The organism is Actinomadura sp. 3N407 (assembly GCF_052245875.1).
Lineage (GTDB): Bacteria > Actinomycetota > Actinomycetes > Streptosporangiales > Streptosporangiaceae > Spirillospora.
Genome location: NZ_JBQQBP010000012.1, coordinates 223,132 through 276,403, shown reverse-complemented (window position 1 = coordinate 276,403; position 53,272 = coordinate 223,132). Strand labels below are relative to the sequence as shown.

Below are 53,272 nucleotides of genomic sequence, written 5' to 3'. Positions count from 1 at the left end.
CGGCCGCTCTGGTGGGCGCGGGCGGTGAGGCGGGCCAGGTCCAGCACCAGCGGCGCGGCCAGCGCGGAGTCGATCCCGGACCAGGTGAAGTCCAGCCGCATCCGGGTCCCCAGGAACCCGGTGAAGGTGACCAGGTCCCATGCGGTCTTGGCGTCCCCCAGGTCGGCGACGTTGTCGATGCGGACCTCGCCATCGGGCTGGTAGCCCAGTGTCGCCTGCAGCACCTCGGCCTTGCTGGCGGTCTTGGCTGTGTTGGCGCCGGGCTCGGCGAGGGTGGCTCCGTCCCCGCCGCCGAGCAGGTTCACGCTCGACCACGACCCCACCCGCAGATTGCGGCAGGCGAACATCGGCGCCAGCACGCTCTTGACCAGCGTCTCCCCCGTCTTACCGTCCCGCCCCGCGTACGGCACCTGCAGCCGGGCGGCGAGCTGGTCCAGGGCGGGCAGCCGCGCCCCCGTCGACGGGGTGAAGTCGACGTAGGCGCAGCCAGCGGTCATCGCCGCCCACGCGTACAGCGAGCTCGGCGGCAGCACCGCCTCGCCTGCCTCCAGCGCGCCAGCGACCGCGTCGGCATCCTGGTGGGCGGGGTGCGCGGCGGCGGCCGGCTCGGTCGAAGCGACGTGCACTACCACCACGCGGTCCAGCCCGTGCCGGTCGGCGAACGCGGCCAGGTCCGCACTGATCTGCTGGACGTCGCGTCCTGCATGGCCGGTGGCCGGCGCGGGCCGCAACTCGGCCTCCGCCGCGGCCAGGTCACCGGCCAGGGCCGCCGCCAGCCGCGCCGGGAGCACCCCATCGCGCGCCAGCGCCTCGGCCTTGTTCGGCCACGGCACCTCGGCGACGTCGTGGCCACCGAAGACCAGCCCGTCGACGTCGGGCAGCCCCGCATCGGCGAACGGCTCCAGCGCGGTCACCATCCCGCCGGTTCCGGCCAGGCCCGCGCGGATCGCCAGCACCCCCAGCACGGTGGTGGTCGCCACCGAACCCCGCGCGCCCACCAGCCACACGCCCGTACGGCCCGCACACTGCTGTGTCGGCATCTTCGTGCCCCTCCTCGGCTCATCGGCCCCCAGCGGGGCCGGGTCGACGACGCATTCAGGCAACCGCTGACCACGCTGGGAGGGAACAGATGCTCTGTTGCCTCGTGTTGCCTTCCTCGCCATCAGCCCGGACCGACGTCACCCCCCGGCTCTACGGTGTGCGCAGCACCCCCCCATCTCGCTGTGTCACCCCACCCCGAGGGGGCACCCGCCGTGACGCCACCGCTGTACACCCACCCGCTGACCTTCCTGCGCCACACGCTTGGCCCCAAGCCCCTGACAGCCGAGCAGTATCTGAAACGCGTGGCCGACCGTCACGTCGCCCTCGGCTACGGGGCCATGGCCACCAGACGCCAGAAGATGAGCCGCTGGGAGAACGGGACCGCCGTCCCCGAACCCACCGCCCAACTCGCCATCGCCGACCTGCACGACATCCCCGTCGACGCCGTCCACACCATCGGATGGCCCGACTGGCTGTTGCTCGCCCTCGATAACCGTTCGGTCATCCACTTACCGTGGACGCAGGCGGGCATGCTCCATGCCCTGGCCGACACCACACGCGGAGGGCCGATGGACCGTCGTGCATTCCTGATCGCCACCGGCGCGACCCTCACCGGCGCCGCCGACCACTGGGTCGCCTCCCTCGGACGTCTTGCCCCATCCGCAACGCATGGCCGGCTCACCGTCACCTCGACCATGGTCAACCACATCGACCACCGCCTTGATCATCTACGGCGCTTGGACGACACCTTGGGCGGCGGCACGCTGCGCCCTCTGGCCGCCGAGGAACTCAAACTCGCCACCCGCCTGCTCAACGACGCCAGCTACACCAGCCCCGTCGGCGCCCGCCTCCACTCCGCCGTCGCCGAGGCCGCACGCCTGTGCGGCTGGCTCTCCTTCGACTCCGGGCACCACGCCGCTGCGCAGCGCTACTACCTCACCGCCCTACGCGCCGCCGCCGTCGCCGACGACCACACCACAGGCGCCAACACCCTGGCCTTCATGGCCATCCAGACCTACTCCACCGGGAACCCCGCCGATGCCATCGACCTGGTCGAAGCCGCACAGAACGCCCTCGGCCACGGCGGCAGCACCCCACGTGTACTGGCCACACTCCACGCCCGCATCGCACGAGCCCACGCCAAAGCCGGCCACCGCGCGCAATCCGACCGCGCATTGAACGCCGCCTACGCCGCTCACGCCCACGGCCCGCATGACCAGGACCCGTCCTGGTGCTATTGGCTATCGACCGGGGAACTGGAGAACATGGCCGGCTCGTGCGCCCTCGACCTCGGCGACCCCGCTCGAGCTCTGCGGCACTTCGACGCCGCACGCACCGCCGCCTACGACAAGGACGGCTACCACCGCGACCACGCCCTCTACCTGGCAAGGACCGCCGAAGCCCACCTCGCCCAAGGCGACGTCGAAGGCGCCTGCGCCAGCGCGAGCAAAGCCGTCACCCTCCTCGGAGGCGTCGCATCCGCCCGCAGCTCCTCCACACTCAGCGGTTTCACCGGAAAGCTCACCGCCTACCGAAAGACACCGGCCGCCCGCGACTTTCTCGCCTCAATCACCATCTGAAGCGTTCCCCACGTCGAACTACCGCTCGCAGGTGAGGGCAGGCGGGCCGGTGGGGGCCTACGGGATCGCGAAAGCATCTTTCAGATATTGGTCGGGTGTGTTCGCGAAGTTCTTGACCTGGCTCAGGGCGGGATCCAGGAGCACGGCCGACCCGTCCAGGGTGACCAGAACATCGCCGCTGGGCAATACGAGCGCGAGGGTGCGCGGGTCAGTGACCATGGCGCTTAGCAGTGCTTGGAAAGGCTGTTCAGGGTCCTCATCGATGCCTTGTCGGTGTCCGAACTCGTCGACGACGGACCGCTCATACCAGAGGGAGCCCAGCTCAAGGCGTTCACCGAATGCCGCAACCAGCGGCAGCATGGATGCCTTGATGGGCTGGAGCGCCTCCTGTCTCAAGCGGTCTTGGCGGTGGTATTTACCCCTACGTTCAATAACTTTGACATTACGTCCTGGTGACTGAGCGAATTTCACAAGCCAGTCGCGCTCCTGCTCGTCGTGGCGCGGGTCGATTCCATCGACGCGCAGCTGCAGACTGCCGAGCGCAAGCCGATGCGCCGCCACCATGTGACGCGCCTGAGCGACGACCTCCCCCTGCGTGGTGTCGCGCTGGACGGTGACCCGCAACCGGCGGCAGTGGCGGCGGACTTCACGCGCCAACCCCAAGGCGTCACGATCCAGCGGCGTGAGGAAGGACGCCTGTCCGAGCCCTGATGCAGCGTTGACCAGGTCATACACCACCTGGTTATCGGTGATGAGAGTGACCGCGTCACGGTTGCGAAAGGGACGCAGCGCAGCCTCGGCCGCAAGGGCTTCCAGCACATAAGACAAGCCGCTCGCCACTCCCACCCGCCTAAAACGGAAAGAGAAGAAACTAGCGCGGCCCGTACCATCGATGATGGAGCAGGCCCCCTCAGGCCCGCTTCCAGATCCGGATCCGTCCACGGCGAGCAGGTGACCGTCGCCGATGTCGTACGCGGGCAGGGGGACCGTGAGCGCGTGGACTTCTTCGACGAGGTCGTACGCCGCCGATGCCAACTCCGAGGAGGGGGACACGCCCCCAAAATACCGCCGTTCTTCTTTTGTCAACTCGTGATGGACCTTTTGGAGGTGTGGGGCGTCCGTCCACGCGGCCGCCGGACGCACCGACCTGCTCGCGCTGGGGATCGTGGTGCTGGGGGGATGACGCCGCAGACCACGCAGGGGTTCGCGGCAAAGCCGGTGTGAGACGGGTAAGCACATGACCATGAACCGCCGCATCGACTACTTCAATGATCCGACGGCACCGCAGGCGAACAGCCTGGTCCCGGCGGTAAACGTCGCGGTCAGTGACGTCACCGGTGCGCAGCTGATGATTCTCCGCACCGACAACGGCAACTGGGCTCTCCCGGGGGGCGCGATCGAGGTGGGTGAATCCGTCATTCAGGCGGCCATCCGAGAAACCCGCGAAGAGACCGGCATCGACTGTGAGGTCACCGGTCTGGTGGGGCTCTACTCCGATCCCCGCCACGTCATCCACTACACCAGCAACGACGAGGTGCGGCAGGAGTTCTCCATCGTCTTGTCGGCCCGGCCGGTGGGGGGTCACCCGACGCCTGGCGAAGAGTCCAGCCAGGTGCGGTGGATTCCCCGCGACGATGTACCAGCGCTCAGGATGGACCGGTCGATGCGGTTGCGGATCGAGCACGTGCTGAATCGCACCGGCGGCCCCGTCATCACCTGACCCTGCCAGGTCGAGTTCTCGGCCGAGGTCGCGGCAGCAACCGCGGCCGCCATGTAGCCGGTTTCGGCGTCCGCGAACGCGTTGGCCTTTGCTCTTTCGGTATTCCGGCCGCATCCCAAGAGCGGAGGCCCCGCGCCGGGCGTCGGCGAGGGGCCTCCTCCTTCGTCGCGGCAGCGTCAACTCTCGGCGGTAATGTCGTTCATCCCGCCCGCGACCAGGCAGTTCCTCAGGGTCTCGGCCCACAGGTCCGCGGCCTGCGGCGTGGTGAACGACTGCTCCAGGTTGAGGGGGGTGGTGTCGGATGTGCCAGTCACGGTGGTGACCGCGCCGCTGTCGCCGTCCTCGCGGGTGTCGATCGTCAGGACGCTGCCGGTGAGGGGGCTGGTGAGCTTGGCGAACATGATGCTCCTTCTAGCTTCGGTGGGCCGCTTACCCACAGATAGAGTGTATACCGGTCTAGCGACTTTGGGAAGTGTTGTTCCATAACACCCCCTTGTGCGGCGCTTACGCGGCGGCCGACACGTCGGGGAAGCCGGACAGTTGCAGTTGCTCGCTGCGTAGCGGCGGGCAGTACAGCTCCCGCAGGTACGCGACAAGGGCGGGCTCCCAGTCCAGACCGAGGGCATACCCGAGAACCGCGGCGGCGACGGGCGGGCATACTACGTCGGCGACCCGCTTGAACTGCGCGGTTCGCGACAGCGGCTTGGGCAGGTCCCCTGCCCAGGGGTAGTCGCGGCGGAACCCCTGCAGCATCCCGGCCTCGGCGGCGGTGAGTTGGAGCCCGTCGGCGTCACGTTCCCATGACCGGGATGACCCGGTGAGGCACAGCGACGGCCCATCGGCGGAGAACAGGTTCCCGCCCGAGCGGGGGTCGCGGTTCCCGCGGGTTCGGACCATGTGGCCGACCGGCCACCCTAACGCCTGCGCCATCGTCGGCGCGGCGAAAGCGCGGGCTGGCATGTCGGGCCGCGCCGCCAAGGTGGTGGCCAGCGGCCGGTACCGCGACGCGAGCAGGAACGTCCGCTCGCGGCGCGCGACGACACCGGCGCCGCCAGCGTGGACGGTGAAGACGTCGGCGTCCTCCCACCCCTGGGCGAGGAACTCGGCAGCGAGGTCTTCCCACAGGTACGCCACGCCAGGGACCTGCTCGGCGACCACCAGGTCGACGTTCGGCAGATGCAGGCCCCACCGGGCCGTCTCGGCGACGAGCGCGGTGCGGGGGTCGGTGACCCGGCCGGGCAGGGCGCGGTAGTCGCAGTCGCAGTTCACGCCTAGGCACGTGACCGCGTCCAGGGCCTTCTGGTAGTCCTCGCCGAGTCCGGTCAGCTTCCCGCTCCGGCTGAACGTCGGACACGGCGAGGACACGACGAGCTTGCGGACGTGCCGGTACTTGGGATGGCGGGGGTCCTGAGTGTGGACGTCGGCGCGGTGGCGGGCGTGGCCAGCGGCGCGGGCGACCGCGCATGCGCCGGGGTCCAGCTCAACGCCCAGGACTTGGTCGGCGACGCCGAGGATGCGGGCGCCCTCGTCCCAGCCGCCCGGCCCGGCGAACAGGTCGAGGATGTCTCGGCGGCGGCCCCGCGGCCGGCGGCGGCCTCGCTCGTGGCGGATGCGGGTAGCCGCTTCGACGGCGTCGGCGATGAGGTCCATCTCGTGGTCGGCTTCCCCGAAGGTGCAGCCGCAGCCGGGTGCGGTGCCGAGCGCACCGCACCCGAAGAACTCCTCATGTGCCGTGACCGGGTGTCCGCAGCCCGCCGGACACAGGTCGTCCGCACGCATCAGTGGGTGACCTCGTAGGGCATCGTGACCTGGCCGCCGCACGCCGAGCATTCAAACCGGGCGGTGCGGTAGTTCTTGCCCTGCTGGTGGACGGCCACCACGTCGGCGCCGCCCGCGTAGACGGGGTTGCGGCGTAGGTCGTAGTCGATCTCCACAATGCTGTCGGTGCGGGTGCAGTGCGGGCAGATCAGGACCTCACCGATGATCGAGGCGTCCTTGGGGGCTGCGCCTTCGGCCGCGCCGGTGACGGTGTAGGTGCTGAGAGTCTGCACCAGCTCGTTCCGGCGGGTGAGGATCTGTTCCAGGGTGAACCGGGCGGCGGCAGGGCCCTTTGGGACGTCGGCACGGAAAGCGGTGATCTTGATCGGGTTGGTCGCGAGGGTCAGGGCACCGGTGATGGATACGGTGAGGATCAGGTCCTCGCTGTCGTTGTCGCCGGTGTCCCACAGCTCGATGGCGTCCAAACCCGCCATTGCCGCAGCCGGAGGTGTGGAAGGCGTGTCGTTGAGGGTTTCGCGCGCGTCCAGCAGGATCCACAGGACGTTGTCGAACTCGGCGGCGGTGTAGTCGGTGTAGTCGGCGAGTTCGGCGATGTGCCCCCACTGCTCGTCGGTGAGAATGAGGTCGGTGGCTGGTGCGTTCATGGCGTCCCTTCGTGAGCGTGGGCCGCTCACCCACACCTAAAGTGTACACCGGTATACTGAGATTTTGAAGTAGATCAGACCGGTTTCAGCAGGTCACCGCTACTTCGGTTTGCCACCGGCCCTGGGCTGCCACGCCTCCGGCGACCACACGCTGTGACCGTCCTCGCCCTCCCGCCAATAGGAGTAGGCCCCAGACGGTTACGAGACTTCACCAGTTCTGCACCCCGGGGGCCGTCAGGCAGACCGGCCACGCGAAGGGCGTGGCCCAGCCGAGGCCGAGCTCCCCGGGACTCCCGCCATCTGGTCCGTCGCCGGGACTGCGGACATGCTGAAGCGTGGGCGCCGTTGCTGTCGGCTGATCAGGCTAAGGTCTCAGTTCGGCTGAGGTGATGCTGGCCGGTGCACCTCCGCTACGATCGCGTCGGTCCTCAGCAGTTGCGCAAGTTGCTCTGCCGTCGCATAGATCATCGCAACGGTACGGTCCTGAAGGGTCAGTGTGCCCGCAGACATCCGCATGCCCAGGGCCTGTGTCGCGGCCTCGACCTCCAGCGCGGGGTTTCCGTGTGGGCCAGCCGTTGCGAACCAGACCTCCCACCACCGCTTCCCCGGGTGGCCTGGGAACGGCGTGAGTTCCTGCCAGAAGTCCCGGAGGGACGCAGCGCGGATCCGCTTGATGTTGGCGACCAGGGCCTCGTGCCGAAGGTGATCCCCTCCAGCGTCATCGCGGGCGAACTGAGTGAACGTGTCCAGGAGGGTGGTTTCAGCGCCGTAAGGCATCCACACCACGGCCAGCTCCAGCGATTCGTGCATCCCAGGATCCCGGGCCGAGAGTAGCTTTGCGCCGTTGGCGTCCAAGTGCTCCAGTGCCAGGGGGGCGCTGGGCTCGTCCGTCCAGCCTTCGACGCACACGGTGAAGCCCCTGGGAATTGGTCCTTGCGTCGGCAGCGCCGTTTCCCGTGCACGGTCGCGAGCCTCCATCAGGTTCTGCGTAAGCAGGCGGGCATGGCTCATGCGGTCATGGATGCGGTGCGTGCGGGTGCGGCCATCTCTGGCTTGGGCATCGCTGTGGCGATAGGGCACGTCCTGGGCACTTCCGGAAATGATGAGGTGAGGTCGAGCCATGGAGGTCCTCCGAAGTAGTGCACACTGTCATTTCCCTGCACGGGTGCCGGCGACGTGGTCCGGTACCGCCTTGAGGTCCTCGATGAACGCCTTCGCCGTAGCGATGGCGGTATCGAGGTCGGTGAGGAACCCGGCGCGGCCGTCGGTGTGCCGGAACTCGTACTCGCACACCCAGCGCCGCTCGGCGAAGTTCCAGTACTCGCCACCTGCGTTGATGAACCAGTCGTCGTCACGCCCGGGCTCGACGCGCCGCTTCTCCACCTCCATGCACAGCGCCGGGTCATACCTGCGGCCGCCGGGCGGAACGGTGTTGCCCTGGACGGTGTAGCGGCTGGCGGTCACGTTCACTGCGATCATCTCCTTCGAGGGTCCCGGCCGCGTACCGGGGCAAACAAAGTGTACATCGGTCAAGTGACACTCTTTCGGGTGGGGTGAGTCCCCGACTGAATGGCCTGGGTTCCGCAGTGCCTTGGATACGATCAGGTGCACACCGATTTCGGCGCCGCACCCCCGAAGAACAGCTCGGGGTTATCCACCTGATGCTCGCATCCCGCTGGGCACAGGTCATCTGCCGTTGAGCATCAGTAGGCGACCTCGAAGGGGATCGTGATCTCGCCTCCGCACGCTGCACATTCGAAGCGAACAGTCGCGTAGTTGGAGGATTCCTGGTGGACGCTCACTGCGTCGGCGTCGATGGCGGCGCCGGGGTTGCGGCGGGTGTCGGAGTCGATCTCGACGATGCCGTCGGACGCGGTGCAGTGCGGGCAGATGAGGGATCCGCCGTGGATCGCGGCGTCCTTGGGGGCCGGGCCGTCGCTCTTGCCGGTGGCCGCGTAACCGGCAAGAGCTTGCACCAGATCGTTGCGGAGCGAGAGGATCTTCTCCAGGGCGAACCGCGCGGCGCCGGGCCCCTCGGGGACGTCGGCACGGAACGCGGAGATCTCGATGGGGCTGGTGGCCACCCTCAGGTCATCAGAGATCTGCACAGTGAGGACCAGGTCGTCGTGACCGTCAGCGTCGCTAGTGTCCCACAGTGCGATCTCCCCCACTTGTGGCATCGCCAACTCCCCCATGCGGAGCGCACCCGCTGTATCGGCTAGCAGCCACGCAAGAGCCGTGGCACCCGTGGGAACGAACTCTTCAACCCGGTCGGGCTGCGTCCGCACAATGTGATTCCACTGCTCGTCTGTGAGAGTAAGGTCGGCGGCTGGTGCGTCCATGGCGCCCCTCCAATAACCGTGGATCGCTGAACCCACCCGATAAAGTGTATACCGGTTTAGTGAATTTGTAAAATCGCTAAACGGAATATCGGCAGGTCATCGGCACTGCATGGGGCGACTTGTGGTGAACCGGTTTGGCCATCGTACGGCGTTAAGACCTCCTGGCGGAGCCCACGCCCTTGGCCGTGGGGCCCGCGCGGCAGCTGGAGGCACCACACCGGTACCACCCTGGAGGTCGAGGCGCACCGGCGGAGTCTCTACCGGCCGCAAGTGCTGCGCCGCGACGAGCGCCTGAACGGCCAGGAGGCGGTGCGGTGCGCCGGGCTCAGCACGCGATCAGGACACGCTACGCGTGCGCACCGAGCCCAATGAGCATCGTCTGCACGACGTCGACACCGTAGGCGTCGACGAGGAACTCCAGCTGCGCCTGTGGCCCATCGTTGTTGACGCGGGAGGCGCGCTCGCTGGCGGCGTCATGGACGAAGTCGTCCAGAGCCTGGGCGGTGACCCCGGCCGCCTCGGCTCGTTCGGCCAGGCTCGCCGCGGTCGCCGGGCCCGGGCCAGCGGGGTACTCGCTGGCGGGCTCGAACGGGACGTGATCGAACGGATCTCCGTGCGTGATGTCCAGGATCACCGCGTGGGGATGGCGGCTGTCGATGCCCGCGTCGAGGGCGCGGCACGCTGTCTCGACCGCGCGTTCCTCGTCGTCTTTCGGGTCGCTGCTGGTTTGGTCGTAGACGACGCTGACGGAGACGTAGAAGGTGATACCGGCGATCATGATGTTGTCCCGGGGTTGATAGGTGGTCGGACGTTCTTGGGGTTGGGGCCGGGTGTGGCGGCACCGGCCGGTGGGGGCGCCAAGTGCGGGCCACCCAGACGGTGACGGCGGCGTTGAGTAGGGCGACCATCACGGGCACGACGACCTGGGCGAGTAGTGCTGTCATGGGTTCAGCACACACGTCCAGGCTCTGCTACGGGTCCGCTTTAGGTCCGGTGAGGGCGCCTTCTCGGTCCGTTGTGGATCCGCTCGGGCTGGCCTGCCCGGCAAGTACCGCGCCGGAGCAGGCGGTGGCCTGTTTCTTGGGGTAGGGCAAGGCAGGCAGCGCGCTGCGGGCACGGCGGCGACGTGGGCCGATGGCCAGGCAGTACCGGTGGTTGCCGCCGTGCCGCAACGTCCGGACGCGGGCTTGGCGCAATGCGCTGGGGAGCCACTGGGCGCCGGGCGTCCCGTCGGGGCGGGGCTCGGCCCCGTGCGCGACGAGTTGCCGCTCGACATACAGGTGGCCCTGCTCGCCGCGGCGGACCTTGGACAGTGCCCGCGCCGACAGCACCGACCCGTCAGGCAGCAGCGCCAGGGACCGTGCGGTACCACGCCCGCAGTAGGCGAAGTTCGCAGCCTGGTAGGCCCGCAGTAGGCGAAGTTCGCAGCCTGGTAGATCGTCCCCACATGGCCGGGGAACACCGCCGATCCGTCCAGGGTGGTGCGGCCAAACGGGTCCGAGAACGCGACGATGCCGCGGACCCCGTCAGCGGCGGCCATCTCGGCGATGCGGCCGATGAACCAGGACTCGCCGTTGCCGGGAACATGGTCGGCGAGCACGAACCGCCCCAGTTCGACCGATTCGGTGTAGGGCTCCAGCTGCGGGAACGGGCCGGTCAGCACCTTGACGTTCATCGGGACCGACAGCACCGCGACGCCGACCACCACCTCCGGGGTCTGGCCGGACACCTCGTACAAGCCGTACTGCAGTCGCCCTGCGGGGTAGGTGCCCGAGTAGTGCCGGTCCAGCACGAACGACCGCGCCGTCGCCTCGTCCACCCGGACCGCCTCATAACTGGCGGCGTCGAACCCGCCGTCGCTGCGGTGCCGCCAGGAGTGGACGCGTCCAGGCTCGGACCGTTGGCACCACGGCGTGTCGGTCGGCAGCACCAGCTGCCCGCGGTCGAGCACCGCGGTGGGGCCTGTCATCTGGCCGTCCGGACCGGTTCGGCGGACAAGGTGTAGCCCTCGGCACCACGTTGGCCGGCCTGCTTGTCGGGATGGCCGTAAAACAGCCGGATGGCGTCCCGGTCGCTCGCGGGCGACTGCTCGCCGACGACCCTGTGGTCGGCGAAGTTGCTCCAGTTACCGCGGACGTAGGACGCCAGATATGCGATCGCGGCGTCCTCCGCATCGTCACCGGCCCAAACCGTCAGGTCCTCGTGCCCTGTATCCCAGAAGCGCAGCACCCACACAGGCTCGTCCGCGCCGAGGAGGATCGTCGCCGGGCGGCGGCTGGCGGGGTCGCCGGCCTGCTCTGCGGCCCGCGCTTCGGATGCGTCCTCCGAGGCGGTGAGCTGCGTCCGCGGCAGGTCATCGCTCAACATCTCGGCAGCCAGTTCGAAATAGGCGCGGCTGCGGACATCGATCTGCTGGGCCGAGACGGTCTGGTCACCGAGGGCGGGCCGTGGACGGCAGCGGTGAACCCGCCACTGATCGCGCCGAGATGGTCACTCAGGCGGTTCATCGTGGTCTCCTGTCCGTGGGGTGGAAGTACGGGCGCGGCAGCGTATGGCGCCGTCCCACACGTGCCGGCCGGTGTCGGCGAGACGGCGGGCCGCGTCGGCGGCGCCGGGCAGCAGCACGTCCAGTGAGATCCGGCGGTCCGGGTCCTGGGCGTGCCACAAGGCGCGGGCGATGGCGTAGTCGATGACGGCCAGGTCGAGTTGCATCAGCGGCCAGTGGACGCGGATGGTGTGGGTGCGGGGGTAGTAGGTCGCCCACCGCCGCGATAGCGGCAACGTCGTCACCTCCCACTGCGGCAGCAGGTCGTAGCCGGCGCGGGCCAGCAGCGGGGCGCCGCGCCCCGCGCACAGGTCTCGCCCCTCGGCTTGGTAGAGGGCGATGACGGCGTCGGCTCGTCCCCGGTCGTCCAGGTCGCTGCGGACGCGGACCCAGCGTCCGAAACCGTCGCGGGTCCGTTCGGCGGGCGGCGCGTCGGGGGTGTCGACGACGGCGAGGCGGGTGGGGCGGCCTAGCCAGGGGAAGCCCTCCCCGCTGACCATCTCCTTCACGGTCTGCCCGGCCGGGGGCGGCGGCCCGCCGTGGCCGGTCCGGTAGACGTGCCGGCGGATCCACGCGGCGTGCGCGGTGACGAGGTCGGCGACGTCGGCGGCGGGCATCGCCGCGGGCGCGGTGATGTGCAGGCGGGCGTGCTCGTCAACGGTCAGGCCGACGTTCCCGGACCGGCGGCGGGTGGAGGTCGCGGCGACCCATTCGATCCCGGCCGGGACGGCCGCGGCGAGCGCGTCGGCGAGGTCGGCGGGGAGATCAGGGGCGCCGTACGGCACGATCCGGTAGTTGTCCAGGATCCGCCAGCCGCTGTCCAGGTCGGTCTGGGTCAGGAAGACACGGCGGCCACCGTCGGCCGGGACCGCCCACCACCCGCAACCGGCGTTGCGGCGCGCCGGTCCGGTGGCGGTGAAGTCGCGGCGGTCGGGGGACCGCAGTCGGCTCCCCTCACGGACCCGGTCGATGTTCACCGCGCCACCGCCTCGGGCGGCGCGGCGAACTGCTGGTGGGTGGCCAGCGCGCGGCGCTCCCACATACGGGCCCGGCCTTCCTCGCCCCACAGCAGTCGCGTGGACACCGACAGCAGCAGATCGCAGCGGATCTGCGCGCCGGCGCGGCACGCGGTGTGGTGGCCGCGAGCCCGCCCGGTGGAGTGGTCGGTGTGGTCGGCCCCGGGCTGCCGGCAGCTCCAGCACGTCCCAGCCGCGACCATGGGCTCGCCGGCGGAGCTGATCCACGAGGTGGGGACACCGTCCCGGCGCAGCAGCGCCGTCTTGGCGGCGGCGAGCCGCGCCCGCCAGCCGGGTAGGCCGCTTTCGTCGGTGAGGTTGGGGAGTTCGGCGGCGACCGCCGAGACGGCGGCGTGCAGCGCGGCGCGTTCGTCGCGGTCGCGGCACGCGGCCTGGTACGCCTCCAGCGGCGTCAGGCCGGGGAAGTAGGCCGCCCACACCTCGGCGGTGTCCGGCGAGATCACGGCCGGGAAGGTGTACGAGGTCGGCAAGGACATCACATGTCCTCGATGTCGAGGGACTCGCCGTCGGAGCCGACGGGGCGGGAGTCGCGACATCCGGCCGGGCAGCGGGTGTCACCGTGGTCGGTGGGGATCTGCTCGGTGGACCATGGGCACCAATCGCCGAGGTCGTTGGAGTGGTTGTTCCACCGGTCGGGGTCGCGGCCCCAGGTGATGCGGTGCCCGTGGATCTGGATGAACCCTTCGTCCAGGTCGCGGCTGGTCGCGCCCATCGCGGCCAGCGCCGCGTCCTGGTCGGACTCGTCGTCGTAGCGGCTGATGTGGACGTCCTGGTCGGGGTGGCCGGGGACGATGTCGCCGCAGCGGATCCAGTACGGGCCGTCGCCCGCCTGCGCGGCTGGGACGGGCTGGTTCGGGGAGGCGGTGGTCACGTGGAACTGTCCTTTCGAAGGGTGGCGGGCCACTTACCCGCCTGGTTAGAGCGTTGACCGGCTCAGGCGTCGTCGCCCGGCCGCCCCGGTGCGCGGGGCGGCCGGGCCGGGCGTCAGTCCTCCCCAGGCTCCATGATCGTCACGCAGGCGCTGCCGTCGAAGTCCGCGCCGAGCGCGATGAACAGATACACCAAGGTCGGCTCGACGCCGTCGGGGCCGGGCTCGGCGTCCCGCGCGATCCGGTACAGCTTGAAGGGGATCGGGGTCGAGTCGGTGGGGCGGGCGCGGCGCGCGGCCAGCCACCCCATCCACAGCACGTCCCACAGGCGGCCGTTCTGGTCCTGGTAGGCGCCGGTGCGCTCGGCGTCGGCGTCGTCCCAGCGGACGCAGTTCTGCCATGCCGCGCTGGTCAACGCGACCGGAGCGCGGCTCCCGGCCTGGCGGGACATGTCGGCGGGGACCTCGACGAGCGTGCCGTCGGCGATCGCCTGCGCGCGCGTGTAAACGTCGATGGTGGTGCCGAATAGGTCGGTCATGGCGTCCCTGGAACCGGTCATGATGCTCCTTGAGAATCGGAGGCGGGCCGCTTACCCGCACATATACAGTGTACACCAGTCAAGCGACCCTTTGGGGTTGCGACCACGGCGAACACGAAGCCCGTGCACTACCAGGCATGCCCCCGGCCTGACCTTCCGCACGCACCCCGCGCGATCGGGCATCGACACCAACACCCCCTCACCCCCTACAACCAGTGCGCCCTTGGCTGTCCCGCGACGCCCGGGGGTCACCGGCGCCCCCGGCACGTCACCCGCCCTGGTTCCACACCATCACCGCAGGCTGACCCCTCCGCCGCTGGACGCGGCCGGAAAACCGTTCGCGGACCCCGCCGATGTCGGCGATTCTGGAGTCCCCGGGCCGGCACGCGCCCCGGCCCGGGCACACGTGAGCACCGCGAAGATCGTCCACAAAAAACGACTTGCAAACTTCAGTATACCGGTGTACAGTTTAGATTGTTGGGCGAGAGAGCCAACGGATAGGCGACCGGCCTCCAAAGCCGGTGACAAGCAGGTTCGACTCCTGCCTCTCGTGCGCACCCGCCCCGCTCATCGCCGGGGGATGGGTCCGAGCATTGAAAACTCCACAGTGGAAGACACCCAAGAGGTGCCCGCCCTCCACGGCGGGCACCCGAAATACACCGGGCGGGTGCGTCGTGTGACTCCCAGAGGCAGGGCTTCGGCCCGTCAGCCCCCGTGGCTTCGACCATCCGCACCGGATCAAACGTTCTCGGACGGGCGGGCACCACCGCATGCGTGCGGGCGGAGTCGCGTGAGACCAGATCGGGTACGGGCTTCGGCCCCCAACCCCGTAGGGGCAGCGGCCCCGCCCGTCCGAGAACCCTGGGCCTGTAGCTCCAACGGCAGAGCAGCTCCCTTGCAAGGAGAAGGATGCAGGGTTCGAATCCCGCCGGGTCCACGTAAGACTTGGGGTCGCGGAGGGTTGAGCGGACAGACGTCCCGAGAGTAGCGGGCATGGCCGCGACCGCCGACGGCAAGGGCGAGTACTCGCCGCGAGCCGCCGGAATCCGTCCGGCCGGGGGCACCCGGCCCGGACGGAACCAATCAACGGGAAGAAGGGGAGGTAGCGCCCCACCTGCCTTGGGAGCAGGAGATGCGCGGTGCAAGTCCGTGCTTCCCGACCAAGCAGCCACGACGAGGAGGGTGGTCACTGGCTGGCCGGGGGTGGTACCCCGGTTACGACAGCCAGGACCGTGGAGGAGGTAATCCCTTCCAGCGGCCCGCCCCGGTCACCGCCGGGGCCGGGCCGCGAACATGGGACAGGACGGTGCTCAACGGCGCTGAAACCCGCACGCGGGCCGACGCCGATCCCGGGTTCGACTCCCGGCTGTTCCACGCGAGCCGCGTTGGTCGATCAGGCAAGACACCGGATTCTCAATCCGGAGATGGCGGGTTCGAGCCCCGCACGCGGTACGGCGACGCCATACGACGTCGCAAGTCACATCCTGAGATCCCTCGCCGCGGGCCGCGTCTGCCCCCTCCAGGGAGCGTCGCCCTTGGGTCGCGGTTTCGACTCCCGCGCGAGCGGCGGGACCTCACGACCTGGCGCTTGGGGCAGAAAGGTTGTCGACCAGGACGAAGCCTCCACGGGGACCGTCCCGGGACCCCGGTTCGATTCCGGGCTGCTCCACGGGGGCCGAACGGCTGAACTCCCCGCACGGCCCCTCATGGGAGATGGGTACGCGGGCCGGGGGTTGCCGCCCCCGGCCCGCACAACACGGGACAGGAGCGCGTGATGCGCGAGAAGAACCGCCGCACCTACCCCCGGCTCCGCAAGGACGGTCCCGACGGACGCGCGAACCGGCGCGCCCGCGCCGGCCGAGCGCGGAAGGACCGCAAGACCCGCGTCCTACTCGACCGGACGCACACCAGCGAGTAGCGGGCCGCCCACGCGGCGGCCCACGAATCGGGATGTAGGTCAGCTTGGATAGACGGCTCCCTTCGGAAGGGAGAGGACGCTGGTTCAAATCCAGCCATCCCGACGGTTGACCGTTGAACGCACGCCCCCGAGCGGCGCGGGCCTCGCACCCCCACCGACGCGGCACGCAAGTACACGGCCGGGCCCGTCTGTGCGAGGACGGGCGGCGTGGTAGCTCAATCGGCAGAGCCCTCCCGATGAGGGAGGAGATCCGGGTTCGAATCCCGGCCGCGCACGAAGTCGCTAACCGGCGGAGCCCCAGAGGCCCCGCGCGGGACCCGCGGCCCGACGCAAACGAACGCACGCCCCTACGGGGGGTTCGGTCCGTCGGGTGACGCCCCTTCGGGGGCGGCGTCTCGGGGAAGGGGAACCCCGGAAACGAGGCGCCAACAGACGGGTGGGGTGCACACCCGGCCGTTAGTCGGCGGCCGGGGACGGCGCGGCCCAAGGCGCGCCACGGAGAACCGGCGACTTACGGTCATGCCGCGCACGCCGCACGGAACTCAAGCTCATGCGGATGAGCACCGGTGTGAAGTACCGGAGGCAAGAGGTTCGAATCCTCTGGGTTCCACAAGGCGGGAAGGACCCGGAAGCGTCTCGCGAGGTGCGCGGGAGGGGCGCCGGGGACGGAAGGAACGCCGCGGCAGCCCGGACCGGTATCACCGGGCGGCTCGTTTCCCGCCTCTGCTCGCATAGCTCAGTAGGACAGAGCACCCGGCTACGAACCGGGAGGGCCGCAGGTTCGAATCCTGCTGCGAGTACGACGGACAGGATACGGGCGAGCGTTCGGCGCCCTGAGGAGCAACTCGTCCTGGAGCGGGAGGGTACCCCGCAATGTCCACGGGTAGCGAAATACACCGGTTGAAAATCGTCCGTGGTGGGGGTGGGGGAGAGACATAGGCCCCACCGAGGCAGTACGGCGGTAATGCTGCCCCCACGGCTTGGCGGTTGCTCCCGGGTCACCGGAGGAACCGCCGCTCCGCACAAGCATTGGTGGTGATGCGCCCGGCTTCCAATCGGGTGAACCGAGTTCAACTCTCGGGTGCGGGACCAAGACCAATACGCGACGCCCACGTCGCCCAACTCGCCGCTCGCGCCCGACGGGACGGGCCCCAGGCTCTTACCCTGGCTTGAAGAGGTTCGAGTCCTCTGGGCGGCACCGAGCACCTCCCGGGCCTCCGTAGCTCAACGGACAGAGCAGCCGCCTTCTAAGCGGACGGTAGTGGGTTCGACTCCTACCGGAGGCACGCACCGGCACCCGCCGCCACACCATGCCCCGCCGGGGTAAGCGCCCCCGGTGCCCGAAGGAAGCGACACACGTCAATGAACTACCCGAAGGCCCGGTTGGGGCCCCTCAGTGCAGCCATGGTGATCGCTGCACTGGTCACCATGGCTGCCCCCGAATGCCACCCCATCCCCAACGCGTCCAAGCCCACCACACCAGCCGAATGCGACAAGCAGGGCGGCTACTGGGCCGCTCGGGAATGCTGGTTCGGAAAGGACGCCGAGATCGCCCGATGCCGCGACCAGATCGACAACCCTCCCGGCAAAGCGTGGGACTGGGACTTCGACCGCGACAGGTGCGTCCTAGTCGCCGATAAATAACGAGAGCGGCGGCCCCTCCAAGGCCGACGGCAGAACCCGACCGCCGCGGCCATGCACGACATCGGCGTGGCGTCCCCGCCCGTGGACAGAACCTCAGGCGGAACGCCCCACGCGGGAGTGATGGAACTGGGATACATGCCAGGCTCAAACCCTGGTGCCTCACAAAGGCGTGCGGGTTCGAATCCCGCCTCCTGCACCACAATGCTGGGTGGTCCAGTCGGAAGGACGCCGCGCTCTGGACGCGGAGATCGCAGGTTCGAACCCTGCCCCAGCAGCCACCAACCCCCGCCGCAGGGATCCGCTCGCCGTCGCGCACGGCTGCGGCCCCGCCCTCGTAAGGCGGGAGGCCCGGGTCGGCACCGGGCGGCGGCTTCACAGGCGCTCGTACTCCAGCGGCAGAGAGGCCACGTTGAGGTCGTGGACAGCGCAGGTTCGAATCCTGCCGAGCGCACGCAATCGGGGGCTGGTGGCGGCAGCCATCAACCGGCGACAGCGCCGGGGTCCGTTGGTCGGGCGGCGGTCCAGGCCAACCCGCCGGAGGAGAACCCGCGTACCCGGGTGCGCGGTGATGGACCTCCGGCGGCCATGTTTCGCGCCTCCGTAGCTCAGCTGGCAGAGCACCCGCCTTGTAAGCGGATGGCCGGCGGTTCGAACCCGCCCGGAGGCCCTACATCATCATTCCGGGATGCCGCGCTGGTGTCGGCAGCAGGGCCTTGACCCCTGTCCCCGCAGGTTCGATTCCTGCTCCCGGAGCCACGCCTTCGAAGCTGCAACGGTCGCAGCACCCGCCCGGTACGCGGGAGATTGCCGGTTCGAATCCGGCCGGAGGCTCTGAGGTGGCGCACACCGCCACCTCGCCGCGACCGGGCCCGCGGAGACCAAGCGTCGACCAAACCGCTGCGACCCTTTGGGGGAATCCCGTGTTCCCCAGGCCGACGCCCCTGCGCACCCGGTCGCGTCACGTGGGTGAAGTGTTGACGGAGGCACCCCGGCATGCCACGCCGGGAGGGCGGGTTCGAGTCCCGTCACCCACTCGCTGGATGCCGCGCCGGTTGAGCACCCGGCACTTGAAGCAAGGGAGACCCTAGATGACGACCTGGTGGGCAGCATTCATCGGGCCCGGCGCCTTCCTCCTGATCATGGGCGGAACGATGCTGATAACCCGGGTTACTGAGCCGCGCCGCCGCGTGCCGAACATTATCAGCGTGGCCAGCGCCCGGCAGATGCGCACCGCCGAGCGGTACATCGCCCGGCTGGAAGCATCCGGCCGTGACGAGACCATACGGATCAAGTTCGCGTTGACCGGGCTGACCATGTGGCTGCGCCAGGAGGCCACGTACGGCCCCAACCGGCACCGGCTGCGTCGGGCCCGACAGCTTGAGTACTGGGAGACTCGACTCGAAGCAATCAACCACCGACTGGGCTTGCCCACCGAGGTGTGAGCGACGAGTCGACGCCAAGCGGCGGTGATGGTTCTTCGGCGCTTTCGGCGTGCAGGGCCTGCGCCGCCGTGGAACCCCGATGCGCCGCTCCGGCTTCACCTCGACGCGGCGCACACCAGAACATGCGCTCGTGGCGGAAGTCGAGGTAGACGCGCCGGGCTCAGAACCCGGTACTCCGTGAGGAGTGTGTGGGTTCGAATCCCACCGAGCGTACGCAAAGGAGAGCTGGCCGAGAGGCAAGGCGCCCGGTTGCTAACCGGAGGCCGGGGCCGCACGCCCCGCGCAGGTTCGACCCCTGCGCTCTCCGCCCATCCTCGGGTAGCCAAGCAGGTCAAGGCTCCGCTCTGATAAGGCGGGACGCGCAGGTTCGAACCCTGCCCCGAGGACCATCACCTGCTCGTTCCAGAACGTAGCGGGCCCGCTCGGCGCGGCGGTTCCCGAGAAGCGGCAGAACAGCCTCCAGCGCGTACGTGATGTCGGTCTTGTTGGTGACCCGCCACGTCCAAAGCGGCTTCCAGTGGGGCTTGTCCCGCCGGGCGGGCAGAAGGTACGCCGACCCGACGCCGGTGAGGCGGGCCACGCGCGTGACGACATCGCGGTCGGTCGAATCGACCGTGAGAAGAAAGCGAGAGTGCTTCGCGCCGGGGCCGGTGCCGATGTATCCCTCACCTTCGATGATCCCCGCCACCCAGCCCCACGCTTCGTTCGTTTCGGGCTGAGGTTCACGCGAGGAGACCGGGCGCAGGCCCTGGCGATCAGCAACAGCTTGGGCTTGATCCCGACGTCTTTCAGAGAGCAGCGGGGCGATGATCTCGTACAGGCTGGCGATCGCGCCAGCCTGGTAGACGGCCCACCCGTACGGCTGTTTGTGGTGCGCTTGCCGCTTCGCCGGGTGATAGACGGACCCCACGTTCGTCATGCTTCGGATGCGTTCGATGATGTCCGCGTCGGTCATGACGACACGGATCGTTCCGTATCGGTGCCCGCCCAGACCGAAGGTTCCCTCGCCTTCGATGATCCCGGCGAGCCAAGCGGCGTCGGCGGGAGCCATCCACTGCACAACCTGGCGAGGATTCCGGCACTCCAGGCACCGGTCTCCGCCGCTCTTGCCCACCTTGGCTCCGCAGCCACCGCAGTTGGAACGGGTGGCCCGCCGGTACTTGCACTGGTTGCACAGGCGGCGGCGATCTTTGGTGAGGAAGGAGCTGCCGCAGTCGCCGCATACGCGCTCGACAGCGCCGGGGAGGCTCATCCCTCTCAGTGTATTCGCTTGTTTGTTCGAGGAGAGGCCAGCCGATGGATGGCGACGGTCGCGGTCTCGAAAACCGTTGGAGGCTTTGCCCTCGTGTGGGTTCGATCCCCACCCTCTCCGCTTTGCCGCTCGCGCCCGACTGGACGGGCACCGGGCTTTTACCCCGGGTTGAGGTGGGTTCGAGTCCCCCGGGCGGTACGTACGAGCGTCGCTGGCGCAACGGATAGCGCAGCGGGTTTCTACCCTGCCGGTTCCGGGTTCGGATCCTGGGCGACGTACGCACGGCGCAGTGGGCAAAATGGAGAAGGCCACCGGACTTTTCACTCCGGAAATTGCGGGTTCGAATCCCGTCTGCGCTGCTGGTGGAATGACCACAGTGGAAAGGGAACCCTCCCATGCGCATGAAGACGCCCCCTTCGCAGTACGCGGACACCGTCGTAGAGATCCTGTCCGGGGAGTTCGCGGATCTGGCCGCCGACCCGGCCGTGGCGCGGGTCCTGCACCGCAAGATCGCGGAGTATGTGGCTGGGCCGGCGGCCGGGTTCGAGTGGATCGTCGACTGGCCGAGCGTGGCGAACTGGAGACTCAAGCCCGACCAGGAGCGCCCGGGACGGCTCCGGCTGGCCTGCTACAAGCAGACGCCCTCCGACACCGACCGGGCGTTGGAGGAGAAGGTCAACGCGCGCCTGGCCACGCTGTAACGGCGCGTGCAGCCCCCCGCGAGGGGCTCCAGGGTGTTCTGCTGGCCGGTCCCGCTTGCCGGCCAGCGGAGCTCCATGACATGGCGCGGTAGAGGAGTTCGGTCGTCCTCGCTGGTCTCATAAGCCAGAGATCGTCGGTTCAAATCCGATCTGCGCTACTCGTTCCGGCGTCGCCCAATTGGCAGGGCAGCGGGCTGTTAACCCGTCAGGTGGAGGATCGAGACCTCCCGCCGGAGCTGCTGAACTGGGGCGAACACTGCGCTGCGCACGGCCGGTAGCGCGGCCCCGCTGGCCCGAGGTGGTGCACCGTCTCGGGCTGTGGTGCGGGGGGCATCGGTTGCAAGGGTTCGCCCTTGACCACGCCCGTTCCCCGGTTCAGCCCCTGCTCGTGTAGCTCAACGGATAGAGCACCGGTTTGTCAGGCCGGGAGGTGCGGGTTCGAATCCCGTTACGAGCGCGCTCGCGTAGCTCAGTTGGCAGAGCACCGTCTCGACATGGCGGTCGGCGCTGGTTCGAGTCCAGCCGCGAGTACCTCGCCCGCCCCGCCCGGGCGGGTTGATGACCGGTAGCTCAATTGGTGGAGCAGCTGTTTCACACGCAGCAGGTCGCAGGTTCGATCCCTGTCCGGTCAACCCGGCGCGCACCGGGAGCTGCCGCCTTCACCTGGCGGCGTGACGGTTCCTGGTTGCGCGCCGCCCCTCGGTTCGCTGGGGGCGTGGTGTTCGAGGTGTTCACGGTTGGCACACCGGGCTGTGATCCCGGAAGAGAGGGTTCGAGTCCCTCCGGGCACCCTTCTTGCATGGGCCTGGTCCGCAGCTGGGCGGCCGCACCGGCACGATCCGGCCGGTGCGGCGCGCCCCTATGTATGGCGCAGTAGACGAAACGGATAAAGTCACCTGCCTTTCAAGCAGGGCATATGCGGGTTCGAATCCCGTCTGCGCTACCAGGAAAAACGAGTCGTCCAAGCGGGCCATGCGGCCTACAATGGGACACAGCGGGATGGAGCAGTTCGGTCAGCTCGCCGGGCTCATAATCCGGAGGTCGCAGGTTCAAATCCTGCTCCCGCCACTACCCTGCCCGGGGTTCACGCCTCGGGTCCGACAGCGGGTGCCTCCCTCGACGGGGCACCCGCTGTTTCACTGCTCGGTGGCGCAACTGGTAGCGCGCCCGTCTCATAAGCGGGGAGGTTCCGGGTTCGAATCCCGGCCGAGCGACTTCGATCTGGTGTAGCCAAGTTCGGTAAGGCAGCCGGCTGTTACCCGGCGTATCGCAGGTTCGAGTCCTGCCACCAGAGCTGCTGGACCTGGGAAACAAACCTGCGCCGCGCCCACTCCGGACAAGCGGCGCGCTGCCGCCGGAGGCGAGTCGACACCTCCATCAGGCGGGAGCGAACGGCGGCCCTTCGGGGCGTTATTCCGGGGCCCGGGTCCAGCCCCTTGCCTGTGCAGAGCAGTCGGAGTGCTCGCCGCCCTGTCACGGCGGAGATCGCCGGTTCAAGTCCGGTCACAGGCGCGCTCGCGTAGCTCAACCTGGTAGAGCAGCGCCTCGACACGGCGAAGGTTCGTAGGTTCAAATCCTGCCGCGAGTACGTCGGCCCCTGGGTGAGACGGCCCCGGCAACGTCACCCTCATCCCGGTGGCGGGGGAAGCGTTCCATGACCCCGGGGGCCGGCGGGTCAGTGACCGGTAGCTCAATTGGCGGAGCAGCTGTTTCACACACAGCAGGTCGCAGGTTCGATCCCTGTCCGGTCAACCCGGCGCGCACCGGGAGCCGCCTTCACCTGGCGGCGTGGCGGTTCCCGGGTGCGCACCGCCCCCGGGGGTTTCGCTGGGGGCGTGGTGTTCGAAGTGTTCACGGTTGGCACGCCGGGTCGTGGCCCCGGCCTTTACGCCGGGCTGCCTGAGCCCTCTTAGCTCAGTGGAGGAGAGCACCCGCTTCCGGAGCGGGGGGTCGCAGGTTCGAGTCCTGCAGAGGGTGCGGTGGCCCTGATTCGGGGCCGCGCGGCGTGGTTCTCGCTGGTGCGGGCGGCGGCCTGCAAAGCCGACTGGGTCTGGGTTCGATTCCCGGCTGCGCCTCAAGGGTGTCTTCCACTGTGGAGCGCTGAAGAGCCCGACCATTTGAGATCGGGCTCTTCAGCATCCCCTATCTCTGGCTTGCGTCGCCTCGCGTAGCCGCCCGCAACTCGTGGTAGGACGCGGCGAATGCCGACCACCAGCCGTTCGGGGCGCCGTTGATGATGGCTTGCGCGAGATGCTTGGCGGGTTCGGTGCGCAACGCGGCGATCGAGGTCTCCTGCCATGGCTCAGCGGGGTGGCCCTGCGCCATGTACTCGGTCGCCTGCAGCAGCGTTTCGATCTTGTCGGCGTCCTTGGCGACGCGCGCCTCGAGCGTTTCGACGGCTTCGTACTCGGCGACCAGGTCCTGGATCACCTTGGCGACATCGCTCGGCATTGCGGAGGTCTGGTGGGCCGTGACGGCCTCGGGGGCCGCGGTGCGGACGTATGCGCGCCCGACGCTGGGGACGTCGCCGATCTGGCGTGGTGGCCCGAGAACTCCAAGTGCGCCTACCAGGAGGCTTTCCGGAACCTGGACCGGGCCCTGCGCGACCTCGGTAAGCGGCCCTCGGATCTTGCTGCTCAAGGCACGACAAGTTCGACTCTCCACACCCCCCTTCCCAAATTCCTATACCGGTGTACACTCTAATCGTGGGGTAAGCGTCCCCGCCCGCGAAGGAGTTGGTTACCGTGGCCAAGATCCGCAAGGTCACCGCGTGCACCGTCTGCGGCACCCGGCACCGCACCCGCACTGGCGCCCGCGCCTGCCAGGCCGCCGACATGCAGGCCTGGAGCGAGGAACGTATGCGGCTCCACGTCAACACCCACGGCGCCACCTGGTGCGGCCTGTGCCGCGTCCCCATGACCACCGGCGACCTGGCCCTGTTCTGGTCGGCCTACGACGGGACTCTCATCACCGGCACCCCGCCCGATCCGGTCTGCCCGGACTGCGACGGTGACTACGACGCCCGCGCCGACTTCCTCGTCGAGGCAGAGATCGACCTGGACGAGCTGCTCGACGCGCTCACCGACCCCGAGCAGAACGGCGAGGCCGCGATCACCGACCTCCTCGACGACGTCGCCGCGGTCGGTGACGACGCCGAGGGGATGACCGCGGACCTGATCGGTTCCCTGACCGCCTGGGACGCCGGACACCGGCCCACCATCCCGACGCCTGCCTCCCCGCTTCTCGACGCCTGCCCCGAGCAGCCGCAGGAACCGCGATGACGCCGACGACGGGCCTCAGCGTGGAGGCGTTCAAAGCCGCGTCCAGCGGCGCCGCCAGCGAGGAGCAGTTCAACCAGCAGTTCGGTGTTGTGCTCGCCCGCACACGCGGGCAGACCATCTCCGGGCTCACCGACGATGCACTGCAGTACGCCGCGGCCAGGCTCCGCCGCGCCCTGCACGACAGCCCCACCAGCAACCCCGACCGCCGGCGGCTGCAACGTGACCTGGGCGCGGTGGAACGCGAGCAGCAGTTCCGCCAGTCCCTGACCGACACGTGGCTGGCACGCGAAGACGGCACCCACTGCTACACCGCGTTCGTCGAGCGGGGCGGTCTCGCTGCGGTCCTGGCCGGTGACGCGCCCCCGCCCAGCTACGCGCTCGCGGTGATCCTCGACTGGGAGCGGTGCCAGGAAGGCAAACCGCACGTGCTGAATTGGGTGAACCCCCACACCCCGACGGCTCCCCTACCCGTCCCGGCATCCATCGGAACTCGGGCTGAGGAAAGCCACGACAGCCACACTGACCAGGAGTAACCCATGCCCCACCGGACCAACCATCTACACATCGTGGCCCGCGCCGGCATCAACCTCAGCGGGAACGGGCACCACCTCACCCCCGCTGACATCGAGGGCATGCTGAACGGCACCCCATACAGGGACGAGCTCGCACTCTGGGACGTCGTCGCCGGGCGTTCGCCGCTCGGTTACGTGATTGTCCCAAGCGGGTGGGTCGCGGTTGTCTCCTGTGAGGGCGCGAACGAGGCCGGATGCAAGGACGTGCTGTTCGATGTCACAGTCACCGGCGACGTCCGCCATGGCAACGAGTATCCCGACCGCATGATCGCGGGGATCCGCCGCGTGATCGAGACCAAGGAGAGCTGACTGACCTCATCTCCCCACCGGGGGAGCTGCTGGCATCCCTCGCACCGGGGCCGACCCTGGCCCTCCCAGTAACCCGGCTCAGCGTGCCGGGTCCCTCGAAGAAGGAAGGAACGCATCTGATGGTGCAGGAATCACCAGCACCGCCGCTGCCGATGATGGCGCTGCTGACCGGTACCGACCCAGATTGGGGACACGGCACTGCCGTGTACTCCCCCATCGTCAACCCGTCGATCGCCGACGGAGACGACCCGGCCGCCGAGCGGGACGCGCTGCGGGCCCTGGCAGCCGCCCGGAACGGCGACGCGTGCGACACCCCGCCCACCTGCCAGGCGCCGGTCGAAGCGGGGCACGACGCCATGTTCCGGTACCAGTTGACACGGCGTTTCGACGGGCAGGCCTACGACGTCGGCGACGTCGATGGGACCCTCATCGTTGTGGGGGTGTCCCCTGACCCGCGCGGCGGCGAGACCCGCTTGGACGACTGGCTGGTCCCATACGCCGCGGCGGCCCGGAACGCCGGGATGCGGCAGTTGCTCGCGGTGTGCCTGTACGCAGCCCGCGTCGCTGACCAGGCGGCGCTGGACCACACAATGCACGGGCCCCTCAACGGGTACACCTGCGCGGCCGATCACCTGTCGGAGGTCGGGCGTGTCGCTGCGGTCGCGTTCGACCCCGCCCTGTTCCGGTCTTGCCACGGCTGCGGCCGCGGCAGCCTGGTGGACGAGCTGGACGCCGCCGGCGTCGGCCTCGTCCACCTCGACACCGCAAGCAGGACGTTCGGCCGGTTCGACCCCGACCAGCTGCCCGCCCGCCCGTCGGGCAGGGCCCGGTTCCTGCGGGGGGCGTGATGGACGGGCGACTGTTCCAGCAGGCTCACACGGTCGTGATCCGCACCGCCGACGGCTACCCAGTGACCGTGCACGCCGAGCCGACGCACGTCCCCGGGCTGGCCGTGGTGCCGGCGGTCCGCTCCGACGGCGTTTACACCGGCGGATGGCAGTTGTTGCACACCGCGTCCGGCCGCACCGTCGGCGGCGAACTCGATCACCCTGACCTGGCGCGGCTGCTGGCCGCGGAGCTGGCCAAGGGTCCCCTCCACTCCTGTGACTGGACACTGCCGTCGGCACCGCGCCACCGGTACGCCGAGCACGTCCTGCACACCGCGGAGGCGTTCGCCACACGGCAGGAGGATCGGCGCCGGCGGCTCGCCGCCGCGATGTAGTAGTACAAGCCGTTCATGACCTCAGGGGGACGGTGCAGCACCGTCCCCCTGAGCAGTTGCAGGCACCGCCCCACCAGCAATAGGAGCAAGGAAGGCATCCCATGTGCGAATGCCGCACCACCTGCCTGATCTGCGAGCGGCCCCGCATCGTTTGCCTGGAGTCCGGGTTGTGCCTCCTCGGCGCCCCTGAGGTGCCGTCCGGGCAGATCACCGATAACGGTCATGTGATCTTCGAGCCGTACCAGCGGGCCGACAGTGTCGCGGGGATGACCGTCCACAATCCGTTCGGTGCCGAACCGTGGACACTGGACGTCCTGTCCACGCATCCCGCCACGGGCGAGCCGTGGGCGGTGATCCTGCACGCATTTCAGGGGGACGTGCTCGTCTCTCGGGACTACCCGACCCTGCCCCGCGATCGGATGGACGACGGCATCGAGGCGGATGTGATGCTGTCCGTCGCCGCGCACGACTTCGGGGATCAGTGGGGAGATTCCGCCACTCCATGAAGCCTCGGCAGACGATAGTGAACGCAGAAGAGGGCGGATGTGCGATGACGGAGAAGTTCACGCTCGGCCCGGCGGACACTGCAGGGCGCGTTCACCGATGTCGCCGCCTGGGTGTGGCCCGTGATGGTCTGGCCGGAGAAGTTGGGCTAGGGCGCGGATCACAGTTTCCGGGGAGCATAGATCCACACCACTATACTGGTATACACTTTCCTGGTTGGGGTAAGCGGCCCCGCTCCCGTACCGGAAGGATCAGGATGACCGTGTCGTCTCTTGACACTGCGTTTCCCACCCCGTTCCTCGACCTGGAGTCGTTCGAAGGCCTCGGCGACGGCGCCGCCGTTGCAGCCCCTTCCGATGCCGGGTACACCTTGGCGGTCGCGCCCTGCCCCACTCACGGGACCGACACCGCCCGCTGGAACGTCCTGGACGCCGACCAGCGGGTCTTGGCCGTGGTGGCACAGCTCGGCGGCCGCCGCATCGGCCGCGGCAACGCCGCCTACACTCAGGTGACCGTGTTCCGCGTGGTGACCGCCGGGCCGATGGTGGAGTTCGACGAAGCCGCCCGCCACCCGTCGGTGAACGCCGCAGCCCGAGCCGCACTCGTCGCCCGGGAACAGGACACACGCCACATCCGCGGCGAGTCGGGCCTGACTCCGTTCGAGAGGGACGTGCTGGACTTCGAGGAGAAGTTCATGTTCCTGCCCGCCGACGATGGCACCCGCCTCAGGGCGATCCACGAGCTGCTCGATATCAACGCCACCCGCTACTACCAGCTCCTTGGGGACCTGATCCGCACCTCGGACCCCCGCGCGGCCGCTGCGCTGGCCTACAGCCCCACGGTCGTGAACCGGCTGCGGCGCCTCCGCGCTGCTCGGCGCCTGCGCCGCGTCCCCCACGGATCTAGCCGCTGATTCGACTACGCCGCGGCCCGCGCCACCGTTTCGACGATGCGGTGGCGCGGGCCGCGGCATGTTTCCCTCCCGCTGGTTGTTTCAGCGAGGATAGGACTGTACACCGATCGACAGCGACCTTATACCGGTGTACAGTGTGTAGGGCCAGGTGGATCCGCAGGACGTTTATTCCGGACTGGAGCATGCAATGAACATTCACGCGCGCCGGCTGCTGACGCGGCTGCAGAAGCTGGGAGGGAGTGACGGCCGCGGAGACATGCCTGGCAAGGACCGGGCCCTCCGCGAAGAGATCGACGCTTACGCCGCCGAGCTCGCCGCACCGCAGATCGAGGCGCTGCGCGACATCCGTGACCCCGCCGATCGACTGAAGGCGACCGTCGAGCTGATCCGCAAACACACCCAGAACATCTCGACCCGCACCGCGCAGCGCAATGTCGCGCTCGCGATCGCCTGCAAGCCGGCGTCTGAAGGCGGCGACGGGATGAAGAAGACCCGCGCGGCCCGCCGGGTCGCCCGCACTCGCGGATTCGTGCACCGCGAGGCCTACGGGCACACCACGCTGGGGTCGCCAGCCGAGGTCGCCGGGGTCCGGCAGGAGTACATCCGCACGTACGGCGACACCGCAACCCCGATCCACGTCGCGCAGGTCGAAGAGGCCCACGTCCGCTATTTCGAGGCCGTGCGGGACGGTGCCATCGACATTCGGATCCAGACGGTCCGGGAACTGGCAGAGATCACCACGCCTGGGCCCGACGGCGTCCCGGCCAAGGTGTACCCGCCCAACCGGATCGCCGCGATCGGCAAGATGGAGACCAGCCAGGTGAGCTACGACCTGTACACCGCCGGTGAAGGGTCTCGGCAGCGCCGCTACGGCGGCTCCGACGCCCTCACCGCGGCGCAAACCAAGGCCCTGCGAGGTGTCGGCGACGATGGCCGCATGAGCAACCGCGGCCCCAACCGGGTGCACCTGAACACCTTGAACGCGTTGGTGACCGCAGGCTTGGCCGAACTGGTGGAACAGCACGAAGTCGAGATCCCCGTCCCCGGCCGGCCCGGCGAAACCCAGACGGCCACCGAGTACGTGATGGCCCTCACCGCGCAGGGCCGGGAAGCCCGCAAGCAACTGCTAGCCGAGGCAGCGTAATCCCATGCCCCGCAGAGCGGCGCCCCGCAGCCGGCCGCCCCGCCACGCCGGCGGGCAGCAGCCCATGTCCGGGGACGACTACCGCAAAGCGGCGGCACGGGCGATGAAGGAGTCCGACCTGCGCAGCAACATCGCCGAATGCTGCGACAGGTTCGGATGGAAGATGTACTGGACACACCGCTCCGACCGGTCACCGGCCGGGTTCCCCGACTTGGTCCTGGCGCACACGCACGGCCGCCTCCTGTTGATCGAACTGAAACGGGACCGATACCACGGGACCAACCCGACACCGGCGCAACAAGAGTGGCTTCGTGTACTCGCCAGCGCCGCAGCCCACGCCCCCACTGTGATCACAGTGGGGGTGTGGCGGCCCATCGACTGGTTCGACGGAACCATCCAGGCCGAACTGCGAAGCACACGGCCCGCCGCCTGACCAAAGCGCAACGTAGACGCTTTCACCGGCGCCCCCGGGAGCGGGAACAGCCGCGGACCACGAGTGGGTGAGCGGACGGGGCCATCACCGGATCACAACCACGGTGGGTGAGATGCTCCTGCCTCCAGTCGAAGATCCACGCCCGGTTCTCCCCGGCGGGCGGGCGCCGGACCGGTGACCCCTGCTGTCCCGTCAACCCGCGTGAGGAGTGTCCCCGCGGAGCCCGAACAGGGCGTCCTCGGTGAACACCTCCCGATTGCGGATCTGAGCGGAAGCAGACGCTGCCGTTCAAGAAATCCGTACTGACCTGTCACCCAAAGCGGCTGTGACGGCACCTCTGTGAAGTAGCCGATCAAACAGCCCCAAATGACGTGCCGCACATCAGCGGTGACGGGACTCGGAGCTCGCGTGGACGACGCCCAGCAAACCCAGCGGACATCGCCTCTCCCCACCTGCCCGCCATTGTGGCGCCAGCCGCCAACGCAACGCCATCTGCTCAGTCCGCCCACAGCAAGCGGCCCTCCGCCACTCACCCCGCCTCCGGCCTTCGGTGCATCGGGTGAGGCGCCGCGTCAGCGCCGACCCGCCCGAGCCCGGGCCGCAGCCCTCGCCGCCCTAGCAGTCACGTTCACGGTCATCGCATTGGGGGCTGGGGCCTGCCTGGCCAATGATCCCGGACCTGGTGAGCGGCTGGTGATCGAGCAGCACCCGACCCCCGCGCCCACACCCTCGTCTGAGGCGCCTCGGACGAGGACCGACTTCACAACCATCGATGATCCGTGTGCGTTGCCGAAAGCTGCGGCTCTGCAACGCCTGTCCCCCGACGGCGTAAACCACAAATGGCGCACCGGCGACAACAAATGGTCATGCCTGCGGCTAGGTCGCGACATGCGACTACCCAGCACGCCTGGCGATCAAGGCCCTGACTATCAAACCCGGAACGTGCTGATATCCCTTGCTGTCAAAGGCGGGACCGCCGAGGCGCACAAAGCCTTCATGCTGAAACGCGATCGCGACCAGGTCGGGTGGAGCCCCCGGCGCCAGCGCGCAGTTCAGCATGTCGGCGACGACGCCTACTCCGGATACGACAAGGTCGGAGGTACCGGGAAGGCGCACGCCACCGTTCGGCTCCGCAATCTCGTTTTCACGGTCAACTACACCGGTTATGCCTGGTCATCCGCCCTGCTGGCCCCCCAGACACCGATCCCCGAACACACGGCACGAGCGGGCGCGGTCATGCTTGCCCGCGAGGTTGTCCAAGGCCTGGCCAGGTGCGGCGAGTGCACTCGCTGAACAGCGTGGCAACACCGCGGTCCCGGCATCAAGGTCGAATCCGACGAGCACGGCGGCCACGCGCTGGTCGCAGGCTGCAGCTCGGGGTGAGTGATGTCCACCGGCAGCAAGGACGGATAGGACTCCGTCCAGGGACGCAGACGCCGGGAATCCGCTGACCGCGCGCGGTTCCGCCCGAGTACGCCACCGCCGGCAACCGGGCATCGACGTCCAGATCGCATAGCCGCAGCCCAGTCGGCTCTCCCCTGTCGATCGACAGCCCCACCGTCCCGACGAGGCCGGTAACGGTGGGGGGCGATGACCGTGACGGGCTCCCTCTCCCGGAGGAAAGTGATCAAAGGGCGCCTTTCCCGGCAGGCTGAACGAAGCCGAGCAGAACCCTCCACAGCGGCGAGCCCAACCCTTCCCACTCCGGGTCGACGATCTCGAAGAAGGTCCAGGAGTCCAGTTCGCGCATCGCTGCGGGAGACGCATAGGTCGGCTCAAACGGCCTCACCGGGGTGTGATTGGCCTCGACCCAGTCAACGAAACGGGCTGGCAGCCACGACGGACGATCGGCCCGGGGCGGATAACCGGTACTGATCTCCACCTGACGGTCGCCCTCTTCGAGCACGATCAGCCCTTCGGCTTGCGCGGCCTGCCGCAGTGCCTCGCTGCGGCCGTTCGGGCAGTAAAGCGACACGTAGGCACGCTGCATTACATGGACGCCCTGCCAGCCGGGGCCGTCGAACGACGGCTGGGAGTTGCAGGTGAGGAGGCCACCGCGGTTGATTCGGGCCAGCCACACTGCTATCTCGAGGGTCTCCGGGTCGGGGGCGCCGTCGCCGCCGGACGGGCACTCGGACATGGCTCCCTCCAGCCAACGTGCCGTCAGTGCGCACAACCCGGCGACAGTCCGCGCGGCCTTGCATGCTCGGATAGACGTCCGCCGGTCCAGGCGCCCGGTCTTCGCCCAGCAGGCGCGGCAGAGTGCCGCCGATTCCAGGACCGGGGCACCGGGCGGGGAGGGGAGGATTCCCCACTTCACGACGGAGAGGTGCCCGCACCGCGGGCAATCCCGCCGATCGAGAACCCAGTTGACCGTCGCGCCGTAAGCGCTCGCCGCGACATGCCGGATCTTCCCAGCCCCTCCGGATGAGTGATGCTGCCGGACGCGGTGACCATCGCAGCAGGCACGGTTACGCAGGAAACTCTCGACGAACATGCTGCTCCTTTGAGGTTTGTGGGCCGCTTACCCATAGATAAAGCGTACACCGGTCTAGTGTCCGCTGACAGAAGGCCTTCCGGGCGGAAGGAGGAAGGATGGTTCGACCCGCACAGACGATGCGCCCCCCAGCAAACCGGCGGGCGGCCGTTCGACCGTGGGATGCCAGAGCGGCTCGACTGCCATCCCATCGCTAGCCCGCTGCTGAGGTCGGTTTGCGCGGAGCCTTCGCCGCGAGCGCAAGGTCTAATGCCTGCGCGTGACGCCGTTGGCATGCAGTGAGGTCGTCGAGTTCGGCGGGCGCGCCGTTCCAGGCCGGCCCCACCGTTTCACGCACGATGGCGCAGATCAATTGCCGTTGGACTTCGGGCAGCGACAGGTAGATGCGCACGTTGTGCTGATGGCGTTCCTTGTCGACGGCGCTGCGGCGCTTGCGAACAGCAAGGTCCTCTCGCCAGCATCTGATTTCGTGGTCTCGCCTGGCCCGGTAGACCCTTGTCGATGGCCGAGCCTCCCGGAGCTGCCGTAGCCGCCAGGCCAGAACGCCAAGGGCCCGGTGGGGGGCAGCGCACAGCTCGTCCGGCCAAGGAAGCGGGGTGTCGACGAAGGTGAAGTGGCGGGTCTCCGCCGGGGTGTAGCCAGCGTCGTGGAGATGGCTCACCAGGGTGCGGATGCCGAAAGAGTGTTTGACCGCGGAAGCAGCTTGGTTCAGTTCCGGTGCCGCGCAAAGCTCCGCGATGATCGCATTCACTGCATGGTGGCGTTCGATGTGGTCGCCTGCACTAGCAGGTGTGGAATGTTCCTCGGTGACGTCCTCTTCCTGAGGATGGTGTCCGGCCGAGTTGTCCACAGGGGCGTCGCGGGCCGGGTGGGGTTGGACTTTCTGGCTTGCGAACGAAGAGAGCAAGCCAGAGACTTCGCGCGCGTGATCCCCTTTAGAGCGTGCCCGGGATTTGTGGGCCGCACCTGGGGTGTGGAGCCCGGATCTGTGGGCCACCCGATCTCGGGCCCGTGGGTTATCCACAGGTGGTGCTGCATCATCCGCTGCTCGTGGCGGCGGCGCTGGTTGTTCCCTCTCGGCAGCACCCACGCCTTGAGTGGGAGGGGGCCGATAAGCCGGCTTGTAGTCGGCGATGTCCACCACGCCCGCGAGGCCTTCCAACGCGTCCCATCCACGAAATCCGAACGACATTCCACCCAGGATGGGTCCGAGGACACCGGCCCGCTCCAGCAACTGGCGACGCATCTGCCAGGCCGTGTTGTCCAGGTCGAACCGGCGACGAACATCAGCGTCGCTGAGTGCTCGGGTGCCGCCCCTGTGGCGCAGGACGAGGGATCCCGTCTCGGCCAAAGCGCAGGTGTATCGGAGGCAGACCGCGGCGCCCAGCGCCTTGTGCCAGATGCGGCCGCCTCCCTCGGCGACATCGTGCGCGCGTACTGCTTTGCGCAGCGCCCGCCAGGTGGGGCGATCGGTTGCCAGCCACGATCGCTCACCTCGCTGAGGCGGTCTGCTCATCCAGGCCGTGTGCAGCTGCCAGGACCCCCCGGTGCAGGTGAGAAGGGCACCGCCGTTGACCGTTGCGCGCTGGAGTACGGCGAGGGCTCGCGCGGTGGTTTCACGCGGCAACTCCAGCAAGTCGGCGATCTGCCGACCTGACAATGGTCGGCGGCGGCGGTCACGTACAACGCCGGTCCAGTGGTCGCACTCCAGCCGCAGTGTTTCGAAGACGTAGATGCACACATCCCCGGAGATGCCGCGGTCACGAACGCGAGTAGTCGCGGCGGCCGCTCGAATGGCGTGCTCGACATGGCGCCATGCCTGCCGATATGTCACGGTCACACGGTTGCGGGCATGCAGACGCTGTGGCCGGCGCGCGGTGGCAGCCGCAGCTGGCCGCGTGACCGGCCGGGCTTGGCCGGTTACATTGGACATAGCACTCCTAGCGCGATGGGGTTTGGAAGCGCCGTCATCGCGTTGGTGTGGGGCCCCGCGCGAACACGCGGGGCCCCTATTGCTGGTTAGGGCTAGGGAGTGGGCGTCATCTCCTTCCGGGCGCGGACACATTGAGCCGAGATCGGCTCGCTCGGTAGAGGTATTCACTGCTCGTGCCAGGTGACAGAGCCAGCTGTTTTCCCGGTCCTGCTGACGGGGCCGCTGGGGCGTTCAGCCGATGCCCGAGGTCCTCGAGTCCGTCCGTAGTCAACTCGCGGCGGCTGCGGCGCGCCGGGACAGCCACCGGCGGTAAACTGTTCATCGGTTTAGTGCTCCGGCGGGCCCTGCGTTTCCTTGCCCGCGGGCCAGGAACGCCCTTTTGGTGGAAACCAGGACGCCTCCCGGTCCACCTCTTCTCGATCGGGTCGCTGACCTCGTTACTCCGGTGCAACTGCTGCCGCCCAGGCACGGTGACCCCTGCTTCCGCTGCAGGTCACGTGTCCGCGTGCGGGAAGGCTGCCGTGGCCCCACCGACCTGCGGCCCAAACGGCTCCCGATGTGACATACGGAGCCCGTTTCCTGACCAGTTCGACCGGCGTCCTACCTGTTCAGGGACTTCTGGAGTGGCCTGGTCATCTCCCTGACGGGTGATGCCGAGTTCGGCGCACGAAACGCCACGCGCATGACGTTTCGGGGGTATGAGCTGCAGAGATGGTCACACGTGCGCTACCGGTAACCCGCGTTGACGAAATCCCAAGGATCGGGGTGGTCGCCTGTCACGCCTGAGGGCTGAGAGGCACCTCTATTGCGAGAGGGCAGTCGCGAGGCGGGTTGGGCGCTCAAACGGGAGGAGGAACCTGCCCACAACCTCTTGATAAGTGGTTGACAACACGAAAATATCGTTGTCTTGTTCAGTTCGATCATCGTCTGTCACAGGTTCACCAGGCTTCCCCCCAGGAGTCACATGAGATCTCATCGCCTGACCGGCGCCCTGAGCCTCGGGATGACCTTCGCCATCAGCATCGTCGCGGGGTGCGGGAACGGTTCAGAACCCCCGAACGTCACGTTGCCCTCATCGAGTTCGCCCGCCTCAGCTCCCGCAACCTCAGCCAGCCCGTCACCCGCCAGTCCTGAAGACGCAGCCACCGCGGCGTACACAGCCTTCTGGCCCACGAGCCAGAAGGCCCTCGAGGGGCCACCCGAGCAGATTCGGACCACCCTCGCGCAGTACTCCACCGGCGCGTACCTGAACTTTCAGGTACGAAACGCAGTGGAAGCGCAGGAGAACCATCACGGACCCTGGGGCGAGGGGCCCGTCGTCCATGTCACCAAGGTGCAGGTCAAAGGCGGCAAAGCCACCTTGTGGGACTGTCAGGACGCTCATGACGCCGCACTCGCCGACACCCGCACCCATCAGATCATTCCGGGAACACGAGGGACGAAGAATTTCGGTCTCATCGCTGAGTTGCTGCGAGGAGGTGACGGGCAGTGGCGGGTCTCCAGCGTCAAACGTCATCAAGCCTCCTGCTCCTGATCTCTGCGGCCGTGGCTACAACCATGACCATCACGACGCCCCCTGCGCTGGCAGGACTAACGCCGCCGCTCGACCCTGACGGGTTCTTCGACCCCTCCAAGGGCGGATGGGGTGCGGGAGATGACGGATCCGGCGGAGGGGGAAGCAAACCCGGTTCTGGCGGAGGCCGCCCCGATGGCGATCCCGGAGGCGGAGGGGCGAACCCGGGCGCCGCTCCGCCCGATGGAGGCACCAGAGGACAAGAAGGGGGCATTTGCGACGGCTTCGGGTCCAATTGCGACGTCGAGTGCTACGCAGATGATGGAACGCAATGCGAGCAGGCGGGGCCGGGGGCGCCAGCGCGAGAGACGCCCGGCGCACTCGCCCGCCGCGCCTACACCTTCCTCAAACCGCCCGTGCCGAGCCCTCAGACGGCACCACGACGGCGCAGTGACGGAAGGGGAGGTCTTGTCGGTCTCCCGCACTGGTTCTGGATCCCCACTGGACAGTGGCAGCCGATCACCCAACGAGCCACCGATGGCCCCATCTGGGCGCAAGTGACCGCCACACCCCAGAGCCTCATCATCAAACCTGGCAACGACATGCCAGCCACAGAATGCCCGGGCCCAGGGACCCCCTTCAACTTCAGTGCACCCGCCCGCGGCCAGTCGACCGACTGCAAGGTCACCTGGCAGCGCAGTGGCACCTACAACGCCACGGTCTCCATCGTGTGGAGTGCCCGATGGATTGGCACCGGCGGGGCGAGTGGTGTGCTGCCAGATCTGACCGTTTCGACCACCTTCCCGGTGCGCGTCGCCGAAGGCCAGGCCGTCAACTAATGAAAGGAGCACCGGGTGGCAGGGAGGGTGACCTCGTCGGCGCCTACAACCGGAACGTTCTCAGACAAGGACGGTGTCCGTGCACTGACGCGGGAGCCGGCCCGGGTCTCGCGCCGCCGGCGCAAGGGGATGCTCGCGCTCGCAGTTGTGATGATCGGGCTGGGATGCCTCATCGCGTACTCCGTCGTGACGTCCCTGTCGGACCGCACGTCGGTGATCGTGCTGGCACGTGATGTCCCGGTCGGTGCCGCGCTCGCCGGGGGCGATCTTGCGACCTCAATGGTGTCGGTCGACCCCGGCGTCCAGACCATCCCCGGACACCAACTGGATGAAGTGATCGGGAAGATCGCCGCAACCGACCTCAAGCACGGGACCCTGCTGGCATCGTCAGAACTCACCGCGCAACGTTCACCGGCCCACGGACAGCAGATCGTCCCGGTCGCGCTGACGCCCAGCCAGATACCGGCGCGCGGCCTGCGGCCTGGAGACCACGTGCTCGTTGTGACCACACAGGCCCAGGCCGGGGCCACCGCCAGCCAGCAGCCTGAGCCCGACACCCCCAGCGAACCGTCCGACAACGTCGCCGCGACGGTCGACCAGGTCGGCCGCGCTGACGCTGACGGCAAGGTCGTCGTTGACCTCCTTGTCGCTGCACAGGCGGGCCCCAGAATCGCGCGTCAGGCCGCTGCCGGCCGCATTGCGCTGCTTGTCACCCCGCGGAGCCGGTGACATGGTCATGATCGCTGTTGTTTCCCCCGGAAACGCTCCCGGCGCGACCACCATCGCCTTCGCCTTGACCTTGGCCTGGCCACGCCCCGCATTGCTGGCCGAGTGCAATCCGACAGGTGGCTACCTTCTGGCCGGCTACTTCCAAGGGCAGATCCCCGCCGACCGCGGCCTGTGGCAGCTCGCCCTGCAGAGTCGTCGAGGCACCGAGACCGCCATCACCGACCTGCTCAACCAGACCGTGCCCCTCGACGAGGCAGGGTCCCGGCTCCTGCTCCCGGGGATACGAGACCCGTTCCGCGGCGACCACATCTCACCAGAGATGTGGGAAGGCGTCGCCACAGCCTTGGGGCAAATACCCAACGACGTGGTCGCTGACATCGGACACGTCGGCGTTGATCTGCCGTTCCCGATCGTCCAGCAGGCGGACCTTGTATTGATGGTGATGCGGCCGTCCTTGGCCCAGGCCGCCGCGGCGCGTCCACGGCTGGAACGGCTACGGGACGCCCTGGGCGACGGCGCCCCGTTGGGCCTGTGTTTGGTCGGCGAGGGCGCCTTTCACTTGCGTGAGGTCGAACGAAGCCTCGGGGTCCACTTCGTCTTCACCGACCAGGTCCCATTGGACACCAAGACCGCAGCGGTGCTCACGCAGGGGGAGCCAGCACGCCGAGGGTTCACCACTGCCCCACTGATGCGCCAGTCCGCGATCATGGCGAAGGGGCTGCAGCGCAGCATCGCCCAGATCTCTGCCGACCCGGGCACCAGCTCGCCCCACGGGGCGGGCCTGGCACCTGGGGCCGTGGTCCGGCACCAACCCGTCAGCGGCACTCATGTGAAAGGGCGGGTATGACATCGAACTTCAGCGGTTGGCCTTCCGCGCCGGGCAACCTCAGCGCGATTACCTCCTCTACCCCCTGGTACAGGCGGCCGACGCCGCCCGCGCCGGAAGCGTCCGAGTCACCAGTATCAACGCGGCCTGCCCCTGCGGAGGACGAAGAAGCGTTCCGTGCCGCTGTCCGTGACGCCCTGCATGCCGTCGTCGACCAAATCGATCCTGACGCAGACCGCAGCCAAGCCGAGACTCTGATCGCAACCGAGGTCGGCAGGCGGGCCGAAGACGGGCTCATTCCCGCCGGCATGGTCTTCTCGGCAACGACACGGGCCCGCCTGGTGTCCGCGGTGTACGACGAACTGTTCGGCCTCGGCCCTCTGCAACCGCTGCTGGAGGACGACACCGTCGAGAACATCGATATCAACGGCTGTGACCGCGTCGTTGTGTCGTACTCCAACGGTGAACGGCACCGCGGGCCCGCTGTGGCCGCCACCGACGACGAGCTCGTCGAAAAGATCAGACTGTGGGCACGAAAAGGCAACACGGCCCGCGAGTTCTCCGTTGCGAACCCGATGCTGAACACCGCGCTGGAGGACCTCGGAGGAGCGCGACTCAGCGCGGTGATGTCGGTGACCCCGCGTCCCTGCGTTTCGATCCGGCGGCACCGGCTGGTCGACGTGACTCTCAGCCACCTGCTGCAACTGGGAACCATCGACGAGGGACTGCGCCAGTTCCTGCAGGCGGCTGTCCGCGCGCGGCTCAACCTGGTCATCACCGGGGGCACCAACGTCGGCAAGACCACGTTGCTGCGCGCCTTGACCAGCTGCGTTGACCCCACCGAACGTATCGCGACGCTTGAGTCCGACTTCGAGCTGTACCTGCACCGGCTCGAGGAACGCCATCACGATGTGCTGCCGTTCGAAAGCCGCGCCGCCAACAGCGAAGGCGCCGGAGCGATCACTTTGCACGACCTCATTCCGCAAGCCCTCCGGCACAACCCCCGACGCATCATCGTCGGTGAATGCCGTTCAACAGAGATCGTCCCCATGCTTGAGGCGATGCAGTCAGGCCACGAGGGCAGCCTCTGCACCGTTCACGCGGACCGGGCCGAAGACTTCTTCAACCGCGCCCTCATCCTGGCGCTGCGCGGCGGCCTGGCGATGCCGCCTTCGGCAATTCACCTGCTGGTGGGCATGAGTGTGGATCTGGTGGTTCACCTACGCCGCGACGGCCGGACACACACCCGGTTCGTCAACGAGATCTTGGAAGTGCTCCCACCCGCCGAGACCGAGCGGCCTGCCACCAACGCCATCTACGTGCCCGGGCCTGGCGGCCGCGCGGTGCCCAGCACCACACCCCACTGCTTGGATGTCCTCGTCGAGGCTGGCTTCGACCCCTCGTTCCTGAGCTACCGGGACGGGCTGTGGGGCGAAGGGGGCGTTCGATGACGGGTCTACTCGCCGCCACCGCAGGCCTGTTCATCGCCGCGGGCGGCGTCGTCGCGTTCGCGGCCTTCCTCCCGAGCGATCAGAGCATCCGGCCGCCGTCCCGAGCGCGAGCCATCGCGCGCAGGGCTCTCCGTCGAGATCAAGGACGGAAAGTGCTGCTGGCTGTGGCGCTGGCGTTGCTGGTGCTGCTGCTGACGAGGTGGCCGATTGCGGCGCTGGCAACCGGTGTCGGAACCATCGCCGCGCCCCGGCTGCTGTCGCGTCGCCCCGCACAGCAGCGCATCGCCAGGCTCGAAGCACTGGAGTCCTGGACCCGCAAACTCGCCGATGTGCTCGCTGCGTCCCGCGCGCTTGAGGACGCCCTGATGCTCAGTGTCCGCAAGGCGCCCGCCCCGATCCAGCAGGAGGTAGAGACACTCGCCCGGCGGCTGCGGGCTCATATGCCGACCGAGCAGGCACTGCGGCTGTGGGCCGAAGACCTGGCCGATCCGACTGCGGACCGCATCGCCGGCGCGCTGATCCTCGCGGCCTCCCGCCGGGGTTCAGGCGTCAAGCGGGTTCTCACCCAGTTGGCGGAGATGGTCGCCAAGGACGTCGCCGCACGACGCGAAGTCGAGGCCTCACGAGCCCAGCACCGCACCACCCTCCGCTGGATTCTGATCTTCCTGGCTGGCTACACCCTTTTCGTCAGTATCCGGCACTCCTATTCCGCGCCTTTCGACACCTTCGCCGGTCAGATCGCCATGGGAGTCGTGGCATTGCTGTACGCGGCGGGGCTCTGGTGGATCCACCGCCTGGCCACTCCGCCGAAGACACCCCGTTTGCTCACCCTGCGCCCCGAGCCAGCCCGCCCCCCAGTTTCACCCACCACAGCGCGCGAGGGGGTCAGCACATGAGCCCGCTGGTCTTCCTGGGCGGTGCGCTCGCCGGTCTCGGCGTCTTCATGATCGTCCAAGAGTTTCGTCCAGCCCCGCTGCGACTGGAGGCCGCCCTTGATCAACTCGACAGCACCGAACCGGCGATGCGTCAACGCCCCACCGGCGCCGCCGAGGCAGTCGGCCACTGGCTGACCCAGCACGTCGCTCGCCCAGCCGGCCTCCCCATGCCCCACCGCGATCTGAGCCTGCTCGGTCAGGCACCCGAGCGGTTCATGTTCAACAAGCTCTGCTGCCTGTTGCTCGGGTTGGCGCTGCCAAGCCTCCCGACAATGGCCGCGATGGCCGGCGGTATGAGCGTGCCGTTCGTGATCCCGGCAGGCGCCGCTCTCCTGACCGGCCCGGCCCTGTTCTTCGCACCGGACGCCGCGGTCCGAGTGGACGCCGGCAAAAGAAGAGCGGAGTTCAGGCGGGCGCTGACCTCCTTCCTGGACTTCGTCGCGCTGGAACGTGCCGCAGGGGCTCATCCCAATCAGGCGCTGGAATCGGCCGCGACCGTCAGCGACAGTTGGGTGTTCCGTCGGATCCGGGCCGTCCTCGACCGCGCACGCCGCGCACAGGAACCACCGTGGCAGGGGCTCGCCGACCTCGGTGAAGAGGTCGCCGTGGATGAGCTGACCGACATCGCCGAAACCGCCCAGCTCGCCGGGAACGAAGGCGCACGGATCCTCGACACCCTGATGGCAAAGGCGGAATCCATGCGCCACCAGGACCTCGCTGAGGCACGCAGTTCCGCCAACGCCAACACCACCACCATGGTCATCCCAGTAGCGCTTCTGGGCCTGGGATTCCTCCTGCTGCTCGCCTTCCCCGTGCTGTACCGCATGGCCGCCGTCTGAACCCCTACGACCGAAGGAGATACATGCACCACAAGCGTCCCCGGCTCCCCGCCGAACTGCAGTACATCCGCTCCGTCGTCCAAGACCGCTGGCAGCGGGCGAAGAACGCACGTGCACAGGACACCGGAATGGAGACCTTGGAGATCATCATCCTCGCCGCCTTCTTGGCCGTGGCGGCCGCCGCCGTCGGCGCGTTCCTCGTCACCAAGATCAACTCCTACATGAACAAGATCAACTAGATTTGCCCGTCGAGGGGATCGCACCGTGATTCGGGACCGTGGCGCAGCGACCTTGCAGATGGCGGTATTGGCGCCGTTCTTCCTTCTGTTGATCGGGGTCTGTTTCCAGGCCGGGTTGTGGTACATGGCCCGCAACGCGGCCTTGGCCACCGCGCAAGAGGGGTTGCGTGTGGCGCGCGCACACAACGGTTCCCTCGGCCAAGGGAAGAGCGCAGCCGACTCATTCGCCCGGCAAGTAGCAGGCGGGCAACTGATCGCCCCACAGGTCCAGGTGAGCACCACGGCCGACCAGACGATCGTCGTGCGGGTCACAGGGAAGGTGCCGTCATTTGTGCCCGGCCTGACCGTGTCGGTCGTCCAGGAGGCACGGGCCCCGAAGGAGCGCTGGACTGGAGATTCCCGTGGGTTCACGAATTCTGCCGGGCGTTTCGAGGCGAACCCAAGTGGGGCAGGCCCTGGTGGTTGAGCGTAAGGGCCCGGACCCGCGAACTGAGGGGCCATCGCGTTGGTCAACCCTGGTTGGCCGATTGGTCCAGGACAGGAGGGTCAAGCGTCACGGGATAGCGCACGGCGCCGACGCCGGTGAGGCCGAACAGGTTGCAGACGAGGCTGGGCGGACGTCCCCGCCGGCGGAACCCGAAGACCCCCGCACGCGCGTCGGGCACGTACTCGTCCATCGCTCTCACCGCCAACGCGAACTGGCCAGGGCGAGCTTGCCAGGTGTCGATCGCGGCAGCCTCACTCTGGAGGCCGTCATCGTCGCGCCTGTTCTGCTGATGTTCCTCGCGCTCATCATCGCAGCTGGCCGCATCATGATCGCTGGAGGCTCGATAGAGGCCGCAGCCCGGGACGCGGCCCGTCAGGCATCTATCGCCCGTGACCCCGCCACTGCCAGGTCGAACGCCATCAGCAGCGCTCAGGCCGCGCTCCAACAGGAAGGCCTGCAATGCAAACCGCAGGTGTCGGTCGACACCTCAGGTTTCGCCCGCCCCATCGGAACGCAGGCCTCTGTGCTGGTCCAGGTGCGGTGCACGGTTTCGCTGTCCGACCTGGTGGTTGTGGGCATGCCCGGTTCGCACACGCTATCGGCCTCCTTCCGCTCCCCCATCGACCCTTTCCGGGGGCGATGATGAACCAAAGACCGACGCCGCGTGCAACCCGCAGCGCAGACCGGGGGTCCTACACTCTGCTCGGCTTGATCTTCGCGTTCGTGTTCCTGCTCATGGCAGGCATGGTCTACGACGGCGGCGCGAAGCTACGGGCCGGCCGCGAAGCCGCCAATCTGGCCGAAGAAGCCGCCCGTGCGGGTGCTGGCCAGATCGACAGAGATACCGCCTACTCCGACAGTCGGCTGGTCGTCGACCGCGCCGCCGCCGTGCGCGCGTCCTCCGCCTATCTGCGTGATGCAGGCCATGACGGCTCCGTTCAGGTGGTCGGAGACCGCCGCATCCGCGTCACCGTCACCGTCACCAAGCCGACCGCGCTGCTGTCAACGATCGGGATCGGCTCGGTCTCCGTCACCCAGACCGCGACCGCAGATCTGCTCACCGGAGTGGAAGGGACACCTGAACAGTGACCTCCCGACGTCGACATGCCGCCCGTCTCATGGAACTCGTCCAAGGCGTCGTGGCCCTCCTCGCGCTGGCCGGCATACTTTTCGGGATCCCCCTCGTGCTGGTGAGCCTCAACGGCCTGCCCGTACCGCAAACCACACCCGACCTGGACAGCGTGGTCACGGCGCTCCGCCGCCGTGATGACGGCACGCTATTCGTCGGAAGCGTCCGTGTCATCACCTGGCTCGCCTGGGCTTACGTCGCACTGAGTGTGCTGATGGAGTTCGGCGCCCAACTCCGTGGCCGCCGCGCCCCCCGCCTGCCCGGGCTGGGATCACTCCAACACGTCGCCGCGAAACTCGTCGCCGCCGTCCTCATCGCTTTCGGCATCGGGACACCAGCCGCCATTGCCGCTACTCCCGCCCACGCCTCTCCAGCCGTCACGCTCAGCGCCCCCGCGACACCGATATCGGCGTCCCCCGCCTCAGAGCCAACCTCCACGACGCACAACCCCGCTCACCGCACTACCGAAACGCGAACCATCAAACACGGCGACACACTCTGGGGGGTCGCCGAACACGAGCTCGGACGTGGGGAGCGCTACCCCGAAATCTTCACTGCCAGCCGTGCCATGAATCAGCCGTCAGGGCTGCCCCGCATCACTGACCCTGATGAGATCCATCCCGGGCAACGAGTCGTCATTCCACAGCCGGGCGATGGCTCCACCCCCCAGCCGTCACCCCCAACGGCACCCAATTCGCCGTCCCCGACACCAACTGCCGAACCACCGAGCAGCAAGTCCCCGAATCTGACCCCACCCACACGCCAGACACCTCCCGCGGAGGCCCCCGGCACCAACCGCCCGTCACACACGGACACTCCCACCCCGCCTCCGCAAGCCCCGCCGCTGAAACAACCTTCCACCCCCTCCGAGACGCAATCGCCCTCGGCGCCGGCCTCGCAGGCGCCCCCTTCCGCCGGTGAACATGAAGACCAGGGAATCCCCTTTGTCGCCATCGCTGGGGTGAGTGCACTGGCCGCAGCTGGAATCCTGGCGGCACTCGGTGTCAAGCGGGTTCTTCAGCAGCGGCGACGGCGCCCGGGGCGACGGATCAACTTGCCCGAACCGCCCTTGAGTGACCTGGAACAGCAGTTGCGGGCTTCCGAGTCGCCGACTGACGCCGCATTTCTCGACCGGGCGCTTCGGAGTCTGGCCGTCAACCTGGCCACCGAGGGCCGCAGCGTGCCCGAGCTGACGGCAGCACGCCTGACCACCACGGGGCTGGAGGTGCAGCTGGCCACGCCGTCACCGCCCGTTCCTCCCTTCACCGCACAGGACACGCTGCTGCGCTGGTCGTGCCCGAGCAGCAGCACGGAACTCCTCGCCGGTGACCCGGCACACGAGACGGTGGCTCCGTACCCCGCCCTGGTGACCGCCGGGTTCGACACCGATGGCAACCACGTGCTCTTGGATCTGGAGTCCATCGGAGCGCTATGCCTGCGCGGTGCCGACAACATCACCACCGCGGTGCTCTGTGCACTGGCAGTAGAGCTCGCCACCAGTTCCTGGGCCGACGACATCGCTGTTCATCTCGTGGGTTTCGCCGAGCAGTTGCCCGAAGCCCTCGGAGGTGACCGGCTGCGCCACGTTCCGCACATCGACGACATCCTGCCCGACCTGGAGGCGTTGTCCACTGCTGTCGGTCAGGTCCTGGACGACTCTGGGATGGACTCCCTGCGGGCAGCGCGGACGCTCGCCGTCGCGGGAGACACCTGGACCCCTCAAATCGTGCTGATCGGCCATCCCCTCACCCCAGACCACGCAGTTCGCATCGAGCAGCTCGCTCACCAGCGTTCATCGGTCGTCGCAGTCGTCGCAGCAGCTGATGACCGCGACGAGCATGCCTGCCTGCCCGGGACAGCCGACGCGTGGAACCTCCGGCTGCAAGACGACGAGGAAGTCGACCTCCCTGAGGCCGAGGCCACCGTGAAACTGCAACGTCTGATGCCGGACGACTACCAGCGTCTACTCGGCGTGCTGCACACCGCAGGCACCGACGATGTGCCGCCGGCGCCCGATGCGACATCACCGGATCCGCCGACCGAAGAACCGCAGAAGGAAACTCCCGCAAGCGTTTCGCTCGCCGCTGATCAGCTCGTTTGGCGTCCCACCGCCGCGGGCGAGCCATCCGTTGAAGAGGCAGACGCCGCGGAACCCAGTTCAGTGGCGAAAACCGCCGCGGCCGCCGCACCGTCATCGAGTCAGAAACCGGGTGAGCAGCCAGCTCCTCCCGAGGCAGAGCCGTCCGACGATGTCACCCCGAAGATGATCGAGGAGGCCGCCGCATTCGTCGCGCAGGGCGGTGCCAGGACGCTGCCGATGCTTCAGCACAAATTCCATCTCACCGCAGCTGCTGCTCTGCAACTCATGGACAGGCTCGACCCCCGCGACGGCGCCGCACCCCAGCCAGCAGGCGGATTCCCTGCACAAAACGGCAACGGCCCTCCCGAGGCGCCTGAGAACGGCCGTGCGCAGGACACTTCCGGTGCTGGCCTCACGACGACACCGGCTCCGCTCCCGTCCACCGACGACACGACCTCCCCACCGCCCGCCGACGCCGTTCAATCCCCACAGCCGCATCGCGCGCCTCGGGTCAAGGTGCTCGGCCCCGTGACGATCGTCGGAGCCGACGGCGACGGCGGAACCCGCCGGGCCAGCCTCACCGAAATCGCGGCCTACTTGGTGCTGCATCCCGGCTGTGATCACCACATGCTCACCGAAGCGATCTGGCCAGGCCGCCGCACCGACGCCGCGACCCGCAACAGCCAGATCTCACGGCTCCGCAGGTGGTTGGGAACCGATCCCGACGGCAATCCTTACTTGCCTCTGGTCGCCGAATCGGGACGCTATGCACTGGCCGACAGCATCACCAGCGACTGGAGCCAGTTCAGGTCACTGGCCATCCAAGGGTTGAACGCAGGCGCTGCGGGCCGGGACAAGCTGTGGCGCGCGCTCGACCTCGTACAGGGACAGCCCTTCGCCGGTGTGAACCCGCGCCGCTACGTCTGGGCGGAGTACCTCCGCCAGGAAATGATCTCCACGGTTGTGGACGTGGCGCATTCCCTCGCCGAATCTTGCCTGGCGGCTCACGACTCGCAAGGCGCCAAGAACGCCGCAGCCAAGGGGCTCCTCGCCGCCCCCGAGTCTGAACTTCTGTGGTGCGACCTCATCCTCGCAGAGCACCAGGCCGGCGACATGAAGGGAGTCGAAGCCGCTATCGACCGGCTCACCACCCGCAATGACGAACTCGGGGTCGACCTGGAAGCCCGCACGATCGAGGTCCTCCAGCACGTCCTCCACGCCAGCCGTAACGCGAGCGCAGCCGGATGAGCCCCAGCCCCGGTCCCGCCCCACGCGGCACCTGGAAGGAACCGCACCACGTGACTGCCGACTCCCCCACCACACCCCGGCTGACCGCACTGCACCTGAGTCTGCTCATCCTTGCCATCGCAGGGTTCGCCCCCTTGGCAGCGATCTCCTTCATGGGCAGCTTCGAGGCCCTGGAGACCGAAGCAGTTCGGCGTGGGTTCCCGCCCGACAATGCGTGGCTCGTCCCTATCGGAGCCGACGCGGGCATTGTCGGGTTCTCAGTGCTCGATCTCCTGCTGACCGGCCTGCGCATGCCGATGCCGTTGCTGCATCACACAGTGCGGATGCTGACCGCCGCCACGATCTGGTTCAACGCCGCTGCCGGGCACGACCTCGTGGGAAAGAGCATGCACGCCCTTCTGCCCCTGCTCTTCATCGTCTACATCGAGGCATGGCGGCACCTCGTGCGCCGCTGGACCGGGCAGAGCGTCGGAATCGCCCGCGAAGGTATCCCGCTCGCCCGCTGGATCGCTGCGCCGATCTCTACCCCCCGCATGAAACGCCGCATGATCTTGTGGGGCGAGGGCAACTATCAGCGAGCCCTGGACACGGAACAAAGCATCCGACACGCCTATGCACAGCTGAAGAACCTTTATGGCGACGGTTGGAAGCGGGAGACCCCAGGCGACGTGCTGTGGATGCTGCGCACCGGCGTCCGCGTCGACGCCGCCTGCGCCCGGGTAGCGGAGTTGACTGAACGCGCCACCGCCGCGCCTTCTCCCGACAGAGCCCAAGCGGAGCCTGCTGCACCGCCATCGGCTGAGACCGAACCCCCTCAGCAAGCGGCTTACCGGCCCCCCGCATCAGAGGCCCCGGACCTCCCTCGCCCGCAGACCACAGCTGAGACCGGTGACACGCAAGAAGCACCAAAAGTCCAACCCCTCCCAGAGGGGATGACGCTCCAAGGGATCGCTCGTATCCACTACAAGAAGTGCAAGGAGAGCGGCACGGCGTTCGACATCAAGGAGCTTCAGGAACGCTATGGAGGCACCCCGGGGCACTGGAGGAAGATTCGGAATGCGCTGATAAGGGAGCTCGGCCCGATCGACCCCAGTCCCTCCCCGGCCACGACACAGCCGGAGGCATCAACCAACGGTCAACGGCACAACGCTGAGGAGCAACACCCCGCCCTGCAGAACGTGTGACCTGCACAACGTGCGATAGGCCAACGGCACGGCCGAACTCCGGGCCCCTGGATCGTCAATGCGCGGCGTCGTACTGACGAACCACGTGCTGGGGAATCCGCCCCCGGTCGTTGACCGCGATCCCCCTCGTCTTCGCCCAATTACGGATCTCGGTGCTGCGCCCACGGTTGGGCGGAGTCCGCCCCGCGACCTTCTTCCCCACGGGCTGGGCCTTGCGTGCGTGCTCCTGGAAGGGGGCGAGCGCGTCGCGCAGTCTCGCCGCGTTCTGCTTGTTGAGGTCGATCTCATACGCGCGCCCATCCACGGCGAACGAGACTGTTTCGTCTGCCTCGCCTCCGTCGATGTCGTCGACCAGCAGAACTTGCACCTTTTGTGCCATACGGGCAACTCCTCAACAGTGTCTGGCTTTCTCCCCGATACTAGTCGATCCGAAAGAAGAAGAGCTGTTGTCGTTCCCAATCGCGAGTCCGTCGCGGTGACTACAGCGGCGGCTTACGCGGCGCACATCACGACGATGGCGAGCACGGCGAACCAGGTGTCGTAATCGTCAGGGGAACAGCAGCAGGCCAGCCAGCGCACCCACGAGCATGAACGGCCCAAAGGGAATCTGGCTGTCCCGCTTCGCCCGCCCAGAGGCGAGCAGGGTGACGGCCCAGAGGGCACCCGAAACAAACATGCAGAGCACCCCAGCAACCCACGCCGCAAGGCCGAGCCACCCGAGGTAGAGCCCGAGAACGCCGGCGAGCTTCACATCGCCGACACCGATCGCATTTGGCGCGACGAACCACTGCGCGGCGAAAACACCACCGAGCGCCACCAATCCAATGAACGCATGCGACAAACGCGAGATATCCGCGTCTCCAAACAGCGTTGCTGCAGCCAGCAGGACCGAAGCGATCGGGTACGCCGGCAACGTCAACGGATCAGGAAGCCGATGTAGCTTGAAGTCGATGACGGCAAGGGGGACACCGACAGCGCTGAGAAAAACGAATGCAGGCAGCTCCGCGCTCCACCCGAGCCGCCACACGATCGCCACTGCGACGGACGCGCAGCCCACGGCGACAGTGATCGGATGCCGCCGGACGGGTTGAGTCCATTCCGCCTGCCAGGACCAGGTTCGCTCCGGTACGGAGGCCTCGGCGGTGGACAACACAGACTGAGCCTACGCTGATCCCGATTGCTGGGTGTGTATCCCACCGGTGTCGCTCACGCCGTCGCGGCCGGTCAGTAGCGGCGGTTACGGCGGGCCTGCTCGAGGGAGATGATGTTGCCGCCCCATGCCGCATCGGGAGGCACCGACGCCGCCTGGATGCTGTGCGCCTGGCGGCGCCGGGCGGCGGGCAGGAGTTGCTGCGGACGGCACACCGCCTTGTGCGGGGTGTAACGGTGTTCCCCGCCGGCGGGTCGTTCCCCTCGACGCAAGGCCCGCGCCCACCATGTGCCTAGATGGTCGCGACGAGCTGCCACGTTGCCGGTTCCGGTGTCGTCGGCGTCACGAACCGGGTCACGGACAGGCTCCAGCAGTTGCCGGCGCCGGTTTTCGGTGACGGCGACCAAGACGTGTTGCCCGCAGTCGGGGCAGCGAGGCCGGGACGGGGCCGGCATGCCAGGGATCATGCGGCGTCGCTCCTCCCACGCAGGATTGCCTTCTCCCTTTAGCGTACACCGGTATAGCGTAGGGATTAAGTGCGCCGACGGCTGAGATCAGCGCTTGGTCCTGCGGCGCGCGGCCTTTCGTACGGCCGTGCCGCGGCCCGGTGTCGGCGTCCTCACCGTGACCGGGCCCACCCGTCCGCACCGCCAAGACCGCATCCCCACCACGCCTACCGCCGCGACCTCGCCGCTGCGGCGTTCGGGCACGACGCCTGCGCCTTGGGTGCTCGAAAACCTCGCCGCCGCCGGGTACCGGCTCCCCAGGTCCGGGAACAGCTCGACGCCGCGGGCCGCCTACTCGGCCCCCCGTATAAGTCGCACCGGTGCGGCACTCCGGCCGGGTACCGCCGCCCCTTCCGCACCGCGCACGCCGAGTCCGACCGCTTCCGGTAGCGGACCGGGCTACTCGGCCATCCTGCCGGGCTTGCGGATCTTGTGGACGCCCTGCCTGGACATGCGGGCACGTTCGGCTATCGCCGGGTCCTTGCGGCCCCAGGCGATCGCAGCGTGCACCAGCTCCAGCCGCTCCGCGCGGGCCTCGTCCAACTCCCGCTCCAGGCGGGCCACGTCGGCGCCCACCACGGCGAGTCGGCCCCATTCCTGGTCGCGTAGCGCGGCGCGGTGCCGGGTGGCGGCGTCCACGGCACCGATCAGCCGGATCCCCTCCTGCGCGGCGCGACCCTCCTCTTGCCGGGCCCACGCTTCCAGGTCGCCGTCGGTGGCGATCGAGGTGAGCCCGCTGGTCTCCAGCGCGCGGCGCCGGGCGTCCCACTCCGGGAACTCCCAGACGGGGCGGGGGTCGTCGCCGAGCAGGAGGGTGCGGTACCAGGCGCGCACACCCAGCACGTCCAGGTGGATGTAGGTGCCGTCGCCGGACGGGATACCGAACACCGTCTTGATCTCGTCGTGCCACTTCTCGTGGAGGCCGAGGAACCGGGTGATGTACTCGCACTCCTCGGCGAGCTGGCTCGGCGTCTTGTTCAGCAGGCCGGGTTTGTACACCTGCGGGAAACGCTGCACGATCTCGCCGTAGTCGACCAGGTCGGCGTCACCGCCGACGCTCGGCTGCCCCGAGTCGCACAGCCGCAGGATCTCGCGGCCGGCCCGCGCGGACGCGGCCGACCAGTCCAGTTCCGAGACCGCCTCGAAAAACCCGTCGAGCAGGGCCTGCGCATGCGGCGCGATTCCCTCCAGCAGCGTGTTGGCCGCCGCGGCGTCCAGGTAGGGGTGCCCGTGGGCGCCCGACCGGATGGTCCAGTTCAGGCGGGCGGGCACCGGCTGAAACCACATGTGGGGGCCGGACATCCCGAAGGGCGTACCGGGGTGCCAGCGTTCCCAGATCTCGCGGGGGACGTCGTTGATGGCTTTCCAGGACGGTTCCCACGGCTCCAGGTGTTCGGTGCTCTCGTGGAAGCTCAGCGTCCCGTCGCGGACATCCAAGAGCACGCTCTGGTAGTTCCCCGTGACCCGTCCGGGGATCGGCTCGGAGGAGATCACCTCGGTGACAGGGGTGATCGTGACGTGGGGCGCCGTCCAGCGTGCGACGTCGACGTGAGGAGCGGTTGGCGTGGGCGTGTCGCTGTCCTGATTCAAGCTCATGTCAACAGGTTGACGATGCAGAATTCTAATGTCAACTAGTTGACCAATTGCGGCTACTGGTCCAGGTCGCCGTTGGCCGCTGGACCACCGCTGTGATCTCTGCGCTCATCATGTTGCGCCTTTGTTGCAGGATGTCCGCGATGTGTGCGATCTGCGGCCACCATTCCGCGACCAGGTCCGCGGTGACCCTCTCGGCTTCCGCGCGGGTTACACCGGCGTCCGCCAGCAGTTCAGGCAGCCCGTCGAGGTCCCCGTCGGGGTAGTCGTTGTCCTCCTGCACCCCTGTGCGGATCGCCGAGAGTGCACAGTGCCAGCCGTCGGTCTGGTGGATGCGCCGTGCCTCGGCTTCGGGGCCCGTCAACACCACCACGGCGAGCCCAGCGAGGTGCTCGTCGGCCACTGGGTACCCGTCGCTTTCCGGAGTCGGCCGGACGACGCCCCTCCAGCGTCGTTCCCTTCGCCAGCCACGCCGATCGGTCTCGACCCAGATGCGCGCGTCATAAAAGGGGAGACCGGTGAGCACATGGGCGACAGCGTGCCCCGCCTCGTGAAAAGCGGTGAGGTCGCGCTCGCTGGCGAGTATCGCGGCTGAGCCCCGCCGCCGGAGACGCATCTTGGTGGTCATGGCGCCCCCTGGCGCCGGTACTGGTCCGGCTGGCCGAGGCCGCGGCGCGGGCCTCGGTCTCCCCGTCGACTTGATCGTCGTAGTGCGCTGCGCCGGATGCCGCCGCACAATTCGGGTGTGAATACGGTCAGCGGTTCAGGCCCGGTCCCTGGGGCGGCCAAGTCCTTGATGGCCGCGGGCCACCAGGACGGGACTTCGCCCCGCCGTGGGAATGGGCCGGCCAGGAACACGCCGGCCCCGTCGATCGGGAGGGGCTCGCGGGCCCAGACGATGATCGGGGGTGCGTTCATCGAGGGCCTCCGGCGTTTCGAGCAGCGCGGGCGTTGTCGGGGGTGGTGTTGGCGCCCGTGTGCGAGTGGCAGGAGCGGCAGCGGATGAGGTCGCCGTCCCGGCCGGTGGGGCCGCGTCGGGTGACGAGACGGGTGCCGGGATCGCAAGCGCCGCACCATTCGGGGCGGTCGCCGATCGGGGCCGGGTAAGGGAGGCGGCGGAGCCGGGCCAGGACGGCGGCGCGGGGGTTGGTGGCGCGCAGGCGGTGGGTGAGGCGTGCGGCGAGCGCGCCCGACGTCCACCCGTCGGCCATAACCAGCGCGACCCGTTTCTCCGCCTCGTGGGGGATGTACGGCTCCGCCTTCGCGCCCTTCATCTTGGGCGGCATCCAGCAGCCGATGACGGGGCCGACCAGTGCCGTCACTTCCGCGACCCCGTCGGCCCATTGCCGGGTCAGGGCCCGGTGGGCAACGTTGATGATGCGGCCGAGGTCCTTGCGCCGCTCCGCCGGCAACGCGGCCAGTTCGTCTCCGGTGGCGGTCCATTCGGCGGCCGCACCGAGTTCGCGGGCCAGCGCCAGCGCTTGCGGGTAGGAGGTGACCCCGTTCCACATGCCGCCTGCGATCAGGTGCCCGTCGCGGTGCATCACCTCCCACTGGCTGCCGTAGGTGAAGCGGGCGGTGAAGGCGCCGTCCGCGTCCTCGTCCAAGTGGGCGGTGAGGTCGAGCGGGTTGACGTTGGGAGCGATGAGCAAGCCGGGGGTGACGGTGGTGTAGGCGACGACGGGAAGGAATTCGCCCGTCGTCGTCTTCTTCTCATACGGCACCGGGGTCATCGGGATGTGCTCGGTCACGCCGTCATTCCCCCTTCAGTGGTGGTGGATGGAGCGTCGTGGATGATGTCCACGGGTCTTCCTCCTGGTGTTGAGAGGTCCGCGGAACGGACGGCTCGGGCTCTGGATGGGTGGAGCGTGGCGTGTCGCGGACTTCAGCGGACGGCAGGTACCGGGGCGTCCAGTTCGGCAGGAGTCTGTGGCGCTGGCAGCGCTGCTTGCGCTGGCGGTGAGATGACTGGCTGGTGACTGGGCCGGTCCCACACGAACGGGACACATAGCAGCCCGGGACGGGTCCGCGGGTGCAGCAGCAGCGCCTGCTGCTCGCCGATGAGCCGAATCCGCTCGGGAGGGAAGGTCGGCTCGGTGCGTTCGTGCTGAGTGCCGTCGGGAGCGGTGACAGGCACGGTCTGCTGCCCACAAAGCAGCGACAGGTCTTCCAGGTCCTGGGGGTCGGTGAACCCGCCGAACACGAGCTTGATGGTGTTGTTCCAGATGGTGCGGCCCCCGTCCTCGCCCCACCGGTCCGCCAACTGTGACCAGGACTGGACCCCGATCAGCAGCAGGTAGCCCCACCCGCCGAGGTGAGTGACCCACTGGTGCAGCGGAATGGGGCTGATCGAGGCGGCCTCATCGAGCGCGAGGGTGACCGGCGGGTCAAGGCGGGTCCCGGGGCTGGCGGCGGCGAGTTGCTTCCCAGCGTCGACGAGGTGGGCGAAGAACGCGGCCAGGAACCCAGCCTGTGTGGTGTGGGGCCGATGTGCCCCAATCAGGTAGACAGTGCCGCGCCGCGCAACGAACTCGGCCATGTCGAAGCAACCGGGCCCGGGAGTGACGACCTGCTCCATTCCGGGGTCTGATAGCCAGTCCAGTGCCGCGGTGACCAGCCCGGCGGCCTGTTCACGGGCCGGGTCCGACAGGGCACCGGCGAGTT

Annotated in this window: 55 protein-coding genes and 41 tRNA genes (2 of these 96 running past the window's edge); 70 read left to right on the top strand and 26 right to left on the bottom strand. The window is 68.3% G+C overall.

The window, feature by feature from the left end; all coding sequences use genetic code 11:
- Positions 1-1,040, bottom strand: partial view of an inositol-3-phosphate synthase gene (locus ACTWPP_RS29090; RefSeq protein WP_443107549.1) — the 5' portion only. 160 nt of this gene lie to the left of the window's left edge; 1,040 of the gene's 1,200 nt are visible here — the first part of the coding sequence; the start codon lies at positions 1,038-1,040; its stop codon lies beyond the left edge, outside the window.
- 213 nt (positions 1,041-1,253) lie between these two features.
- Between ACTWPP_RS29090 and ACTWPP_RS29085 the strand changes: the two genes are divergently transcribed.
- Complete coding sequence (locus ACTWPP_RS29085; protein WP_443107548.1) at positions 1,254-2,621, top strand: hypothetical protein; 1,368 nt, start codon at positions 1,254-1,256, stop codon at positions 2,619-2,621.
- A gap of 57 nt (positions 2,622-2,678) precedes the next feature.
- Here ACTWPP_RS29085 and ACTWPP_RS29080 read toward each other — a convergent pair whose 3' ends face one another.
- Positions 2,679-3,674, bottom strand: a complete 996-nt coding sequence (locus ACTWPP_RS29080; protein WP_443107547.1) for a hypothetical protein — start codon at positions 3,672-3,674, stop codon at positions 2,679-2,681.
- 190 nt (positions 3,675-3,864) lie between these two features.
- On the opposite strand from ACTWPP_RS29080, the gene ACTWPP_RS29075 reads away from it, so the two are divergent.
- Positions 3,865-4,341 carry an NUDIX hydrolase gene (locus tag ACTWPP_RS29075; RefSeq protein ID WP_443107555.1) on the top strand — a complete coding sequence of 159 codons (477 nt, stop codon included), beginning with the start codon at positions 3,865-3,867 and terminating at the stop codon, positions 4,339-4,341.
- Between the two features lie 176 nt (positions 4,342-4,517).
- Here the strand turns inward: ACTWPP_RS29075 and ACTWPP_RS29070 are convergent, their stop codons facing one another.
- From ACTWPP_RS29070 to ACTWPP_RS29010, 13 genes are all read right to left on the bottom strand, one after another.
- Positions 4,518-4,742 (bottom strand): hypothetical protein, encoded by a 225-nt coding sequence (locus tag ACTWPP_RS29070; protein ID WP_443107546.1) that lies wholly within the window; start codon positions 4,740-4,742, stop codon positions 4,518-4,520.
- Positions 4,743-4,845: 103 nt separating this feature from the next.
- Positions 4,846-6,120 carry a DNA cytosine methyltransferase gene (locus tag ACTWPP_RS29065; RefSeq protein ID WP_443107545.1) on the bottom strand — a complete coding sequence of 425 codons (1,275 nt, stop codon included), beginning with the start codon at positions 6,118-6,120 and terminating at the stop codon, positions 4,846-4,848.
- The gene (locus tag ACTWPP_RS29060; protein ID WP_443107544.1) at positions 6,120-6,764 is read right to left on the bottom strand and encodes a hypothetical protein; all 645 of its coding nucleotides are present in this window, start codon (positions 6,762-6,764) and stop codon (positions 6,120-6,122) included. The genes ACTWPP_RS29065 and ACTWPP_RS29060 overlap by 1 nt, the downstream gene beginning before the upstream one ends.
- Positions 6,765-7,136: 372 nt before the next feature.
- Positions 7,137-7,886 (bottom strand): hypothetical protein, encoded by a 750-nt coding sequence (locus ACTWPP_RS29055; protein WP_443107543.1) that lies wholly within the window; start codon positions 7,884-7,886, stop codon positions 7,137-7,139.
- A 27-nt stretch (positions 7,887-7,913) separates the two neighbouring features.
- Positions 7,914-8,243: a hypothetical protein gene (locus ACTWPP_RS29050; RefSeq protein ID WP_443107542.1), complete on the bottom strand. Its 330-nt coding sequence runs from the start codon at positions 8,241-8,243 to the stop codon at positions 7,914-7,916.
- Between the two features lie 224 nt (positions 8,244-8,467).
- A complete protein-coding gene (locus ACTWPP_RS29045) occupies positions 8,468-8,944 on the bottom strand; it encodes a hypothetical protein (protein WP_443107541.1) in 477 nt (158 codons plus the stop codon).
- A gap of 508 nt (positions 8,945-9,452) precedes the next feature.
- Entirely contained in the window at positions 9,453-9,884 is a 432-nt protein-coding gene (locus tag ACTWPP_RS29040) for a hypothetical protein (RefSeq protein ID WP_443107540.1), read from the bottom strand.
- Between the two features lie 162 nt (positions 9,885-10,046).
- A complete protein-coding gene (locus ACTWPP_RS29035) occupies positions 10,047-11,075 on the bottom strand; it encodes a Mom family adenine methylcarbamoylation protein (protein ID WP_443107539.1) in 1,029 nt (342 codons plus the stop codon).
- Positions 11,072-11,473 (bottom strand): hypothetical protein, encoded by a 402-nt coding sequence (locus ACTWPP_RS29030; RefSeq protein ID WP_443107538.1) that lies wholly within the window; start codon positions 11,471-11,473, stop codon positions 11,072-11,074. Before ACTWPP_RS29030 ends, ACTWPP_RS29035 begins: the two co-directional genes overlap by 4 nt.
- Before the next feature lie 123 nt (positions 11,474-11,596).
- Positions 11,597-12,628, bottom strand: a complete 1,032-nt coding sequence (locus ACTWPP_RS29025) for a YgjP-like metallopeptidase domain-containing protein (protein WP_443107537.1) — start codon at positions 12,626-12,628, stop codon at positions 11,597-11,599.
- Positions 12,625-13,164: a hypothetical protein gene (locus ACTWPP_RS29020; protein ID WP_443107536.1), complete on the bottom strand. Its 540-nt coding sequence runs from the start codon at positions 13,162-13,164 to the stop codon at positions 12,625-12,627. The genes ACTWPP_RS29025 and ACTWPP_RS29020 overlap by 4 nt, the downstream gene beginning before the upstream one ends.
- Positions 13,164-13,559 (bottom strand): hypothetical protein, encoded by a 396-nt coding sequence (locus ACTWPP_RS29015; protein ID WP_443107535.1) that lies wholly within the window; start codon positions 13,557-13,559, stop codon positions 13,164-13,166. The genes ACTWPP_RS29020 and ACTWPP_RS29015 overlap by 1 nt, the downstream gene beginning before the upstream one ends.
- 113 nt (positions 13,560-13,672) lie before the next feature.
- Positions 13,673-14,116 (bottom strand): DUF6573 family protein, encoded by a 444-nt coding sequence (locus ACTWPP_RS29010; RefSeq protein ID WP_443107534.1) that lies wholly within the window; start codon positions 14,114-14,116, stop codon positions 13,673-13,675.
- 460 nt (positions 14,117-14,576) lie between these two features.
- On the opposite strand from ACTWPP_RS29010, the gene ACTWPP_RS29005 reads away from it, so the two are divergent.
- The 45 genes from ACTWPP_RS29005 to ACTWPP_RS28785 all read left to right on the top strand — a co-directional run bounded on the left by ACTWPP_RS29005 (position 14,577) and on the right by ACTWPP_RS28785 (position 23,127).
- Positions 14,577-14,648: transfer RNA gene (locus ACTWPP_RS29005), tRNA-Trp, on the top strand.
- Positions 14,649-14,958: 310 nt separating this feature from the next.
- Positions 14,959-15,032 (top strand) — tRNA-Ala (locus tag ACTWPP_RS29000).
- Between the two features lie 150 nt (positions 15,033-15,182).
- Positions 15,183-15,258: transfer RNA gene (locus ACTWPP_RS28995), tRNA-Pro, on the top strand.
- A gap of 132 nt (positions 15,259-15,390) precedes the next feature.
- A tRNA-OTHER gene (locus ACTWPP_RS28990) sits at positions 15,391-15,469 on the top strand.
- Between the two features lie 5 nt (positions 15,470-15,474).
- Positions 15,475-15,547: transfer RNA gene (locus ACTWPP_RS28985), tRNA-Glu, on the top strand.
- Between the two features lie 322 nt (positions 15,548-15,869).
- Entirely contained in the window at positions 15,870-16,013 is a 144-nt protein-coding gene (locus ACTWPP_RS28980; protein WP_443107532.1) for a hypothetical protein, read from the top strand.
- A 28-nt stretch (positions 16,014-16,041) separates the two neighbouring features.
- A tRNA-Pro gene (locus ACTWPP_RS28975) sits at positions 16,042-16,116 on the top strand.
- Positions 16,117-16,217: 101 nt separating this feature from the next.
- Positions 16,218-16,289 (top strand) — tRNA-His (locus ACTWPP_RS28970).
- A 261-nt stretch (positions 16,290-16,550) separates the two neighbouring features.
- Positions 16,551-16,623, top strand: a tRNA-Phe gene (locus tag ACTWPP_RS28965).
- A gap of 115 nt (positions 16,624-16,738) precedes the next feature.
- Positions 16,739-16,813, top strand: a tRNA-Arg gene (locus ACTWPP_RS28960).
- Positions 16,814-17,030: 217 nt separating this feature from the next.
- Positions 17,031-17,105: transfer RNA gene (locus ACTWPP_RS28955), tRNA-Gly, on the top strand.
- Between the two features lie 33 nt (positions 17,106-17,138).
- Positions 17,139-17,211, top strand: a tRNA-Lys gene (locus ACTWPP_RS28950).
- A 15-nt stretch (positions 17,212-17,226) separates the two neighbouring features.
- A tRNA-Arg gene (locus tag ACTWPP_RS28945) sits at positions 17,227-17,299 on the top strand.
- A gap of 142 nt (positions 17,300-17,441) precedes the next feature.
- Positions 17,442-17,657 carry a hypothetical protein gene (locus tag ACTWPP_RS28940; RefSeq protein ID WP_443107531.1) on the top strand — a complete coding sequence of 72 codons (216 nt, stop codon included), beginning with the start codon at positions 17,442-17,444 and terminating at the stop codon, positions 17,655-17,657.
- A 111-nt stretch (positions 17,658-17,768) separates the two neighbouring features.
- Positions 17,769-17,856: transfer RNA gene (locus ACTWPP_RS28935), tRNA-Leu, on the top strand.
- A gap of 3 nt (positions 17,857-17,859) precedes the next feature.
- Positions 17,860-17,935, top strand: a tRNA-Gln gene (locus tag ACTWPP_RS28930).
- 100 nt (positions 17,936-18,035) lie between these two features.
- Positions 18,036-18,108 (top strand) — tRNA-Leu (locus tag ACTWPP_RS28925).
- A gap of 143 nt (positions 18,109-18,251) precedes the next feature.
- Positions 18,252-18,324: transfer RNA gene (locus ACTWPP_RS28920), tRNA-Thr, on the top strand.
- Positions 18,325-18,336: 12 nt separating this feature from the next.
- Positions 18,337-18,413: transfer RNA gene (locus ACTWPP_RS28915), tRNA-Gln, on the top strand.
- 1 nt (position 18,414) lies between these two features.
- Positions 18,415-18,488, top strand: a tRNA-Thr gene (locus ACTWPP_RS28910).
- A 131-nt stretch (positions 18,489-18,619) separates the two neighbouring features.
- Positions 18,620-18,691: transfer RNA gene (locus tag ACTWPP_RS28905), tRNA-Gly, on the top strand.
- A 54-nt stretch (positions 18,692-18,745) separates the two neighbouring features.
- On the top strand, positions 18,746-19,099 hold the full coding sequence (locus ACTWPP_RS28900; protein ID WP_443107529.1) for a hypothetical protein: 354 nt from the start codon (positions 18,746-18,748) through the stop codon (positions 19,097-19,099).
- Positions 19,100-19,223: 124 nt separating this feature from the next.
- A tRNA-Leu gene (locus ACTWPP_RS28895) sits at positions 19,224-19,312 on the top strand.
- Positions 19,313-19,318: 6 nt separating this feature from the next.
- A tRNA-Ser gene (locus tag ACTWPP_RS28890) sits at positions 19,319-19,406 on the top strand.
- Between the two features lie 5 nt (positions 19,407-19,411).
- Positions 19,412-19,488 (top strand) — tRNA-Ile (locus ACTWPP_RS28885).
- Positions 19,489-20,381: 893 nt separating this feature from the next.
- Positions 20,382-20,471: transfer RNA gene (locus tag ACTWPP_RS28880), tRNA-Ser, on the top strand.
- 4 nt (positions 20,472-20,475) lie between these two features.
- A tRNA-Lys gene (locus tag ACTWPP_RS28875) sits at positions 20,476-20,549 on the top strand.
- Positions 20,550-20,556: 7 nt separating this feature from the next.
- A tRNA-Arg gene (locus ACTWPP_RS28870) sits at positions 20,557-20,629 on the top strand.
- Positions 20,630-20,634: 5 nt separating this feature from the next.
- A tRNA-Lys gene (locus ACTWPP_RS28865) sits at positions 20,635-20,710 on the top strand.
- A gap of 36 nt (positions 20,711-20,746) precedes the next feature.
- The gene (locus tag ACTWPP_RS28860) at positions 20,747-21,052 is read left to right on the top strand and encodes a hypothetical protein (protein WP_443107528.1); all 306 of its coding nucleotides are present in this window, start codon (positions 20,747-20,749) and stop codon (positions 21,050-21,052) included.
- Positions 21,053-21,134: 82 nt separating this feature from the next.
- A tRNA-Met gene (locus ACTWPP_RS28855) sits at positions 21,135-21,210 on the top strand.
- 5 nt (positions 21,211-21,215) lie between these two features.
- Positions 21,216-21,288: transfer RNA gene (locus tag ACTWPP_RS28850), tRNA-Asn, on the top strand.
- A gap of 148 nt (positions 21,289-21,436) precedes the next feature.
- Positions 21,437-21,509 (top strand) — tRNA-Asp (locus ACTWPP_RS28845).
- Position 21,510: 1 nt separating this feature from the next.
- Positions 21,511-21,583: transfer RNA gene (locus ACTWPP_RS28840), tRNA-Val, on the top strand.
- A gap of 28 nt (positions 21,584-21,611) precedes the next feature.
- Positions 21,612-21,684 (top strand) — tRNA-Val (locus ACTWPP_RS28835).
- Between the two features lie 86 nt (positions 21,685-21,770).
- Positions 21,771-21,843: transfer RNA gene (locus ACTWPP_RS28830), tRNA-His, on the top strand.
- Between the two features lie 76 nt (positions 21,844-21,919).
- Positions 21,920-21,998, top strand: a tRNA-Glu gene (locus tag ACTWPP_RS28825).
- Between the two features lie 47 nt (positions 21,999-22,045).
- Positions 22,046-22,120 (top strand) — tRNA-Met (locus tag ACTWPP_RS28820).
- Positions 22,121-22,192: 72 nt separating this feature from the next.
- Positions 22,193-22,266, top strand: a tRNA-Met gene (locus tag ACTWPP_RS28815).
- A gap of 6 nt (positions 22,267-22,272) precedes the next feature.
- Positions 22,273-22,346: transfer RNA gene (locus tag ACTWPP_RS28810), tRNA-Asn, on the top strand.
- 144 nt (positions 22,347-22,490) lie between these two features.
- Positions 22,491-22,564: transfer RNA gene (locus ACTWPP_RS28805), tRNA-Asp, on the top strand.
- A gap of 1 nt (position 22,565) precedes the next feature.
- Positions 22,566-22,640, top strand: a tRNA-Val gene (locus tag ACTWPP_RS28800).
- A gap of 91 nt (positions 22,641-22,731) precedes the next feature.
- Positions 22,732-22,804: transfer RNA gene (locus tag ACTWPP_RS28795), tRNA-Val, on the top strand.
- A gap of 151 nt (positions 22,805-22,955) precedes the next feature.
- Positions 22,956-23,029: transfer RNA gene (locus ACTWPP_RS28790), tRNA-Arg, on the top strand.
- Positions 23,030-23,054: 25 nt separating this feature from the next.
- A tRNA-Cys gene (locus ACTWPP_RS28785) sits at positions 23,055-23,127 on the top strand.
- 67 nt (positions 23,128-23,194) lie between these two features.
- Here the strand turns inward: ACTWPP_RS28785 and ACTWPP_RS28780 are convergent.
- Positions 23,195-23,692: an HD domain-containing protein gene (locus ACTWPP_RS28780; RefSeq protein WP_443107527.1), complete on the bottom strand. Its 498-nt coding sequence runs from the start codon at positions 23,690-23,692 to the stop codon at positions 23,195-23,197.
- A gap of 104 nt (positions 23,693-23,796) precedes the next feature.
- Between ACTWPP_RS28780 and ACTWPP_RS28775 the strand changes: the two genes are divergently transcribed.
- From ACTWPP_RS28775 to ACTWPP_RS28730, 10 genes are all read left to right on the top strand, one after another.
- Positions 23,797-24,333, top strand: a complete 537-nt coding sequence (locus ACTWPP_RS28775) for a hypothetical protein (RefSeq protein ID WP_443107526.1) — start codon at positions 23,797-23,799, stop codon at positions 24,331-24,333.
- Positions 24,330-24,866 (top strand): hypothetical protein, encoded by a 537-nt coding sequence (locus ACTWPP_RS28770; protein ID WP_443107525.1) that lies wholly within the window; start codon positions 24,330-24,332, stop codon positions 24,864-24,866. The genes ACTWPP_RS28775 and ACTWPP_RS28770 overlap by 4 nt, the downstream gene beginning before the upstream one ends.
- Positions 24,867-24,869: 3 nt before the next feature.
- On the top strand, positions 24,870-25,214 hold the full coding sequence (locus tag ACTWPP_RS28765) for a hypothetical protein (protein WP_443107524.1): 345 nt from the start codon (positions 24,870-24,872) through the stop codon (positions 25,212-25,214).
- Positions 25,215-25,333: 119 nt separating this feature from the next.
- Entirely contained in the window at positions 25,334-26,062 is a 729-nt protein-coding gene (locus ACTWPP_RS28760) for a hypothetical protein (RefSeq protein ID WP_443107523.1), read from the top strand.
- Positions 26,062-26,436 carry a hypothetical protein gene (locus tag ACTWPP_RS28755; RefSeq protein ID WP_443107522.1) on the top strand — a complete coding sequence of 125 codons (375 nt, stop codon included), beginning with the start codon at positions 26,062-26,064 and terminating at the stop codon, positions 26,434-26,436. Before ACTWPP_RS28760 ends, ACTWPP_RS28755 begins: the two co-directional genes overlap by 1 nt.
- A gap of 101 nt (positions 26,437-26,537) precedes the next feature.
- Positions 26,538-26,942, top strand: a complete 405-nt coding sequence (locus ACTWPP_RS28750) for a hypothetical protein (protein ID WP_443107521.1) — start codon at positions 26,538-26,540, stop codon at positions 26,940-26,942.
- 254 nt (positions 26,943-27,196) lie between these two features.
- The gene (locus tag ACTWPP_RS28745; protein WP_443107520.1) at positions 27,197-27,853 is read left to right on the top strand and encodes a DUF3263 domain-containing protein; all 657 of its coding nucleotides are present in this window, start codon (positions 27,197-27,199) and stop codon (positions 27,851-27,853) included.
- A 148-nt stretch (positions 27,854-28,001) separates the two neighbouring features.
- Positions 28,002-28,997 (top strand): hypothetical protein, encoded by a 996-nt coding sequence (locus ACTWPP_RS28740; RefSeq protein WP_443107519.1) that lies wholly within the window; start codon positions 28,002-28,004, stop codon positions 28,995-28,997.
- Between the two features lie 4 nt (positions 28,998-29,001).
- Entirely contained in the window at positions 29,002-29,430 is a 429-nt protein-coding gene (locus ACTWPP_RS28735) for a hypothetical protein (protein WP_443107518.1), read from the top strand.
- 693 nt (positions 29,431-30,123) lie between these two features.
- Entirely contained in the window at positions 30,124-30,723 is a 600-nt protein-coding gene (locus tag ACTWPP_RS28730; RefSeq protein WP_443107517.1) for a hypothetical protein, read from the top strand.
- 334 nt (positions 30,724-31,057) lie between these two features.
- Here ACTWPP_RS28730 and ACTWPP_RS28725 read toward each other — a convergent pair whose 3' ends face one another.
- Together ACTWPP_RS28725 and ACTWPP_RS28720 are read right to left on the bottom strand one after the other, a co-directional pair.
- Positions 31,058-31,927 (bottom strand): DUF6919 domain-containing protein, encoded by an 870-nt coding sequence (locus ACTWPP_RS28725; protein WP_443107516.1) that lies wholly within the window; start codon positions 31,925-31,927, stop codon positions 31,058-31,060.
- A 193-nt stretch (positions 31,928-32,120) separates the two neighbouring features.
- Positions 32,121-33,860, bottom strand: a complete 1,740-nt coding sequence (locus ACTWPP_RS28720; protein WP_443107515.1) for a hypothetical protein — start codon at positions 33,858-33,860, stop codon at positions 32,121-32,123.
- A gap of 964 nt (positions 33,861-34,824) precedes the next feature.
- Here ACTWPP_RS28720 and ACTWPP_RS28715 point away from each other — a divergent pair.
- The 9 genes from ACTWPP_RS28715 (at position 34,825) to ACTWPP_RS28675 (ending at position 41,697) form a co-directional block, all read left to right on the top strand.
- Positions 34,825-35,394: a hypothetical protein gene (locus ACTWPP_RS28715; RefSeq protein ID WP_443107514.1), complete on the top strand. Its 570-nt coding sequence runs from the start codon at positions 34,825-34,827 to the stop codon at positions 35,392-35,394.
- Positions 35,395-35,930: 536 nt separating this feature from the next.
- The gene (locus tag ACTWPP_RS28710; RefSeq protein WP_443107513.1) at positions 35,931-36,212 is read left to right on the top strand and encodes a hypothetical protein; all 282 of its coding nucleotides are present in this window, start codon (positions 35,931-35,933) and stop codon (positions 36,210-36,212) included.
- Positions 36,213-36,227: 15 nt separating this feature from the next.
- Entirely contained in the window at positions 36,228-36,941 is a 714-nt protein-coding gene (locus ACTWPP_RS28705; RefSeq protein WP_443107512.1) for an SAF domain-containing protein, read from the top strand.
- 1 nt (position 36,942) lies between these two features.
- Positions 36,943-37,788 carry a hypothetical protein gene (locus ACTWPP_RS28700; protein ID WP_443107511.1) on the top strand — a complete coding sequence of 282 codons (846 nt, stop codon included), beginning with the start codon at positions 36,943-36,945 and terminating at the stop codon, positions 37,786-37,788.
- Positions 37,785-39,218, top strand: a complete 1,434-nt coding sequence (locus ACTWPP_RS28695; RefSeq protein ID WP_443107510.1) for a CpaF family protein — start codon at positions 37,785-37,787, stop codon at positions 39,216-39,218. The genes ACTWPP_RS28700 and ACTWPP_RS28695 overlap by 4 nt, the downstream gene beginning before the upstream one ends.
- On the top strand, positions 39,215-40,114 hold the full coding sequence (locus ACTWPP_RS28690) for a type II secretion system F family protein (protein WP_443107509.1): 900 nt from the start codon (positions 39,215-39,217) through the stop codon (positions 40,112-40,114). Before ACTWPP_RS28695 ends, ACTWPP_RS28690 begins: the two co-directional genes overlap by 4 nt.
- Complete coding sequence (locus ACTWPP_RS28685; protein WP_443107508.1) at positions 40,111-40,992, top strand: type II secretion system F family protein; 882 nt, start codon at positions 40,111-40,113, stop codon at positions 40,990-40,992. Before ACTWPP_RS28690 ends, ACTWPP_RS28685 begins: the two co-directional genes overlap by 4 nt.
- Before the next feature lie 23 nt (positions 40,993-41,015).
- Positions 41,016-41,231, top strand: a complete 216-nt coding sequence (locus ACTWPP_RS28680; protein ID WP_443107507.1) for a hypothetical protein — start codon at positions 41,016-41,018, stop codon at positions 41,229-41,231.
- Between the two features lie 25 nt (positions 41,232-41,256).
- Positions 41,257-41,697, top strand: coding sequence for a TadE/TadG family type IV pilus assembly protein (locus ACTWPP_RS28675; RefSeq protein WP_443107506.1), 441 nt, complete (start codon positions 41,257-41,259; stop codon positions 41,695-41,697).
- Between the two features lie 43 nt (positions 41,698-41,740).
- Here the strand turns inward: ACTWPP_RS28675 and ACTWPP_RS28670 are convergent, their stop codons facing one another.
- Positions 41,741-41,908, bottom strand: a complete 168-nt coding sequence (locus ACTWPP_RS28670; protein WP_443107505.1) for a hypothetical protein — start codon at positions 41,906-41,908, stop codon at positions 41,741-41,743.
- A 36-nt stretch (positions 41,909-41,944) separates the two neighbouring features.
- Here ACTWPP_RS28670 and ACTWPP_RS28665 point away from each other — a divergent pair, with 36 nt between their 5' ends.
- From ACTWPP_RS28665 to ACTWPP_RS28650, 4 genes are read left to right on the top strand one after another with little or no spacing between them, the layout of a single operon-like run.
- On the top strand, positions 41,945-42,361 hold the full coding sequence (locus tag ACTWPP_RS28665) for a TadE family protein (protein WP_443107504.1): 417 nt from the start codon (positions 41,945-41,947) through the stop codon (positions 42,359-42,361).
- On the top strand, positions 42,358-42,807 hold the full coding sequence (locus ACTWPP_RS28660) for a pilus assembly protein TadG-related protein (RefSeq protein WP_443107503.1): 450 nt from the start codon (positions 42,358-42,360) through the stop codon (positions 42,805-42,807). Before ACTWPP_RS28665 ends, ACTWPP_RS28660 begins: the two co-directional genes overlap by 4 nt.
- A 29-nt stretch (positions 42,808-42,836) precedes the next feature.
- Entirely contained in the window at positions 42,837-46,175 is a 3,339-nt protein-coding gene (locus ACTWPP_RS28655) for a hypothetical protein (protein WP_443107502.1), read from the top strand.
- A gap of 50 nt (positions 46,176-46,225) precedes the next feature.
- Positions 46,226-47,359, top strand: coding sequence for a DUF2637 domain-containing protein (locus ACTWPP_RS28650; protein ID WP_443107501.1), 1,134 nt, complete (start codon positions 46,226-46,228; stop codon positions 47,357-47,359).
- Between the two features lie 55 nt (positions 47,360-47,414).
- Here the strand turns inward: ACTWPP_RS28650 and ACTWPP_RS28645 are convergent, their stop codons facing one another.
- From ACTWPP_RS28645 to ACTWPP_RS28615, 7 genes are all read right to left on the bottom strand, one after another.
- Positions 47,415-47,738, bottom strand: a complete 324-nt coding sequence (locus ACTWPP_RS28645; protein WP_443107500.1) for a histone-like nucleoid-structuring protein Lsr2 — start codon at positions 47,736-47,738, stop codon at positions 47,415-47,417.
- Between the two features lie 168 nt (positions 47,739-47,906).
- On the bottom strand, positions 47,907-48,512 hold the full coding sequence (locus ACTWPP_RS28640; protein WP_443107499.1) for a prepilin peptidase: 606 nt from the start codon (positions 48,510-48,512) through the stop codon (positions 47,907-47,909).
- A 71-nt stretch (positions 48,513-48,583) separates the two neighbouring features.
- Positions 48,584-48,916, bottom strand: a complete 333-nt coding sequence (locus ACTWPP_RS28635) for a hypothetical protein (protein WP_443107498.1) — start codon at positions 48,914-48,916, stop codon at positions 48,584-48,586.
- A gap of 498 nt (positions 48,917-49,414) precedes the next feature.
- Positions 49,415-50,611 carry a hypothetical protein gene (locus tag ACTWPP_RS28630; RefSeq protein WP_443107497.1) on the bottom strand — a complete coding sequence of 399 codons (1,197 nt, stop codon included), beginning with the start codon at positions 50,609-50,611 and terminating at the stop codon, positions 49,415-49,417.
- A 31-nt stretch (positions 50,612-50,642) separates the two neighbouring features.
- Positions 50,643-51,236, bottom strand: a complete 594-nt coding sequence (locus ACTWPP_RS28625; RefSeq protein WP_443107496.1) for a hypothetical protein — start codon at positions 51,234-51,236, stop codon at positions 50,643-50,645.
- Between the two features lie 286 nt (positions 51,237-51,522).
- On the bottom strand, positions 51,523-52,359 hold the full coding sequence (locus ACTWPP_RS28620) for a hypothetical protein (RefSeq protein WP_443107495.1): 837 nt from the start codon (positions 52,357-52,359) through the stop codon (positions 51,523-51,525).
- A gap of 134 nt (positions 52,360-52,493) precedes the next feature.
- Positions 52,494-53,272, bottom strand: the end of a protein-coding gene (locus ACTWPP_RS28615; RefSeq protein WP_443107494.1) for a type IV secretory system conjugative DNA transfer family protein. The gene runs 901 nt beyond the window's last position; only the last 779 of its 1,680 coding nucleotides appear in the window; its start codon lies beyond the right edge, outside the window; the stop codon is at positions 52,494-52,496.

What these genes read in the sequence shown, in the direction of transcription:
- ACTWPP_RS29075 (WP_443107555.1), top strand. Translation starts at nt 3,865, where the DNA reads ATGAACCGCCGCATCGACTACTTCAATGATCCGACGGCACCGCAGGCG.
- ACTWPP_RS29070 (WP_443107546.1), bottom strand. Translation starts at nt 4,742, where the DNA reads ATGTTCGCCAAGCTCACCAGCCCCCTCACCGGCAGCGTCCTGACGATC.
- ACTWPP_RS29065 (WP_443107545.1), bottom strand. Translation starts at nt 6,120, where the DNA reads ATGCGTGCGGACGACCTGTGTCCGGCGGGCTGCGGACACCCGGTCACG.
- ACTWPP_RS29060 (WP_443107544.1), bottom strand. Translation starts at nt 6,764, where the DNA reads ATGAACGCACCAGCCACCGACCTCATTCTCACCGACGAGCAGTGGGGG.
- ACTWPP_RS29055 (WP_443107543.1), bottom strand. Translation starts at nt 7,886, where the DNA reads ATGGCTCGACCTCACCTCATCATTTCCGGAAGTGCCCAGGACGTGCCC.
- ACTWPP_RS29050 (WP_443107542.1), bottom strand. Translation starts at nt 8,243, where the DNA reads ATGATCGCAGTGAACGTGACCGCCAGCCGCTACACCGTCCAGGGCAAC.
- ACTWPP_RS29045 (WP_443107541.1), bottom strand. Translation starts at nt 8,944, where the DNA reads ATGCCACAAGTGGGGGAGATCGCACTGTGGGACACTAGCGACGCTGAC.
- ACTWPP_RS29040 (WP_443107540.1), bottom strand. Translation starts at nt 9,884, where the DNA reads ATGATCGCCGGTATCACCTTCTACGTCTCCGTCAGCGTCGTCTACGAC.
- ACTWPP_RS29035 (WP_443107539.1), bottom strand. Translation starts at nt 11,075, where the DNA reads ATGACAGGCCCCACCGCGGTGCTCGACCGCGGGCAGCTGGTGCTGCCG.
- ACTWPP_RS29030 (WP_443107538.1), bottom strand. Translation starts at nt 11,473, where the DNA reads ATGTTGAGCGATGACCTGCCGCGGACGCAGCTCACCGCCTCGGAGGAC.
- ACTWPP_RS29020 (WP_443107536.1), bottom strand. Translation starts at nt 13,164, where the DNA reads ATGTCCTTGCCGACCTCGTACACCTTCCCGGCCGTGATCTCGCCGGAC.
- ACTWPP_RS29010 (WP_443107534.1), bottom strand. Translation starts at nt 14,116, where the DNA reads ATGACCGGTTCCAGGGACGCCATGACCGACCTATTCGGCACCACCATC.
- ACTWPP_RS28980 (WP_443107532.1), top strand. Translation starts at nt 15,870, where the DNA reads ATGCGCGAGAAGAACCGCCGCACCTACCCCCGGCTCCGCAAGGACGGT.
- ACTWPP_RS28940 (WP_443107531.1), top strand. Translation starts at nt 17,442, where the DNA reads ATGGCTGCCCCCGAATGCCACCCCATCCCCAACGCGTCCAAGCCCACC.
- ACTWPP_RS28900 (WP_443107529.1), top strand. Translation starts at nt 18,746, where the DNA reads ATGACGACCTGGTGGGCAGCATTCATCGGGCCCGGCGCCTTCCTCCTG.
- ACTWPP_RS28860 (WP_443107528.1), top strand. Translation starts at nt 20,747, where the DNA reads ATGCGCATGAAGACGCCCCCTTCGCAGTACGCGGACACCGTCGTAGAG.
- ACTWPP_RS28770 (WP_443107525.1), top strand. Translation starts at nt 24,330, where the DNA reads ATGACGCCGACGACGGGCCTCAGCGTGGAGGCGTTCAAAGCCGCGTCC.
- ACTWPP_RS28765 (WP_443107524.1), top strand. Translation starts at nt 24,870, where the DNA reads ATGCCCCACCGGACCAACCATCTACACATCGTGGCCCGCGCCGGCATC.
- ACTWPP_RS28760 (WP_443107523.1), top strand. Translation starts at nt 25,334, where the DNA reads ATGGTGCAGGAATCACCAGCACCGCCGCTGCCGATGATGGCGCTGCTG.
- ACTWPP_RS28755 (WP_443107522.1), top strand. Translation starts at nt 26,062, where the DNA reads ATGGACGGGCGACTGTTCCAGCAGGCTCACACGGTCGTGATCCGCACC.
- ACTWPP_RS28750 (WP_443107521.1), top strand. Translation starts at nt 26,538, where the DNA reads ATGTGCGAATGCCGCACCACCTGCCTGATCTGCGAGCGGCCCCGCATC.
- ACTWPP_RS28745 (WP_443107520.1), top strand. Translation starts at nt 27,197, where the DNA reads ATGACCGTGTCGTCTCTTGACACTGCGTTTCCCACCCCGTTCCTCGAC.
- ACTWPP_RS28735 (WP_443107518.1), top strand. Translation starts at nt 29,002, where the DNA reads ATGCCCCGCAGAGCGGCGCCCCGCAGCCGGCCGCCCCGCCACGCCGGC.
- ACTWPP_RS28725 (WP_443107516.1), bottom strand. Translation starts at nt 31,927, where the DNA reads ATGTTCGTCGAGAGTTTCCTGCGTAACCGTGCCTGCTGCGATGGTCAC.
- ACTWPP_RS28720 (WP_443107515.1), bottom strand. Translation starts at nt 33,860, where the DNA reads ATGTCCAATGTAACCGGCCAAGCCCGGCCGGTCACGCGGCCAGCTGCG.
- ACTWPP_RS28715 (WP_443107514.1), top strand. Translation starts at nt 34,825, where the DNA reads ATGAGATCTCATCGCCTGACCGGCGCCCTGAGCCTCGGGATGACCTTC.
- ACTWPP_RS28700 (WP_443107511.1), top strand. Translation starts at nt 36,943, where the DNA reads ATGGTCATGATCGCTGTTGTTTCCCCCGGAAACGCTCCCGGCGCGACC.
- ACTWPP_RS28695 (WP_443107510.1), top strand. Translation starts at nt 37,785, where the DNA reads ATGACATCGAACTTCAGCGGTTGGCCTTCCGCGCCGGGCAACCTCAGC.
- ACTWPP_RS28690 (WP_443107509.1), top strand. Translation starts at nt 39,215, where the DNA reads ATGACGGGTCTACTCGCCGCCACCGCAGGCCTGTTCATCGCCGCGGGC.
- ACTWPP_RS28685 (WP_443107508.1), top strand. Translation starts at nt 40,111, where the DNA reads ATGAGCCCGCTGGTCTTCCTGGGCGGTGCGCTCGCCGGTCTCGGCGTC.
- ACTWPP_RS28680 (WP_443107507.1), top strand. Translation starts at nt 41,016, where the DNA reads ATGCACCACAAGCGTCCCCGGCTCCCCGCCGAACTGCAGTACATCCGC.
- ACTWPP_RS28670 (WP_443107505.1), bottom strand. Translation starts at nt 41,908, where the DNA reads ATGGACGAGTACGTGCCCGACGCGCGTGCGGGGGTCTTCGGGTTCCGC.
- ACTWPP_RS28660 (WP_443107503.1), top strand. Translation starts at nt 42,358, where the DNA reads ATGATGAACCAAAGACCGACGCCGCGTGCAACCCGCAGCGCAGACCGG.
- ACTWPP_RS28655 (WP_443107502.1), top strand. Translation starts at nt 42,837, where the DNA reads ATGGAACTCGTCCAAGGCGTCGTGGCCCTCCTCGCGCTGGCCGGCATA.
- ACTWPP_RS28645 (WP_443107500.1), bottom strand. Translation starts at nt 47,738, where the DNA reads ATGGCACAAAAGGTGCAAGTTCTGCTGGTCGACGACATCGACGGAGGC.
- ACTWPP_RS28630 (WP_443107497.1), bottom strand. Translation starts at nt 50,611, where the DNA reads ATGAGCTTGAATCAGGACAGCGACACGCCCACGCCAACCGCTCCTCAC.
- ACTWPP_RS28625 (WP_443107496.1), bottom strand. Translation starts at nt 51,236, where the DNA reads ATGACCACCAAGATGCGTCTCCGGCGGCGGGGCTCAGCCGCGATACTC.